The sequence below is a fragment of the Streptomyces sp. NPDC002698 genome (assembly GCF_042888945.1).
Classification (GTDB): domain Bacteria; phylum Actinomycetota; class Actinomycetes; order Streptomycetales; family Streptomycetaceae; genus Streptomyces.
On record NZ_JBIAQM010000051.1, the window covers coordinates 1 to 43,551 of the forward strand.

At 72.0% G+C, this 43,551-nt stretch carries 36 protein-coding genes and 1 pseudogene; 25 read left to right on the plus strand and 12 right to left on the minus strand.

Features of this window, described 5'->3' with window-relative positions:
• Window positions 1-277, plus strand: a pseudogene (locus ACFYW9_RS37660) (IS630 family transposase); the annotation flags it as partial.
• A gap of 101 nt (window positions 278-378) precedes the next feature.
• On the opposite strand, the gene ACFYW9_RS37665 reads toward ACFYW9_RS37660, so the two are convergent.
• Complete coding sequence (locus ACFYW9_RS37665; RefSeq protein WP_389159583.1) at window positions 379-846, minus strand: MerR family transcriptional regulator; 468 nt, start codon at window positions 844-846, stop codon at window positions 379-381.
• Window positions 847-942: 96 nt separating this feature from the next.
• Here ACFYW9_RS37665 and ACFYW9_RS37670 point away from each other — a divergent pair, with 96 nt between their 5' ends.
• Together ACFYW9_RS37670 and ACFYW9_RS37675 are read left to right on the plus strand one after the other, a co-directional pair.
• Window positions 943-1,413: a GNAT family N-acetyltransferase gene (locus ACFYW9_RS37670; RefSeq protein WP_389159584.1), complete on the plus strand. Its 471-nt coding sequence runs from the start codon at window positions 943-945 to the stop codon at window positions 1,411-1,413.
• Between the two features lie 18 nt (window positions 1,414-1,431).
• Window positions 1,432-2,253 (plus strand): serine hydrolase domain-containing protein, encoded by an 822-nt coding sequence (locus ACFYW9_RS37675; protein WP_389159585.1) that lies wholly within the window; start codon window positions 1,432-1,434, stop codon window positions 2,251-2,253.
• A 116-nt stretch (window positions 2,254-2,369) separates the two neighbouring features.
• On the opposite strand, the gene ACFYW9_RS37680 is transcribed toward ACFYW9_RS37675, so the two are convergent.
• The gene (locus ACFYW9_RS37680; protein ID WP_351871973.1) at window positions 2,370-3,026 is read right to left on the minus strand and encodes a pirin family protein; all 657 of its coding nucleotides are present in this window, start codon (window positions 3,024-3,026) and stop codon (window positions 2,370-2,372) included.
• Window positions 3,027-3,186: 160 nt separating this feature from the next.
• Between ACFYW9_RS37680 and ACFYW9_RS37685 the strand changes: the two genes are divergently transcribed.
• The 5 genes from ACFYW9_RS37685 (at window position 3,187) to fabF (ending at window position 8,167) form a co-directional block, all read left to right on the plus strand.
• Window positions 3,187-4,392 carry a PucR family transcriptional regulator gene (locus ACFYW9_RS37685; RefSeq protein WP_389159586.1) on the plus strand — a complete coding sequence of 402 codons (1,206 nt, stop codon included), beginning with the start codon at window positions 3,187-3,189 and terminating at the stop codon, window positions 4,390-4,392.
• 89 nt (window positions 4,393-4,481) lie between these two features.
• Entirely contained in the window at window positions 4,482-5,399 is a 918-nt protein-coding gene (locus ACFYW9_RS37690) for an ACP S-malonyltransferase (protein WP_389159587.1), read from the plus strand.
• Between the two features lie 13 nt (window positions 5,400-5,412).
• Window positions 5,413-6,444 carry a ketoacyl-ACP synthase III gene (locus ACFYW9_RS37695; protein WP_389159588.1) on the plus strand — a complete coding sequence of 344 codons (1,032 nt, stop codon included), beginning with the start codon at window positions 5,413-5,415 and terminating at the stop codon, window positions 6,442-6,444.
• Between the two features lie 75 nt (window positions 6,445-6,519).
• Window positions 6,520-6,768, plus strand: coding sequence for an acyl carrier protein (locus ACFYW9_RS37700; protein WP_261702511.1), 249 nt, complete (start codon window positions 6,520-6,522; stop codon window positions 6,766-6,768).
• A gap of 127 nt (window positions 6,769-6,895) precedes the next feature.
• Window positions 6,896-8,167: a beta-ketoacyl-ACP synthase II gene (fabF, locus tag ACFYW9_RS37705; protein WP_389159589.1), complete on the plus strand. Its 1,272-nt coding sequence runs from the start codon at window positions 6,896-6,898 to the stop codon at window positions 8,165-8,167.
• A gap of 107 nt (window positions 8,168-8,274) precedes the next feature.
• Here fabF and ACFYW9_RS37710 read toward each other — a convergent pair whose 3' ends face one another.
• Complete coding sequence (locus ACFYW9_RS37710) at window positions 8,275-8,769, minus strand: DUF3145 domain-containing protein (RefSeq protein WP_326788014.1); 495 nt, start codon at window positions 8,767-8,769, stop codon at window positions 8,275-8,277.
• A gap of 309 nt (window positions 8,770-9,078) precedes the next feature.
• On the opposite strand from ACFYW9_RS37710, the gene ACFYW9_RS37715 reads away from it, so the two are divergent.
• Window positions 9,079-9,981 carry an SGNH/GDSL hydrolase family protein gene (locus ACFYW9_RS37715; RefSeq protein WP_389159590.1) on the plus strand — a complete coding sequence of 301 codons (903 nt, stop codon included), beginning with the start codon at window positions 9,079-9,081 and terminating at the stop codon, window positions 9,979-9,981.
• A 10-nt stretch (window positions 9,982-9,991) separates the two neighbouring features.
• Window positions 9,992-10,966: an aldose epimerase family protein gene (locus ACFYW9_RS37720; protein WP_351871896.1), complete on the plus strand. Its 975-nt coding sequence runs from the start codon at window positions 9,992-9,994 to the stop codon at window positions 10,964-10,966.
• Between the two features lie 67 nt (window positions 10,967-11,033).
• On the opposite strand, the gene ACFYW9_RS37725 is transcribed toward ACFYW9_RS37720, so the two are convergent.
• From ACFYW9_RS37725 to ACFYW9_RS37735, 3 genes are all read right to left on the minus strand, one after another.
• Window positions 11,034-13,502 carry a glycoside hydrolase family 3 protein gene (locus tag ACFYW9_RS37725; RefSeq protein ID WP_389159591.1) on the minus strand — a complete coding sequence of 823 codons (2,469 nt, stop codon included), beginning with the start codon at window positions 13,500-13,502 and terminating at the stop codon, window positions 11,034-11,036.
• Window positions 13,503-13,692: 190 nt separating this feature from the next.
• Window positions 13,693-14,514, minus strand: coding sequence for an EI24 domain-containing protein (locus ACFYW9_RS37730; RefSeq protein ID WP_389159592.1), 822 nt, complete (start codon window positions 14,512-14,514; stop codon window positions 13,693-13,695).
• Window positions 14,515-14,680: 166 nt separating this feature from the next.
• Window positions 14,681-15,703, minus strand: coding sequence for an NADP-dependent oxidoreductase (locus tag ACFYW9_RS37735; RefSeq protein ID WP_389159593.1), 1,023 nt, complete (start codon window positions 15,701-15,703; stop codon window positions 14,681-14,683).
• 110 nt (window positions 15,704-15,813) lie between these two features.
• Here ACFYW9_RS37735 and ACFYW9_RS37740 point away from each other — a divergent pair, with 110 nt between their 5' ends.
• Window positions 15,814-16,275: a MarR family transcriptional regulator gene (locus ACFYW9_RS37740; protein ID WP_351871906.1), complete on the plus strand. Its 462-nt coding sequence runs from the start codon at window positions 15,814-15,816 to the stop codon at window positions 16,273-16,275.
• A gap of 170 nt (window positions 16,276-16,445) precedes the next feature.
• Here the strand turns inward: ACFYW9_RS37740 and ACFYW9_RS37745 are convergent, their stop codons facing one another.
• Window positions 16,446-17,198, minus strand: a complete 753-nt coding sequence (locus tag ACFYW9_RS37745; RefSeq protein WP_389159594.1) for a hypothetical protein — start codon at window positions 17,196-17,198, stop codon at window positions 16,446-16,448.
• A gap of 253 nt (window positions 17,199-17,451) precedes the next feature.
• Here ACFYW9_RS37745 and ACFYW9_RS37750 point away from each other — a divergent pair, with 253 nt between their 5' ends.
• From ACFYW9_RS37750 to ACFYW9_RS37795, 10 genes are all read left to right on the plus strand, one after another.
• Window positions 17,452-18,609, plus strand: a complete 1,158-nt coding sequence (locus tag ACFYW9_RS37750; protein WP_389159595.1) for a mandelate racemase/muconate lactonizing enzyme family protein — start codon at window positions 17,452-17,454, stop codon at window positions 18,607-18,609.
• Window positions 18,606-19,610, plus strand: coding sequence for a zinc-binding dehydrogenase (locus tag ACFYW9_RS37755; protein ID WP_389159596.1), 1,005 nt, complete (start codon window positions 18,606-18,608; stop codon window positions 19,608-19,610). The genes ACFYW9_RS37750 and ACFYW9_RS37755 overlap by 4 nt, the downstream gene beginning before the upstream one ends.
• A gap of 85 nt (window positions 19,611-19,695) precedes the next feature.
• Entirely contained in the window at window positions 19,696-20,697 is a 1,002-nt protein-coding gene (locus tag ACFYW9_RS37760) for a hypothetical protein (protein WP_389159597.1), read from the plus strand.
• A gap of 141 nt (window positions 20,698-20,838) precedes the next feature.
• Window positions 20,839-21,951 (plus strand): multiple monosaccharide ABC transporter substrate-binding protein, encoded by a 1,113-nt coding sequence (gene chvE / locus ACFYW9_RS37765; RefSeq protein ID WP_389159598.1) that lies wholly within the window; start codon window positions 20,839-20,841, stop codon window positions 21,949-21,951.
• A gap of 32 nt (window positions 21,952-21,983) precedes the next feature.
• Window positions 21,984-23,534 (plus strand): multiple monosaccharide ABC transporter ATP-binding protein, encoded by a 1,551-nt coding sequence (gene mmsA / locus ACFYW9_RS37770; protein ID WP_389159599.1) that lies wholly within the window; start codon window positions 21,984-21,986, stop codon window positions 23,532-23,534.
• Window positions 23,531-24,775, plus strand: a complete 1,245-nt coding sequence (mmsB, locus tag ACFYW9_RS37775; protein WP_389159600.1) for a multiple monosaccharide ABC transporter permease — start codon at window positions 23,531-23,533, stop codon at window positions 24,773-24,775. The genes mmsA and mmsB overlap by 4 nt, the downstream gene beginning before the upstream one ends.
• A gap of 55 nt (window positions 24,776-24,830) precedes the next feature.
• Window positions 24,831-25,976, plus strand: coding sequence for an aldose epimerase family protein (locus ACFYW9_RS37780; RefSeq protein WP_389159601.1), 1,146 nt, complete (start codon window positions 24,831-24,833; stop codon window positions 25,974-25,976).
• Window positions 25,977-26,137: 161 nt separating this feature from the next.
• Window positions 26,138-27,829, plus strand: a complete 1,692-nt coding sequence (locus ACFYW9_RS37785) for an aminotransferase class I/II-fold pyridoxal phosphate-dependent enzyme (RefSeq protein WP_351871932.1) — start codon at window positions 26,138-26,140, stop codon at window positions 27,827-27,829.
• A gap of 615 nt (window positions 27,830-28,444) precedes the next feature.
• Window positions 28,445-29,236, plus strand: coding sequence for an intradiol ring-cleavage dioxygenase (locus ACFYW9_RS37790; RefSeq protein WP_389159602.1), 792 nt, complete (start codon window positions 28,445-28,447; stop codon window positions 29,234-29,236).
• A gap of 299 nt (window positions 29,237-29,535) precedes the next feature.
• Window positions 29,536-32,523 carry a beta-galactosidase gene (locus ACFYW9_RS37795; RefSeq protein ID WP_389159603.1) on the plus strand — a complete coding sequence of 996 codons (2,988 nt, stop codon included), beginning with the start codon at window positions 29,536-29,538 and terminating at the stop codon, window positions 32,521-32,523.
• A 20-nt stretch (window positions 32,524-32,543) separates the two neighbouring features.
• Here the strand turns inward: ACFYW9_RS37795 and ACFYW9_RS37800 are convergent, their stop codons facing one another.
• From ACFYW9_RS37800 to ACFYW9_RS37810, 3 genes are all read right to left on the minus strand, one after another.
• Window positions 32,544-34,046 (minus strand): alpha-N-arabinofuranosidase, encoded by a 1,503-nt coding sequence (locus ACFYW9_RS37800; RefSeq protein WP_389159604.1) that lies wholly within the window; start codon window positions 34,044-34,046, stop codon window positions 32,544-32,546.
• 464 nt (window positions 34,047-34,510) lie between these two features.
• On the minus strand, window positions 34,511-35,410 hold the full coding sequence (locus ACFYW9_RS37805) for an SMP-30/gluconolactonase/LRE family protein (RefSeq protein WP_389159605.1): 900 nt from the start codon (window positions 35,408-35,410) through the stop codon (window positions 34,511-34,513).
• Window positions 35,407-36,180, minus strand: a complete 774-nt coding sequence (locus ACFYW9_RS37810) for an IclR family transcriptional regulator (protein ID WP_389159606.1) — start codon at window positions 36,178-36,180, stop codon at window positions 35,407-35,409. The genes ACFYW9_RS37805 and ACFYW9_RS37810 overlap by 4 nt, the downstream gene beginning before the upstream one ends.
• A gap of 164 nt (window positions 36,181-36,344) precedes the next feature.
• Here ACFYW9_RS37810 and ACFYW9_RS37815 point away from each other — a divergent pair, with 164 nt between their 5' ends.
• Window positions 36,345-36,974 (plus strand): hypothetical protein, encoded by a 630-nt coding sequence (locus ACFYW9_RS37815; RefSeq protein ID WP_389159607.1) that lies wholly within the window; start codon window positions 36,345-36,347, stop codon window positions 36,972-36,974.
• 122 nt (window positions 36,975-37,096) lie between these two features.
• On the opposite strand, the gene ACFYW9_RS37820 is transcribed toward ACFYW9_RS37815, so the two are convergent.
• Window positions 37,097-37,972, minus strand: coding sequence for a RimK family alpha-L-glutamate ligase (locus ACFYW9_RS37820; RefSeq protein WP_389159611.1), 876 nt, complete (start codon window positions 37,970-37,972; stop codon window positions 37,097-37,099).
• A 256-nt stretch (window positions 37,973-38,228) separates the two neighbouring features.
• Here ACFYW9_RS37820 and ACFYW9_RS37825 point away from each other — a divergent pair, with 256 nt between their 5' ends.
• Window positions 38,229-39,335: a MerR family transcriptional regulator gene (locus ACFYW9_RS37825; protein ID WP_389159608.1), complete on the plus strand. Its 1,107-nt coding sequence runs from the start codon at window positions 38,229-38,231 to the stop codon at window positions 39,333-39,335.
• Between the two features lie 64 nt (window positions 39,336-39,399).
• On the opposite strand, the gene ACFYW9_RS37830 is transcribed toward ACFYW9_RS37825, so the two are convergent.
• Window positions 39,400-40,044 (minus strand): toxin-antitoxin system, toxin component, encoded by a 645-nt coding sequence (locus ACFYW9_RS37830; protein ID WP_351871955.1) that lies wholly within the window; start codon window positions 40,042-40,044, stop codon window positions 39,400-39,402.
• 298 nt (window positions 40,045-40,342) lie between these two features.
• Here ACFYW9_RS37830 and ACFYW9_RS37835 point away from each other — a divergent pair, with 298 nt between their 5' ends.
• Both ACFYW9_RS37835 and ACFYW9_RS37840 read left to right on the plus strand, forming a co-directional pair.
• Window positions 40,343-41,926 (plus strand): acyl-CoA synthetase, encoded by a 1,584-nt coding sequence (locus tag ACFYW9_RS37835; protein ID WP_389159609.1) that lies wholly within the window; start codon window positions 40,343-40,345, stop codon window positions 41,924-41,926.
• Window positions 41,919-43,310: a carboxyl transferase domain-containing protein gene (locus ACFYW9_RS37840; RefSeq protein WP_389159610.1), complete on the plus strand. Its 1,392-nt coding sequence runs from the start codon at window positions 41,919-41,921 to the stop codon at window positions 43,308-43,310. Before ACFYW9_RS37835 ends, ACFYW9_RS37840 begins: the two co-directional genes overlap by 8 nt.
• The last annotated feature ends 241 nt before the right edge of the window (window positions 43,311-43,551 follow it).

The window sequence follows — 43,551 nt, forward strand, 5'->3', positions numbered from 1 at the left end:
CAAGAAGTGGCTGCCGGCACACCCACGGTTCCACCTGCACTTCACGCCGACCAGTGCGTCCTGGCTGAACCTGGTCGAGCGGTGGTTCGCCGAGCTGACCCAGAAGAAGCTCAAGCGCGGCGTCCACCGCTCCGTCCAGGCCCTCGAACGCGACATCCGGGCCTGGCTCGCCGACTGGAACGAGCACCCCAGACCGTTCGTCTGGACGAAAACAGCAGACGAGATCCTCGACAAAGTCGCCGCCTACTGCCACCGAATCTCTGACTCAGGTCACTAGCGGACCGGCTCTTGCGGACCCATGCCGACGGGCGGACCGGCTGGAGCGGGCCGGCGCCCTCGGGTGCCGGACGTGACCGGCCGTGGCCGTGCCGTCCGCCGTCAGGACGGCTTCGAGGCGAGGACGCTGGTCGCGTCCCCGTAGAAGCCGATCTTCCGGTCGAGCACGGCCAGGGTGTCCTGGAGCTCCGCGATCCGGGCCCGGACGTCCCGGCGGGTCGCCTCCAGGAGCTCGTAGCGGTCCATGTACGTGTGGTCGCCGGCGCGCACCATCTCCGCGTAGCGGACCATGTCGGCGACCGGCATCCCGGTGAGCCTGAGCTTGCCGACGAGGTCCAGCCAGTCCAGGTCGCGGTTGCTGTAGCGGCGCTGGCCGGTGTGCGAGCGGTCGATGTGCGGCATCAGCCCGATGCGCTCGTACCAGCGCAGGGTGTGCGCGCTGAGGCCGGTGAAGGCGACGACCTCGCTGATCGTGTAGCTGTCCCGGCCGTCCGGGCGCCGCTCCCGCTCGGGAGGCCCGGCGCACGCGTCGGTCCCGGTGGCCTCGGCTGTGGTCTCCATCACCGTCATGCCCTCCACGCTAAAACCTTGGAGTCCACTCCAGGCAAGCCGAACCGGCCGAAAATCCCAGGACATGGCCGGGAGCCGATGGTTACCGTGCGGATCATGAGTCTCGTACGCCGCGCCACGCCCGAGGACGCCTCCGAAGTGCTGCGTCTGCGCCAGGTGATGATCGACTCGGTCTTCGACGTGGACTCCTCCAGCGCGTGGCACGCCGCGTCGCTGCCGACCGTACGCGCGAAGCTCGCCGATCCCGGGGAATCCTTCGTCGCCTTCGTGATCGACCACCCGGAGCGGCCGGGCACCCTCGCGGCGCTCGTCGCCGGGACGGTCGAGTACCGGATCGGGCGGGCGGACAATCCGCACGGCGCGGTGGGGTACGTCTTCAGCGTCGCCACCGATCCGGGCACCCGGCGCCGCGGCTACGCCCGCGCCTGCATGGAGACGCTCCTCGGCTGGTTCCGTGAGCGCGGTGTCGCCCAGGTCGACCTCAACGCCTCCGCCGAGGCCGAGCCGCTCTACGCGGCCCTCGGGTTCGTCCGCAAGCCCGACCCCTCGATGCGGCTGTGCCTCTGAGCCGCTTAGGCTCGGGGCATGTCCTTGCAGAGCCTGGCGCTGATCTCGAACTGGCCCGTTCCCACCGCCGCGGCCGCGGTCGTCCGCGCGGACGGCACCGTGGCCGGCTCGCACGGGCCGGGCGGGCACCGGTTCGCGCTGGCGTCCGTCACCAAGCCGCTCGCCGCGTACGCCGCGCTCGTCGCGTACGAGGAGGGGGCGATCGAGCTCGACGAACCCGCCGGGCCCGCCGGTTCGACGGTCCGCCACCTGCTCGCGCACACCTCGGGTCTGGCCTTCGACGAGCACCGGGCGACCTTCACTCCCGGGGAGCGGCGGCTGTACTCCAACGCCGGGTTCGAGGTGCTCGGGGACCACATCGCCAAGGCGGCGGACATGCCGTTCGCGGAGTATCTGCGGCAGGCGGTCCTCGAACCGCTCGGCATGACCACGACGACGCTGGACGGTTCGCCCGCGAGGGACGGTGTCTCGACCGTGGACGACCTCGTCCGCTTCGCCGCCGAGCTCCAGGCGCCGCGGCTCCTTGACCCGCGTACGGTCGCGGAGGCGATGACCGTCCAGTACCCCGGCACCAAGGGCGTCCTTCCGGGGTACGGCTACCAGAACCCCAACGACTGGGGGCTGGGCTTCGAGATCCGCGACTCCAAGTCACCGCACTGGACGGGGAGTTCGTCCTCGCCGCGCACCTTCGGCCACTTCGGCCAGGCCGGTACGTTCCTGTGGGTCGACCCGGCCGTGGGCGCCGCCTGCGTCGCGCTGACCGACCGGAACTTCGGCTCCTGGGCGATCGAGGCGTGGACGCCGTTCACGGACGCGGTGCTGGCCGACCTCGCCTCCTGACGCGGGCCGGCGGCGGCCTCGGAGCGGGCGGGGGATGGCCTCGGAGCGGGGCAGGGGACGGCCGCCGCGTCCGGTCGGCCCGCGGAAGGCCGCCGTCTCGCGCCGGACCCCGGCCGTCAGCCGGCCGCCATCTCCCACACCAGCAGCTCGGCGGGGGCCCCGGCGACCAGCTCCAGGTCCTTCGCGTCCGTGACCCGGGCCGCGTCCCCCTCCCCCAGTTCCACGCCGTCCAGCCGGACCTCGCCGCGCACGACATGGATGTAGACGTGGGGCGCGTCGGGGACGGCCGTGCGCTCGCCCGCCGTCAGCCGGCGCACATGGAGCATGGCTCCCGCCTCGGGAACGGCGTACGGGGTGGAGTCGGCGATGCCGCGGACGGTCTCGTACGCGGGGTCGCCGCCCGGTTCCACCGGGGCCAGCCACATCTGGACGAAGACCAGCGGCAGCTCGCCGTCGTTGCGCTCGACATGGCGGACGCCTCCCGCCGAACTCAGCCGCTGGACGTCCCCGTGGCGCAGCACCGACGTGTTCCCCGCCGAGTCGCGATGGGTCAGTTCGCCCTCCACCACCCAGGTGACGATCTCGGTGTGGCTGTGCGGGTGCTCGTCGAAGCCCGCGCCGGGGGCGAGCCGCTCCTCGTTGCAGGCGATCACCGCGCCGAAGCGGAGGTTGTCGGGGTCGTAGTGCGGGCCGAAGGAAAAGGCGTGGAGCGAGGAGATCCCGGCCGCCGGGTCCCCTCCGCGGTAGCGCTCGTCGGCGCGGCGGACGTCCATCACTCCCCCACGGTAGGGCCTGTCGTCTCGATCGGGCGGCACCGAGGTGCGTCCCGCCACCTGATCCGGAAGACAGGCCCGACCCCGGCCCGGCGGCCGCCTCCCGCCTACTTGCGACCCGCCGCCGCACAGCTCCGTCCGGATAAGGCAGTCTTGTCCCGTGCCCGAACCCGAAGCCAGCAACACCGAGCGCCCAGCGCACGAAGTCGACTCGCACACCGCGACCCTCAAGCGGCTGGAGAAGTCGGCCGGCAGTCTCGCCGCCCAGGCCATCACGCGGATGGACGAGACGCTGCCGTGGTACCGGGCCATGCCACCGGAGAACCGGTCGTGGATCGGGCTGGTCGCCCAGGCCGGCATCGCGGCCTTCACGGAGTGGTTCCGGCACCCGGACGCGCCGCAGGCCATCTCCACCGACGTCTTCGGCACCGCGCCACGCGAGCTGACCAGGGCCATCACGCTGCGCCAGACGGTGGAGATGGTGCGGACGACAATCGAGGTCATGGAATCGGCCATCGACGAGGTGGCGGCGCCCGGCGACGAGTCCGTGCTGCGTGAGGCGCTGCTCGTCTACGCCCGCGAGATCGCCTTCGCCACCGCCCAGGTGTACGCGCAGGCCGCGGAGGCACGCGGTGCCTGGGACGCCCGGCTCGAGTCGCTCGTGGTGAACGCGGTGCTCTCCGGCGAGGCCGACGAGGGCGCCGTCTCCCGGGCCGCCGCGCTCGGGTGGAACTCGCCCGACCATGTCTGCGTGGTGCTGGGCACGGCACCCGACGGTGACAGCGAGCTGACGGTCGAGGCCATCCGGCGGGCGGCCCGGCACGCCAAGCTCCAGGTGCTGACGGGCGTGCTCGGGGACCGGCTGGTCGTCATCGCCGGCGGCAGCGACAACCCGCTCGCCGTCGCCAAGTCGCTGATCGGCCCGTACGCCGCCGGATCGGTGGTGGCCGGGCCGATCGTGCCCGATCTGCTGGCCGCGACCCGGTCGGCACAGGCCGCGGCGGCCGGGCTGAAGGCGTGTTTCGCCTGGCAGGACGCCCCGCGCCCGGTACTGGCGGACGATCTGCTGCCGGAGCGCGCGATCGCCGGAGACCCGTCGGCCCGCGAGCAGTTGGTGGAGGAGATCTACAGACCGCTGGAGGAAGCCGGCTCCGCGCTCCTGGAGACGCTGGCCGTCTACCTGGAGCAGGCGAGCAGCCTCGAAGGCGCGGCCCGGATGCTGTTCGTCCATCCCAACACCGTGCGCTACCGGCTCCGACGTGTGACTGACGTCACCGGCTGGTCGCCCTCGGATGTTCGATCGGCGTTCACGCTGCGGATCGCGCTGATCCTGGGGCGTCTGGCCGATAGAGATCCACAAACCTAGGCTTTTGTCGGGGACCTACAATTCCCCCTCGTGTTCTTCGTCCCTGTCCCCACGGGCGGCCGTGGCCGTCCACAAGAGAGAGTGTGAGAGTGCTCGTACTCGTCGCTCCCGGCCAGGGCGCTCAGACGCCCGGCTTCCTGACTCCTTGGCTCGACCTCCCCGGCGCCGCCGAACGCCTCGCCGCGTGGTCGGACGCCATCGGGCTGGACCTTGCCCACTACGGCACGCAGGCCGACGCGGACGCGATCCGCGACACGGCTGTCGCCCAGCCGCTCCTGGTCGCCGCCGGCCTCCTGTCCGCCGCGGCACTCGGTGACGTCACCCCCGGTGCCGTCGCCGGCCACAGCGTCGGCGAGATCACCGCCGCCGCGTTCGCGGGAGTGCTCGACGACACCGCCGCGCTGACCCTCGTGCGCAAGCGCGGTCTCGCGATGGCCGACGCCGCCGCCATCACGCGGACCGGTATGTCGGCGCTGCTCGGCGGGGATCCCGACACGACGGTCGCGCACCTGGAGAAGCTCGGTCTGACCCCGGCGAACGTGAACGGCGCGGGCCAGATCGTGGCCGCCGGCACGCTGGAGCAGCTGGCCGCCCTGGAGGCGGACAAGCCCGAGGGTGTCCGGCGTGTCGTGGCCCTGAAGGTGGCGGGCGCGTTCCACACCGTCCACATGGCACCCGCGGTCGAGGCGCTGGCGAAGGCCGCCGAGGACCTGACTCCGGCCGACCCGCAGGTCACCTACGTCTCGAACCGTGACGGCCAGGCCGTCGCCTCCGGTACCGAGGTCGTCTCCCGCCTGGTCGGCCAGGTCGCCAACCCGGTCCGCTGGGACCTGTGCATGGAGACCTTCCAGAAGCTCGGCGCGACCGCGCTGATCGAGGTGTGCCCCGGCGGCACGCTCACCGGTCTGGCCAAGCGCGCGCTGCCCGGTGTCACGACGCTGGCCCTGAAGACCCCCGACGACCTGGACGCGGCTCGCGAGCTCATCGCCGAGCACGGCGCCGCCTGAGGAGCCCGAGAGCATGTCGAAGATCAAGGCACCCAAGGGCGCTCCGTTCGCGCGCATCCTCGGCGTCGGCGGCTACCGTCCCGTCCGGGTGGTTCCCAACGAGGTGATCCTGGAGACGATCGACTCGTCCGACGAGTGGATCCGTTCGCGCTCCGGCATCGAGACCCGGCACTGGGCCTCCGACGAGGAGACCGTGGCCGCGATGTCGGTCGAGGCGTCCGGCAAGGCCATCGCCGACGCCGGGATCAGCGCCAGCCAGATCGGCGCCGTGGTGGTCTCCACCGTGTCGCACTTCTCCCAGACCCCGGCCATCGCCACCGAGATCGCCGACAAGCTCGGTACGAACAAGGCCGCGGCCTTCGACATCTCGGCCGGCTGCGCGGGCTTCGGTTACGGCCTGACCCTCGCCAAGGGCATGGTCGTCGAGGGTTCCGCGGAGTACGTCCTCGTCATCGGCGTGGAGCGGCTGTCCGACCTCACCGACCTGGAGGACCGCGCGACGGCCTTCCTGTTCGGCGACGGTGCGGGCGCGGTCGTCGTCGGTCCCTCCGAGGAGCCGCACATCGGCCCCACGGTCTGGGGCAGCGAGGGCGACAAGGCCGGCACGATCAAGCAGACCGTGCCGTGGGACCGCTTCAAGGTCGGCGACGTCTCCAATCTCCCGCTCGACTCCAAGGGCGAGATCAAGTTCCCTGCCATCACGCAGGAAGGCCAGGCGGTGTTCCGCTGGGCCGTCTTCGAGATGGCGAAGGTCGCCAAGGAGGCGCTGGAAGCCTCCGGACTTTCGCCGGACGACCTGGATGTCTTCATTCCCCACCAGGCCAACGAGCGGATCATCGACTCGATGGTGAAGACGCTGAAACTGCCGGGACACGTCACGGTCGCGCGTGACGTGCGTACCACCGGCAACACCTCGGCCGCCTCGATCCCGCTCGCGATGGAGCGGCTCCTGGCGACCGGTGAGGCGAAGAGCGGCGACACCGCGCTCGTCATCGGCTTCGGGGCGGGTCTCGTGTACGCCGCGACGGTCGTTACCCTCCCCTAGGCACTCCGTACCGGATCATCCGGTCCGTACGGAATATCGCCACCCCTCTGGAAACACACCGAAGGAGCGCCTGACATGGCCGCCACTCAGGAAGAGATCGTCGAAGGTCTCGCCGAGATCGTCAACGAGATCGCCGGGATCCCCACCGAGGACGTCCAGCTGGACAAGTCCTTCACCGACGACCTGGACGTCGACTCGCTGTCCATGGTCGAGGTCGTCGTCGCCGCCGAAGAGCGCTTCGACGTCAAGATCCCGGACGACGACGTCAAGAACCTCAAGACCGTCGGCGACGCGACGAACTACATCCTCAAGAACCAGGCCTGATCTTCCGGTCACCTGGGCCGACCGCCCGGGTCCACCGGGGCCCTGTGCCCCGGTTCGCCTGGGCTGATGCCCCGCCACCCGGCGGTGGCGCCGCTGAATCCTCGTATCCGTTGGAGAAAGAATTCCCGTGAGCCCGACCAATCGCACCGTGGTCGTCACCGGTATCGGCGCAACCACACCGCTGGGTGGCGACGCAGCCTCTACCTGGGAGGGCCTGATCGCCGGACGTTCCGGCGTCCGCCCTCTCGAGCAGGAGTGGGCCGCCGACCAGGCAGTCCGTATCGCGGCGCAGATCGCCGTGGAGCCGGGCGAGGTCATTCCCCGCCCGCAGGCCCGCCGACTGGACCGCTCGGCGCAGTTCGCGCTGATCGCGGCCAAGGAAGCCTGGGCCGACGCCGGTTTCACCGACAAGGCGGGCGAGGACCCGAGCGCCGACCCCGATCGGCTGGGCACGGTCATCGCCTCCGGCATCGGTGGTGTGACGACCCTGCTCGACCAGTACGACGTGCTGAAGGAGAAGGGCGTACGCCGTGTCTCCCCGCACACCGTTCCGATGCTGATGCCGAACGGTCCGTCCGCCAACGTGGGGCTCGCCGTGGGCGCCCGCGCCGGTGTGCACACCCCGGTCTCCGCCTGCGCTTCCGGCGCCGAGGCCATCGGCTACGCCATCGAGATGATCCGCACGGGCCGCGCCGACATCGTCGTCGCCGGTGGCACCGAGGCGGCCATCCACCCGCTTCCCATCGCCGCGTTCGGCAACATGATGGCGATGTCCAAGAACAACGACGACCCCGAGGGCGCCTCGCGCCCCTACGACGTCGCCCGTGACGGCTTCGTGCTGGGCGAGGGCGCGGGCGTCCTCGTCCTGGAGTCCGCCGAGCACGCCGCCAAGCGCGGCGCCCGGGTGTACGCCGAGGCGGTCGGCCAGGGCATCTCGGCCGACGCGCACGACATCGTGCAGCCGGAGCCCGAGGGCCGCGGCATCTCGCACGCCCTGCAGAGCCTGCTCGACAACACCGACCTGGACCCGGCCGAGATCGTGCACGTGAACGCGCACGCCACCTCGACGCCGGCCGGTGACGTGGCCGAACTGAAGGCGCTGCGCAAGGTGTTCGGGGACGACGCCGACCACTTCGCGGTCTCGGCGACCAAGTCGATGACCGGTCACCTCCTCGGTGGCGCCGGTGGCATCGAGTCGGTCGCGACCGTGCTCGCGCTGTACCACCGTCTCGCGCCGCCGACCATCAACGTGGAGAACCTCGACCCCGAGGCCGAGGCCGCCGCCGACATCGTCCGCGGCGAGGCCCGCAAGCTGCCCGTCGAGGGCCGTATCGCCGCGCTGAACGACTCGTTCGGCTTCGGTGGGCACAACGTGGTGCTGGCGTTCCGTTCCGTCTGACGCCGGCAGTCCGTTCCGTACGGCGTGTGGCCCGTACCCCTGGTTCCAGGGGTACGGGCCACACGCCGTACGTTCTCCGGTTACGGTGCCGCGCCCCTGACGGGGTGTCACACCACCTGGTGCAGCCAGCGGACCGGGGCGCCCTCGCCCGCGTAGCGGAAGGGCTCCAGTTCGTCGTCCCAGGGCTTGCCGAGGAGCTTGGCGAGGTCGGCCTCCAGGTCGCTCTCGCCGCGCTGGGAGCGCAGCAGCGCGGCGCGCAGCCGGTCCTCGGGGATCAGGATGTCGCCGTGGATCCCGGTGACGGCGTGGAAGATGCCGAGCTCGGGCGTGCAGCTGTAGCGCTCGCCCTCGGCGGTGGGGCAGGGCTCGGCGGTGACCTCGAAGCGCAGCAGATGCCAGCCGCGCAGCGCGGAGGCGAGCTTGGAGGCGGTGCCGACCTCGCCCTTCCAGGAGAACTCGGATCTCCAGGTGCCGGGGGCGGCGGGCTGCCGGATCCAGTCGAGGCTGACGCGCGTGCCGAGCACCCCCGCGACCGCCCACTCGACATGCGGACACAACGCGCGGGGCGCGGAGTGCACGTAGAGAACTCCACGTGTCGTCACTGGGGCCTCCGGACAGAGCGAGACATCTTGTAACTTAGCGGAACGGCAGTCGCAGGGCGGCCACGTGGCGAGGCTACCCTGCGGCGGCGCAAGGAGTGTGACGTACCGTCGGTCCAAGCGCCGTGAACCTCCGAGGTTTCACCCGGCGGGGCGTGTCCGGACTCCCCTGTCAAGGGTCCGGGCCCGCCTCCCGGGCGGAGCCGGCCGTACCGCGGGAACGCGGTGCGACCGACCGTGTACGACGTGGTGCGACCGACCGCGTGGAGCGGGTGCCGACCAACCCTGTACAACGAACGAGGAGACCAGGGGATGCGGAATCGCAGCCACCGTTCGCGGGCCGTCCTCGCCGCCGCCGCGGCGGCGGCCCTCCTGGGCACCGCCGCCTGCGACGCCGCCGGTGGCAACTCCTCGGCGTCCAGCGGGACGGCGGGGGCCCGGCCGTCCCCGAGGCCCACGCCGGTCTGGGACCGCAGCCCGGACTCCCTGGCCGCGGTCGGCGACTCCATCACGCGCGGTTTCGACGCGTGCAGTGTGCTGTCCGACTGCCCCGAGGTGTCGTGGGCGACCGGCAGCGATCCGCAGGTCGGCTCGCTCGCCGTACGGCTGCTCGGTACGGCCGGGGCGGCCGAGCGCAGCTGGAACTACGCGGTGACCGGGGCGCGGATGGCGGACCTTCCCGGCCAGATGGCCCGGGCGGCGGCCCGCGGGCCGGAGCTGGTCACGGTGATGGCGGGCGCCAACGACGCGTGCCGCTCCTCCGCCTCGGCGATGACGCCCGTGGCCGACTTCCGCGCCGAGTTCCAGGACGCGATGAAGACGCTGCGCGGCGCTCTGCCCAAGACCCAGGTGTACGTGTCGAGCGTGCCGGACCTGAAACGGCTCTGGTCCGAGGGGCGGGGCAACCCGCTGGGCAAGCAGGTCTGGAAACTGGGCATCTGCCCCTCGATGCTCGGGGACGCGGACTCGCTGAACTCGGCGGCGACCCTGCGGCGCGGGCAGGTGCAGGACCGGGTGAAGGAGTACAACCAGGTGCTGCGCGAGGTGTGCGCCAAGGACCGGCGCTGCCGCTTCGACGGGAACGCCGTCTTCGACTACCGCTTCGGCGCGGACCAGTTGAGCCACTGGGACTGGTTCCACCCGAGCAGGGACGGCCAGGCGCGACTCGCCGAGATCGCCTACCGGACTGTGACGGCACGCGAACCCGTGACCTAGGCTTTTCCCCATGAGTGAACTTTTCGGCACACTTTCCGACGGCACCCGGGTCCACCGCTGGACGCTGGAGCGCGCCGGTGTCCGGGTGCGTGTGCTCACGTACGGCGGGATCGTGCAGTCGGCCGAGGTGCCGGACCGGGACGGGCGGGCCGTGGACGTGACCCTGGGATTCCCCGCCCTGGAGGGGTACACGGCCCATCCCGAGCCCTATCTCGGCGCGCTGGTCGGGCGGTACGCGAACCGGATCGGGGGTGCGGGCTTCCCGCTGGACGGGGTGACGTACCGCCTGGAGCCGAACAACGGGCCCAACACGCTGCACGGCGGCGACGGCGGTTTCGACAAGCGCGTGTGGGACGCGGAGCCGCTCGAACACGGGGTCCGGCTCTCCCGGGTCAGCCCGGACGGCGAGGAGGGCTTCCCGGGGCGCCTGGAGGTCTCGGCGACGTACACGCTCGACGAGCGGGGCGCGCTGCGGATCGCCTACGAGGCGGTCACCGACGCGCCGACCGTGGTGAACCTGACGAACCACACGTACTGGAACCTCGGCGGCTCCGGCAGCGCGCTGGGACACGAGCTCCGGCTCGACGCCTCGCGGGTGACACGGGTGGACGGGAACCTCGTCCCGACCGGGGAACTCGACCCGGTCGAGGGCACCCGCTTCGACTTCCTCGAACCCCGCAAGACCGGCGCGGGGTACGACCACAACTACGTGCTCGACAAGGGGCTCACCGACGCTCCCGTGGAGGTCGCCGAGCTGTACGACCCGGCGTCCGGGCGGGTGCTCACGGTCGCGACCACCGAACCCGGTCTCCAGTTCTACACCGCCGACCACCTGAGCGAGCCCTTCGCCCCCAACGACGGCATCGCGCTGGAGACGCAGCACTTCCCCGACTCCCCGAACCGGCCGGACTTCCCGAGCACCGAGCTTCGGCCGGGCGCGGTGTACAGGTCGCAGACGGTGTACGGGTTCTCCGTGCGGTCCTAGGACTTGTCGGCCGCCCCGGTCCGGAGGTCAGGTTCCGGGCCGGGGGCGGCCGAAGGGGGCGCGAAGGTTACGCCTCGATGATCGTGCTCAGACGGCGGTCCAGAAGGGAACGACCTGCCTGAACCTCGTACAAACCCTTCACGAACGCCCACGTGTCCGCGGTGGTGTCCCAGATCTCGAAGGCGCGGCGCGGGAGCTCCACGACGGCTTCGACGCTCTCACCGGGCGCGGCCTCGACCCCGGCGAAACCGGCGAGCGCGCGGGCGGGCCGCTCGGTGCCGGGTTCCGCCGGGGCGAGGTAGACCTGGACGACCTCGCGCCCGGCCCGCCGGCCGGAGTTGCGGACACGGACGGTGACGGTCCGGTCCTCGATCTCGATGGACTCGTACGTCCAGTCGGTGTAGCCGAGGCCGTGCCCGAAGGGGTACGAGGGGGTCCTGCCCGCTTTCTCCCAGGCGCGGTAGCCGATGAAGACGTCCTCGGTGTACGGGAGTTCGCCGTCGGCCGGGCGGACCCCGGTGACCGGGGCGTCGGCCAGGGAGCCCCAGGTGGTGGGGAGGCGGCCGCCCGGCTCGTGGACGCCGGTGAGGACGTCCGCGAGGGCTGCGCCGCCCTCCTGGCCCGGGAACCAGCTCAGGAGCACGGCGGCGACCTCGTCGCGCCACGGGAGTTCCACCGGGGCGCCGGAGTTGACGACCACGACGGTGTTCGGGTTGGCGGCGGCGACGGCGTGGACCAGTTCGTCCTGACGGCCGGGGAGCCTGAGGTCCGCGCGGTCGAAGCCCTCGGACTCGACGCGGTCGGTGGTGGCGACCACCACGACGGCGGTGTCGGCGGCGCGGGCCGCCTCGACCGCCTCGGCGATCAGCTCGTCCGCGTCGCGCACGGGCTCCTGATGGGCGAGCGAGAAGCCGACGGCCTTCAGGGGCACGTTCCCGGGGACCGTGACGACATGGACGAGGGAGACCTCCACCGGTTCGCCCGCGGTGAGTTCGGCCCGGCCGCGGGGGACGGGGGCGCCGAAGAACGTCACGAAGGGGTCGTCCCTGTCGGCGCTCTGGACGCCGTCGAAGTACGTCGTGCCGTCGACGGTGAGGGTGAACGCGCCGAGGCCCTTGATGCCGAAGGTGTGCGGGCCGGACTCGCGCGGGGTGAGGCTGCCGGTGAGTTCGACGCTGTGGAGGGTGTCTCCGGTGACCCCCGCGGGCAGGTCGTCGCCCAGCCACTTGATCTGGCCGTTCGGGACGGAGGCGGTGGCGATGACCTCGCCGGCGGCGTCGCGGCAGACCGCGCGCAGCTCGAACCCCGCGTCGGCGACGGGGAGTTCGACGTCCGGGTCGGCGCCGACCGCGTACGTCGGACCGCCCTCGGAAAGGGCGGCGGTGAGGCCGTCGAGGGGCGAGACGATCCGGGCGGGGAAGACGGTGGCGGAGCCGCCGCCCTGGACGCGGGCGTCGCGCGCGGCGGTGCCGATGAGGGCGACCCGGTGCCCTTCGGGGAGCGGCAGGGCGCCTTCGTTGCGGACGAGGACGAAGCCGCGGCGGGCCACCTCGCGGGCCAGTGCCTCCCCGTCCACGGCCGCCGGCGGCTCGGTCACGACGGGCTCGGCGCCTTCCAGGGCGCCGACGCGGGCGGCGAGACGCAGCACGTTGCGCACGGCCGTGTCGACCGTGGCCTCCGCGACCTCGCCGGCGCGCACGGCGGCGGCGAGCGGCTCTCCGTAGACGGTCCGGGGGCCGGGCATGGCGACGTCGAGGCCGCCCTCGATCGCGGCCTTCGTGGAGCGGGCGGCCATCCAGTCGGAGACATTGAAGCCGTCGAAGCCCCATTCGCCGCGCAGGACCTCGTTCACGAGACGGCGGTGCTCGCTCATCGTGGTGCCGTTGACGGAGTTGTAGGCGGTCATGACGCCCCACGGGCGGGCGCCGGCGACGATGGCCTCGAAGGGCGCCAGGTACAGCTCGCGCAGGGCGCGTTCGGAGACGAGGTTGTCCACCGTGAAGCGGTCGGTCTCGGCGTCGTTGGCGACGAAGTGCTTGACGGTGGTGGCGACCCCGCCGGACTGCACGCCCCGGACATAGCCGCCGCCGATCGCGCCGGTCAGGAGCGGGTCCTCGCTGTAGGCCTCGAAGTGGCGGCCGCCGAGCGGGGAGCGGTGGAGGTTGACGGTGGGGGCGAGCAGGACGTGGACGCCCTTGCGGCGGGCCTCCTGGGCGAGCAGCGTGCCGGCGCGGCGGGCCAGCTCCGGGTCCCAGGTGGCGGCGAGCGCGGTGGGCGAGGGGAGGGCGACGGAGGGGTCGTCGGCACTCCAGTGGACGCCGCGGACGCCGATCGGGCCGTCCGACATCACGAGGGACTCCAGGCCGATCTCGGGGAGCGCGGGCAGCGTCCACATGTTCCGGCCGGACAGCAGCCGGGCCTTCGCGTCCAGGCCGAGGCGGGCGAGGGCGGCCTCGACGACGGCCTCCCGGGCCGCGTCCGCGTCCGCCTCCGCGTCCTTCCGGTCCCCAGCCGTCCCCACCGCAGTGTCCGCCATGGCGGCACCTCCTCGTCGATAGCCGTCGGGTCCGCCCCATCGTCGTACGCGGCGACGGTGCGGGGGAGGGCCCTGACGCCGGCGCGCGGGCGTTCCCGGCCGCGCCTCGGGAGCCGGCGGCGAGGGTTCCCGCCCGGTCACGGGCGGGCGGGCTCGGGAGCGGGCGTGACGGCGACCGGGGGCGTCCCGGTCACGAGGTGGTGCTGTGCTCCTCGGACGCCCCGTCGGAGGCCGTGTCGGCGTCCTCGTCCGCGTCGCCCTCGCGGATCTCCTCGCCGAGCAGGTCCCGGGCCATCAGCGTGGCGCCCGCGACGGCCCCCGGCATCAGGAACACCGCGACGAACGGGACGAGGAAGGCGAGACCCAGCGGGGTGCCGAAGCCCCAGACCAGTGCCCTGCGTGAGCGGAGCAGCGCGAGGCGCGCCCGGAGGTCGACGTCGCGGCGCTGCAGGGCGACGGCGACGAGTTCCTCGGTGAGGAAGAAGCCCGTGACGAAGAAGCCGATCACCGGGACGACGGTCTGGCCGATGAGCGGGACGAAGCCGAGCGCGAAGAGGAGGACCCCCCACACGAGGGCCCGCGCGAGGACGCGGAGGCTGTCGCGCGCGGAGATCCACAGCTCGCGCCAGAGCGGCAGACCGGACTCGGGGGCCGTGCCGTCCGGGGACACGTCGCGGTCGACCTTCTCCGAGAGGTTCTCGTAGAAGGGCTGGCCTATGAGCAGGGTGACCGCGGTGAAGGTGAGGACGGCGAGGAGGAGTGCCAGGGCGAACAGGACGGCGGTGAGGAAGCCGCGGAAGAGGCCCTCCCAGGGGCTGCTCCAGTCGTCCGCGAACGGCGTCGCCCAGGTGACGAACCCCTCCCCGTACATGCCGAGGGCGACGAGCGCCGCCGCGTAGAGCACGAGTGTGATGAGCCCCGGCAGCAGCCCGAACCCGAAACTCTTCCCGTGCCGGGCCACCCACCGCTGGCCGCGCAGCAGATAGCCGAAACCCACCCCAAGATCGCGCATGGGGAGACCCTATCGGGGTGCCGCGCCGGGCCGCAGCCCGCGGTGGCGGCGGCCCTCGCCGCCCGGTCGTCCCGGGGCGGCGAGGGCGGCTCCGAGCGTCCGGAGACCGCCCCGGGACGCCCCGAGCCGCCCCGGTCCGACCCGGGCCGACCGGAGTCGGCTCCGGTCAGAGCTTGACGATCATCTTTCCGATGTTGTCGCCGCGCAGGACGCCGAAGAACGCCTCCAGGTTGTTCTCGATGCCCTCGACGACCGTCTCGGTGTACTTCAGCTCGCCGGAGCGGATCCAGGCGCCGACCTCCTGGACGAACTCCTGCTGGAGGTCGTAGTTGTCGCCGACGAGGAAGCCCTGGATGCGGCCGCGGGTCTGGATCAGCCGGGCCAGGTTCCGGGGGCCGGGGGCGGGCTCGGTGTTGTTGTAGACGGAGATCATGCCGCAGATCGCGATACGGCCGTCCCGGTTCAGCGAGCCGATGGCGGCCTCCAGGTGGTCGCCGCCCACGTTGTCGAAGTAGACGTCGACGCCGTCGGGGGCGGCCTCGCGCAGCTGCTGGGAGACCGGGCCGTTCTTGTAGTTGAAGGCGGCGTCGAAGCCGTACTCCTCGACGAGCAGCTTGACCTTCTCGTCGGACCCGGCGGAGCCGATGACGCGCGAGGCGCCCTTGAGCCGGGCGATCTGGCCCACCTGGCTGCCGACGGCACCGGCGGCGCCGGACACGAAGACGGAGTCGCCCTCCTTGAAGGAGGCGGTGCGCAGGAGACCGGCGTAGGCGGTGAGGCCGGTCATGCCGAGGACGCCGAGGTACGTCGACAGGGGCGCGGCCCCCGGGTCCACCTTGACGGCCTGCTTGGCATCCACGACGGCGTACTCGCGCCAGCCGAGGAAGTGCAGCACGTGGTCGCCGACCTCGATGCCCTCGGCGTTCGAGGCGACGACCTCGCCGACCGCGCCGCCCTGCATGGTCTTGCCGAGCTCGAAGGGGGCGACGTAGGACTTGGCGGCGCTCATGCGGCCGCGCATGTACGGGTCGACGGAGACGTAGGCGTTCCGTACCAGGACCTCGCCGGGACCCGGCTGCCGGACCTCGGCCTCGACCAGGGCGAAGTCGGTGGGCTGGGGCCAGCCGACCGGGCGGCTGACCAGGTGCCATTCACGGCCGGTGGAGGGGAGCTGGGGGGTCTCGGACATGAGGGTGCGCCTTTCACGGTGACCGGCGAGCGGATCCAATGCTTCAGCATCTGAAACAACCATGCGCCTGAATATTTCATGATGTCAAGTAACGCGGTAGGATCGGGAGCATGGCCACCCACAAGAGACCACGGATCGACCCCTTGACCATGGAGGTCGTCGAGTTGATCGGCACGGTCGTGGCCCGCTACCACGAGGAGTACGAGGACGCGGCCGCCGCGCACGCCCTCACCGGCGCGCAGGCGCGGCTGCTGAGCCTGCTCTCGCTGGAGCCGCTGCCGATGCGCCGTCTGGCGCAGAAGCTGAGGTGCGAGCCGTCGAACGTCACGGGGATCGTGGACCGGCTGGAGACACGGGGGCTGGTGGAGCGCCGCCCCGACCCGGCGGACCGCCGGGTGAAACTGGCGGCGGCGACGGCCGAGGGCCGCAGAATCGCCGGAGGACTGCGCGACTCGCTCGACTTCGCCCGCGAACCCCTGGCGGAGCTCTCGGACCAGGAACGGCTGTCCCTGCGCGACCTGCTGCTCCGCATGCTGGGCGAGGCCCCCGGCACCGCCGGCACCAGCGGCTGAGCCCCGGACCCCCGGCGACGGCGGCCGAGACGCGGGCGCCCTCGACGGCGAGCCTGCCGGGGGAGCGACGGGCACGGTTCGGCGGGCAGCGGGCAGCGAACCGCGGGCCGTGACGGGCCCTGTTCGGCGGGCCCGGGGCCGGAAGGGTCACCCCGTGCCGGGCGACCCGCCTACGAGCACCACCACAGGAAGCGGTTGCAGTCGTCCGAGGACGAGGGCGTCGGCGCGGGTGCCGACGTCGTCGGGTCCGTGCCGGCGGGGGCCGACGCGCCCGGGCCCGCGGAGGCGGTCGCCGGGGCCGAGGTGGAGTGGTCCGGGCGGGTGCCGAGGGTCGGGGATCCGGCGCCCTCGGTGCTCTTCTCGCTCGACGCGGCGGGAGACGCGGAGGCGGAGGCGGAGGGGGACACGGAGGCCGACGCGGAGGAGCCGGGCGTGCGGCCGGCCGAGGGGGACTTGGAGGGGGCCTTCTTCGGGAGCGAGGACGCCGCCGGCGAGGCCGAGCCGTCGGGCGACTCCGCCGCCGCGGGACTGGGGCCGAGACCGGGCGCGTCGACGCCGAGTTCGGCGAGGCTCAGACCACCGGCCGCGAGGACGAAGCCCACGGCTATGTACAGGGTGCGGCGGCGCCGTCGGCGATGCGCGGCCGCCTTGCGGTCGCGCCGGCTGGCGCCGGCCGGAGCCCGCGGGTCATCCGGACTCCCGGCCTCCGCGTCCAGGACACGGCCCCCGCGCCGCCGCGCGGCCCGGCGGGAGCGCCACTCGACGTCACCGTCCGCGCCGTGGCGCGCGTCGGCGTCCGCACCCGTCGGAGGGCGCGCGCCGGCCCCTTCGGTGTCCGCGCCGAGTTCGTCGACCGGGGTACCGCACCCGGGACAGGCGAGGGCGCCGTTGAGGTGCCTGCGGCACACGTGGCAGTAGTCCATGACGCGGGAAGACTAGGGTCACCGCCGGTAACGTTCCTAGGCGCAGTTGTGAAGATGTTGTGCGGAATCCAGTATTCCGGTCCGTCGGACACCGACACCCCCGAACATTCCCCGCCATCCTGCGCCCATCGCGTCGAAACCGTTATGCGCGCGACCCATTGACACCCCCCGGGCCGCGTCCTTACTGTCACGCCAGCATTTCGAACGTGTGACGAAATTTCGAACAGAGCTGAAAGCACAGGGGGCATCTGCCGTGCGCATCACGGGAATCACCACACACGTGGTCGGGACACCCTGGAGGAACCTGACCTACGTCCAGGTGCACACCGACGAGGGCATCACCGGCGTCGGCGAGACCCGCATGCTGGGCCACACCGACGCGCTGCTCGGTTACCTGCACGAGGCACAGGCCAACCATATTCTCGGCTCCGACCCGTTCGCCGTCGAGGACCTGGTCCGCCGGATGAAGTACGGCGACTACGGGCGCGCCGGCGAGATCGTGATGTCCGGCATCGCGGTCATCGAGATGGCCTGCTGGGACATCAAGGGCAAGGCGCTCGGGGTGCCGGTCTGGCAGCTCCTCGGCGGCAAGGTCACCGACAGGGTGAAGGCGTACGCCAACGGCTGGTACACCACCGAACGCACCCCGGAGGCCTATCACAAGGCCGCCCAGGAGGTCGTCGCGCGGGGCTACAAGGCCCTCAAGATCGACCCCTTCGGCACCGGGCACTTCGAGCTCGACCACGAGGCCACGCTGTACTCGGTGTCGCTCATCGAGGCCGTGCGCGACGCGATCGGGCCCGAGACCGAGCTGATGCTGGAGATGCACGGCCGCTTCTCGCCGTCCACCGCCGTCCGCCTCGCCCACGAGCTCGCGCCCTTCAAGCCCGCGTGGCTGGAGGAGCCGGTGCCGCCGGAGAACCTCAAGGCGCTGGAGAAGGTGGCCGCCAAGGTCGACATGCCCCTCGCCACCGGTGAACGGATCCACGACCGCATCGAGTTCCGCGAGCTCTTCGAGAGCCAGGCGGTCGACATCATCCAGCCCGACGTCGGCCACATCGGCGGCATCTGGGAGACCCGCAAGCTCGCCGCCACCGCGGAGGCGCACTACGTCCTGGTCGCGCCGCACAACGTCGGCGGCCCGGTCCTGACCGCCGCCTCCCTCCAGGTCGGCTTCACCTCGCCGAACTTCAAGATCCTGGAGCACTTCAACGACTTCGCCGACGCGGAGATCAAGAAGGTCGTCAAGGGCGCCCCGCAGGTCGTGGACGGCTACTTCGAGCTGTCCCACGAGCCGGGACTCGGCGTCGAGCTGGACGTCGACGCGGCGGCCGAGTTCCCCCAGCAGCAGGCCCGGTTCGACCTGTGGGCCGACGGCTGGGAGCAGCGCAAGCCCAAGGGGGCGAAGTGAGCACCGCGGTCGTCGTCGAGGGTCCGGGCGAGCACCGGCTCGTCCCGCACGAGCCGGTCCGGCCCGCGGCGGGCGAGGCGCTCGTGCGGGTGCACGCGGTCGGCATCTGCGGCAGCGACCGCGAGGTCTACCAGGGCAACCGGCCCGAGGGGTACGTCCGCTACCCCCTGACCCCGGGCCACGAGTGGTCCGGGACCGTCGAGGAGGTCGGCGCCGGTGTCCCGGCGACGCTGGTCGGCCGCAAGGTCGTCGGCGAGGGCTTCCGCAACTGCCAGGTCTGCGACCGTTGCCACGCGGGCGAGACGACGTTGTGCACGGCCGGGTACGAGGAGACGGGTTTCACCGTCCCCGGTGCCATGGCGGCCACGCTGACGCTGCCGGCCCGGCTGCTGCACGTACTGCCCGACGACGCCGATCTGAGCGCCGCCGCCCTGCTGGAGCCGGCCGCCTGCATCGCGGCCGCCGCGCTCAAGGCGAACGCCCGGCCCGGCGAGCGCGTGGCCGTGGTGGGCACCGGGACGCTCGGGATGTTCGCCGTGCAGTTCCTGAAGGCGGGTTCCCCGGCCGAGCTGCTCGTGGTGGGCACCCGCCCCGACCGGGCCGCGCTGTCGAAGGAGTTCGGCGCCACCGAGTTCCGTACCAGGGAGCAGCAGCTCCCCGACGGCTTCGACGTCGTCATCGAGACCGCCGGGTCCGCGTCCGCCGCGCGCACCGCCGCCTCCCTGCTGCGGCGCGGCGGGCGCCTGGTCCTCACGGGGATCCCGGCGCCGGGCGCCGAGGGTCTCGACCCGACCGATCTCGTCGTACGGCAGCTGGAGGTGCACACCGTGTTCGGGGCGCCGCCGGAGGCCTGGGCGCACACGGTGCGGGTCTTCGGGGCCGGGCTGCTGAACCCGTCGCCGCTGGTGACGCACGAGCTGCCGCTCGCCGCGTTCCCGGAGGCCATCGACCTGGTGGGTTCCGGTGATCCCGAGGTCGGCAAGGTCCTGCTGAGGCCGTGACCCTCCGAGCCGTGCGCCGGTACGGGGTTTCCTGACGGCCCCGTACCGGCGCACACCAGGCCCCGCGCGCCCAGCGTCACGAACCATGCCCGAAATATCGAACAATGAAGGACAGCTTGTGACCGACGCCCCTCCCACGGCGCCCCGTCGCCCCGGCGAGCCGGCCCTGGCCGCACTCGGCCTGGCCGCACCCGCCCTCTCCCCCGACGACGCCTCGCCGCACACCTTCCCCGGAGGCGGCCGCTGGCGCACCGAGGTCCCCTCCGTGGAGGGGCCCGAGGCGCTCGCCGTGGTCCTCAAGGAAGCCTCGCGGCTCGATGTGCCGATCCACCGGATCAGCCAGGGCAGCGGTGTCTGGATGCTGACCGACGCCGAGATCACCGAGATGGTCGACGCCACCGGTGAACGCGACATCGAGCTCTGCCTGTTCACCGGACCGCGCGGCATCTGGGACATCGGCGCCTCGGCACGCACCGATTCACGCGGCGGCGGGCTGCGCGCCCGCGGCCACGACGCGATGGCCGGCTGTGTCGAGGACGCCGTCCGGGCGACCGAGCTGGGCGTCAAGTGCCTGCTCGTCGCCGACGAGGGCGTGCTGTGGACGCTGCACCGGGCGCGCGTCGCCGGGATCCTCCCGGCCGACACGACGTTCAAGGTCTCGGCGCTGATCGGTCCGGTCAATCCGGCCTCGTACGCCGTGTACGAGAACCTCGGCGCCGACTCGCTGAACGTGCCGAGCGATCTGACGCTCGATCATCTCACCGAGATCCGGCGGGTCTCCGCCGCCCCCATGGACATGTACATCGAGGCCCCCGACGATCTCGGCGGGTACATCCGGATGTACGAGGTCGCCGAGCTGATCCGGCGCGGCGCACCGCTGTATCTGAAGTTCGGGCTGTCCAAGACCCCCGGGATCTACCCGTACGGACACCATCTGCGGGACCTGACCCTGAGCACGGCCCGGGAGCGGGTACGGCGCGGCCGGCTCGCCCTTGACCTGCTGTCACGGCACGGAGCGGGCGACGACATGGCCCCGCTCGGCTCCCGCCTGCCCGGCACGCTCTCCCGGTTCGACACTCCCTCATAACGTTCGCACAAACCCCCTTCACACAAGCAGACACAGTCGCGCACAATCCAACACACCTTCTCGGCCTTCCTCTCTCAAAGCTCCCGGAGCTTCCGAGTTCCGCGAGACCGAGCCCGGTCCAAGACATCAAGGATGATGATCATGCGTAACCGCAGAGCCGCCCTCACCGCCATAGCCGGAGCCGCCTCCCTCGCCCTCGCCCTGTCCGCCTGCGGCCAGAACAGCGACGGCGGCAGCAAGGACAAGTCGGGAGACACCAAGGGCGCCACGATCGGCATCTCGATGCCGACGAAGTCCTCCGAGCGCTGGATCGGCGACGGCAACAACGTGGTCAAGGACCTTGAGGCCAAGGGCTACAAGACCAAGCTCGCGTTCGGTGAGGACGACCCGGACCAGCAGGTCTCGCAGATCGAGAACATGATCACGCAGGGTGTGAAGGCCCTGATCATCGCGGCCATCGACAACAAGTCGATGAACAACGTGCTCCAGCAGGCCGCCGACGCGAACATCCCGGTCATCTCCTACGACCGCCTGATCCTCGGCACCAAGAACGTCGACTACTACGCGTCCTTCGACAACTCGAAGGTCGGCGAGCTCCAGGGCAACTACATCCTGCAGAAGCTCGGTCTCGCGGACGGCTCCAAGAAGGGCCCGTTCAACATCGAGCTCTTCGCCGGCTCGAACGACGACAACAACACGAAGTACTTCTTCGGCGGCGCGATGAAGGTCCTGCAGCCGTACATCGACAAGAAGCAGCTCGTCGTCAAGTCCGGCCAGACCGCGCTGAACCAGGTCACCACCCTGCGCTGGGACGGCGGCACCGCCCAGAAGCGCATGGACGACATCCTGACCTCGTCGTACAAGAGCGCCAAGGTCGACGCCGTGCTCTCGCCCTACGACGGCATCTCCATCGGCATCCTGTCCGCGCTGAAGTCGGACGACTACGGCTCCAAGAGCAAGCCGCTGCCGGTCGTCACCGGCCAGGACGCCGAGCTCGCGTCGGTGAAGTCGATCATCGCGGACGAGCAGACGATGACCGTCTACAAGGACACCCGCGAGCTCGCGAAGGTCGCCGGGAGCATGGTCGACGCGGCGCTCAAGGGCAAGAAGCCCGAGCTCAACGACACCACGACGTACGACAACGGCACCAAGGTCGTTCCCGCCTTCCTGCTGCAGCCGGTCGGCGTCGACAAGTCCAACTACGAGAAGGAGCTCGTCGGCACGGGCTACTACAAGGACAGCGACCTCAAGTAACCGCCACCCCCTAGTGATTGGAAGGCACGACCATGGCGGGACCCGTCCTGGAAATGCGCTCGATCGTCAAGACCTTTCCCGGCGTCAAGGCGCTCTCGGACGTCACTCTGACCGTCCAGCAGGGCGAGGTCCACGCCATCTGCGGCGAGAACGGCGCCGGCAAGTCGACCTTGATGAAGGTCCTCTCCGGCGTCCACCCGAGCGGCAGTTACGAAGGGGACATCCTCTTCGAGGGGGAGGTCTGCTCCTTCAAGGGCATCAGGGCCAGTGAGCACCACGGCATCGTGATCATCCACCAGGAACTGGCCCTGGTGCCCTACCTCTCCATCGCGGAGAACATCTTCCTCGGCAACGAGCACGCCACCCGCGGGATCATCAGCTGGACCGAGACGCTGCGGCACGCCGCCGAGCTGCTGCGCCGGGTCGGACTCGACGAGAACCCGCAGACCCGCGTCGCCGACATCGGCGTGGGAAAGCAGCAGCTCGTCGAGATCGCGAAGGCGCTGTCGAAGAAGGTGAAGCTGCTCATCCTGGACGAGCCGACGGCCGCCCTGAACGACGAGGACAGCGGCAAACTCCTCGATCTCATCCTGGAGCTGAAGGCTCAGGGCATCACCTCGATCATCATCTCGCACAAGCTGAACGAGATCGAGCGGGTCGCGGACTCGGTGACCATCCTGCGCGACGGGCGGACGATCGAGACGCTCGATGTGAAGGCCCCGGAGACCACCGAGGACCGGATCATCAGCGGCATGGTCGGCCGCGACCTCGAACACCGCTTCCCGGAGCGGACACCGCACCACCCGGAGGCCGGGGCCGCGCCCGCCCTGGAGATCCGCGACTGGACCGTGTTCCACCCGATCGACCAGCAGCGCAAGGTGGTCGACGACGTGTCGATCTCCGTGCGGCGCGGTGAGATCGTCGGCATCGCGGGGCTCATGGGCGCCGGCCGCACCGAACTGGCGATGAGTGTCTTCGGGCGCTCCTACGGCCGGTACGCGGGCGGCACGGTGGTCAGGGACGGCCGGGAGATCCGTACGAAGTCCGTGTCCGAAGCGGTCGGGCACGGGATCGCGTACGTCACCGAGGACCGCAAGCACTACGGGCTCAACCTCATCGACACCATCAACCGCAACATCACGCTCAGCGCCCTGGGCAAGGTCGCGAAGCGCGGTGTGGTCGACGAGCACGAGGAGCGGCAGGTCTCCGAGGGCTTCCGCACCTCCATGAACATCAAGGCGCCGACCGTCTTCGAGCCGGTGGGCAAGCTGTCCGGCGGCAACCAGCAGAAGGTCGTCCTCAGCAAGTGGATCTTCGCCGGCCCCGAGGTGCTGATCCTCGACGAGCCGACCCGCGGGATCGACGTGGGCGCCAAGTTCGAGATCTACACGGTCATCGACAAGCTGGCGGCCGAGGGCAAGGCGGTCGTCTTCATCTCCTCCGAGCTGCCGGAGCTGCTCGGTATGTGCGACCGCATCTACACGATGGCCGCGGGACGGCTGACGGGTGAGTTCTCGCGGGCGGAGGCCTCGCAGGAAACGCTGATGCGCCAGATGACGAAGGACAAAGAGGTAACCCGATGAGCACGGATGTGACCGCCAAGACGCCGGCCCCGGCGCCGGCCGGCAAGAGCGGCTCAGGCACGGAAGAGAGCCTGCTTCAGCTGATGCTGCACGGCATGCGCCGCAACATGCGGCAGTACGGCATGCTGTTCGCCCTCGGCCTGATCGTGGTGCTGTTCGCCGTGTGGACCGGCGGCGACCTGCTGCTGCCGCGCAACGTCTCCAACCTGGTGCTGCAGAACAGCTACATCCTGATCCTCGCGATCGGCATGATGCTCGTCATCATCGCGGGCCACATCGACCTGTCGGTCGGCTCGCTGACGGCGTTCGTGGGCGCGGTGGGAGCCGTGCTGATGGTCAACCACGACGTCCCGTGGCCCATAGCCGTGGTGCTGTGCCTGGCCATGGGCGCGATCGCGGGTGCGGCGCAGGGCTTCCTCATCGCGTATGCCGGCATGCCGTCGTTCATCGTGACCCTGTCGGGCATGCTGATCTTCCGCGGTCTGACCGAGATCTTCCTCGAGGGCCAGACGATCGGCCCGTTCCCCGAGGGCCTCCAGAAGGTCGCCAACAGCTTCCTGCCCGAGGTCGGACCCAACACGAACTACCACAACCTCACGCTGCTGCTCGGCATCGGCCTGATCGCGTTCGTGGTGTTCCAGGAGATCCGGGACCGCAAGCGGCAGCAGGAGTTCTCGCTCGACGTCCTGCCGAGGAACCTCTTCCTGCTCAAGCTCGTCGCGCTGGTCGCCGCCGTGCTCACCGTCACCATGCTGCTCGCCAGCTACAAGGGTGCTCCGGTGGTCCTGCTGGTCCTCGGCGTCCTGGTCGCCGGCTTCGGCTACCTGATGCGCAACGCGATCATCGGCCGGCACATCTACGCGATCGGCGGCAACCTTCCGGCGGCCAAGCTGTCGGGTGTGAAGGACAAGAAGGTCACCTTCCTGGTCTTCCTCAACATGGGCATGCTCGCCGCACTCGCGGGCCTGGTCTTCGCGGCCCGCTTCAACGCGGCCTCCCCGAAGGCAGGCCTGAACTTCGAACTCGAAGCCATCGCGGCCTCGTTCATCGGCGGTGCGTCGATGAGTGGCGGCGTGGGCACGATCCTCGGCGCGATCATCGGTGGTCTCGTCCTGGGCGTGCTGAACAACGGCATGAACCTCGTCGGCGTCGGCAGCGACTATCAGCTGGTCATCAAGGGCCTGGTGCTCCTGGCCGCGGTCGGCTTCGACGTGTGGAACAAGCGCAAGGTCGGTTCGTAAGTCAGCCGGGCCCCGCCGGAAGGCGGGGCCCCCTCCATTGGGCAGGAGCCGCAGAATGGAAACGAGCAGACGTACGGTCATCGCAGCGGCGGCGGCAGCGGGGTTAACCGCGGCCACCATCGGCACGGCGCACGCGGCGGGCGGCAGCAAGCCCGTGAGGGAACTCTTCGGCAAGCTCGCCGACGGCACCAGGATCCACCGGTGGTCGCTGGCGAACGGCGGGACACGGCTCAAGGTCCTGTCCTACGGCGGAATCGTCCAGTCCCTGGAGATCCCCGACCGGCACGGCCGGTACAGGAACGTCTCGCTGGGCTTCGACAACATCGACGACTACGTCGCCAGGACCCCGTACTTCGGCGCCCTGATCGGCCGGTACGGAAACCGCATAGGCAAGGGGCGGTTCACCCTCGACGGCACGAGCCACCAGCTCTCCGTCAACGACGGTGTCAACAGCCTGCACGGCGGCGCCAAGGGCTTCGACAAGCGCGTCTGGGACGTGGAGGGCTTCACCTCCGGCTCCGACGTCGGACTCGTCCTGCACCACACCAGCATCGACGGCGAGATGGGCTACCCGGGCACGCTCAGGGCGAAGGTCACCTACACCCTGACCCGGAACGGCGACTGGCGCATCGACTACGAGGCCACCACCGACAAGGCCACCGTCGTCAACCTCACCAGCCATGTGTACTGGAACCTCGCCGGTGAGGGCAGCGGCTCGGTCTACGACCACGAGCTCGAGATCGCGGCCTCCCGCTACACCCCCGTCGACTCGGGCCTGATCCCCACCGGGGAACTGGCGAAGGTCGCCGGCACCCCCTTCGACTTCCGCCGGACCAAGACCGTCGGCCGGGACATCCGGGTGGCCCACCAGCAGCTCCTGTACGGCAAGGGCATCGACCACAACTGGGTCCTCGACAAGGGGATCACGGCGAGGCCCGAGCAGGTCGCGACACTCCGCGACCCCTCCTCCGGCCGCACCCTGACGATCGCGACGAACGAGCCCGGCCTCCAGTTCTACTCGGGCAACTTCCTCGACGGCACCCTGGTCGGCACCGGCGGTCACATCTACCGCCAGGGCGACGCCCTGTGCCTGGAGACCCAGCACTTCCCGGACTCCCCGAACCAGCCGTCGTTCCCTTCGACGGTGCTGCGGCCGGGGCAGACCTACCGGACCAGCACGGTTCACTCGTTCGGCGCGTGACACGACCTCACAGCCGGTTCACAAAATCCGCACGACCTCACAACGATTGAACAGCGCCACATCCGTATCCGTATGAGAGGGCGGCCCGTGCTCCCCCGCGCGGGCCACCCAAAGAACGGGGGCCCGTCCTCCCCAGCGGGCTCGCCTTATACGGAGGTTCCATGGCCGGCAATGTCACCTCGCTCTTTCGCGGCACCGCGGCGCACAGTCCGTCGATGGCCGCACTGACGCGGGAGGGCGACGGAGCCGGCCCGGTGGACTTCTGTATCCCCTGCAACCCGTACTTCCCCACGCCCGCGATGTTCGACGAACTCGCGGGCCGGTTGCGCGAGATCATCACCTATTACCCGAGCAGCGCCGACACGATCACCAGTGAGCTGTGCTCGCTGCTCCAGCTTCCGCCGCAGTGCGTCGCGATGGGCAACGGTTCGACCGAACTCATCACATGGATCGATCACTTGCTGGTCCGTGAGTCCCTCGCGATACCCGTCCCCACGTTCGGCCGCTGGACCGACCAGCCCATGGAGACCGGCAAGCGGGTCGACATGTTCCCGCTCCAGGAGTCCACCGGCTTCGCGCTCGACCTCGCCTCGTACGCCAAGTTCATCCGCTCGCGCGGCACCAAGGTCGCCGTCATCTGCAACCCGAACAACCCCGACGGCGGCTTCCTGCCGCGCCAGTCGGTCATCCAGTTCATGGACGCGATGGCCGACCTGGACCTGGTCGTCATCGACGAGTCCTTCCTGGAGTTCGCCGACGCCGAGTCGGAGCCCAGCGTGGTCGAGGACGCGGTCATGCGGCCCAACGTCATCGTGCTGCGCAGCCTCGGCAAGAACTTCGGCCTGCACGGCATCCGCTTCGGCTACATGGTCGCCAACCCCTCGCTCGCCGGCAAGGTCCGCTCGATGCTGCCGAAGTGGAACCTCAACTCCTTCGCGGAGACCGTGGTGTTCATGCTCAAGAACCACGGCAAGGAGTACATGGAGAGCCTGCACATGGTCCGCCGCGACCGGCTCGACATGGCCCGCCAGCTCTCCGCGCTGCCCGGTCTGACGATCTACCCCTCGCAGGGCAACTTCCTGTTCGTACGTCTTCCCGTCGGCGCCGAGGGCACCGTGGTCCGGGACCGGCTGCTCACCGAGCACCGCATCCTGGTCCGCGAGTGCGGCAACAAGGTCGGCTCGTCCAGCCGCTTCCTGAGGCTCGTGGTACGCCCCCAGTCGGATGTACGCCGCCTGGTGGCCGGCCTGGAACAGGTCCTCTACGGGTCCAGACAGGAAACCGCCGTACCCGAGCTGAGCAATGGGACCGGCTACGGCTCGGGTAACGCCATGGTGGACCGTCTCGTCGGCGCCACCAACGGAGCCGGCATGCAGGGGCTGGCCGCGCAGGCGAACGCGTGGCCCGGACAGCCCGCCCCGGTCCCCCAGCCGGTGGCCGCCGCCGCCCCGCAGCCCAGCCTGCCGTCCGCCCCCCAGCCGCGGCCCGCCGCTTCGCCCTACCCGGCCCAGCAGCCCGCCGCCGCCCCGGGCTATCCCGCCCCGCAGCAGCCCCTGGCGGCCCAGGGCTACCCCGCCCCGCAGCCCGCCAACTGGCCGGCCGCGGCCCAGAGCCCCGGGGCGATGCCGGCCCAGATGCCGCCCGCCGCCATGCAGGCACCGGCCCCCTCGGCCGGGCTCCAGCCGGCCGCCCAGACGGGTATGCCCGGCATGGCCGGCGGCGCCTCCATGGGCGCGCAGGGCGGCCTGACGGCGGCCCAGGTCCGCGGCAGGACACAGCCGGAACCTCCCCCACCCCAGCCGAGCGCCGGCTGGGGAGCCGTGGGCGCCATGCTGTACAACCAGGCCGGTTAGGGCCTGCCGTTTGGATCATGCGGCGGGACGCGGGGCAGGGCACGCACTCCCCCAAGCTCTGCGAGCAGGGGGGACCCCCAGCGGCGTTGTCGTCGGTTGCCGACGTCCCCCAGCCTTCGGCCGGGAGGTGCCCCCACCGCGTCGCCTCCCTCCTCCGCCTTGCAGCCGCACGCACCCTGCCCCGCTCGGCCCGGCCGACAAGGCACCGCACCTCGGCGCCACCTGATCCAAACGACAGGCCCTAGGCCACTCATACCGCCGCGCGGGATCCGCGCGGCCGGCCTCCCCACAGGCCGGGCGGGACCCCCGCGTGGCCGGCCTCCCCACGGGCCGGGCGCGGGGAACCGCCACGACCGAGGGTGCGGGCAGGGGCAGCGGTATCCCCGCCCGGCGCCCGAGGACCCTCGTGTCCCGCGCCGCGTTCCGGTGCCGGACCACACAGCGGAGCGCCGGGCGGACCGAACCCCCGGCGTCTCCGCTTCTTCCATGTCCCCGCCCTGCCGCACCCCCGCGCGGCAGGCGGCCGGACAACGTGTCCGACATGGAGCTTGACGCGCTGTCGCTTTACGGAACTGACAGCCGACCGACAGCAACCGTCCCTACGGTGCCGTGTTCATGACAGATTCCCCCACGAAAGACACGTCGGAGGCCCCTCTCGGGCGCCGGACCGTACTGATCGCCACGGGCGCCTCGGCCGCGGCACTCGCCGTGGCCGCCGCGGCACCCGTCGCCCCCGCCCCCACCCACGCCCCCGTCGCCGACCCGGCGGACGCGGCCCCCGCCGCGGCGGCCGTCTGCACCCTCACCAAGGAGATGACCGAAGGCCCCTACTACCTCGACGGCCAGCTCGTCCGCGCCAATGTCACCGAAGGCAAGGCGGGCGCCCCGCTCAAGCTGGTGCTCACCGTCGTCGACGACGACACCTGCGTGCCGATCAGTAACGCCCTCGTCGAGATCTGGCACTGCGACGCGCTCGGCGAGTACTCCGGCTTCGTCGGCAACAACGGCCACAGCGAGCCGGACGACGGCACGTTCCTGCGCGGCGGCGTCCTGACGAACACGTCCGGCGTCGCGAACATCACCACGATCTACCCCGGCTGGTACCGGGGCCGCTGCGTGCACATCCACGTCAAGGTGCACACCGGTGTCACCCTCACCTCCGACGGCTCCTTCACCGGCGGCAGGGAACTCCACACCGGCCAGCTCTTCTGCAGCGAGACGATCACCGCGGCGATGGCCAGGGTGTCCCCGTACTCCACCAACACGGTCACCCGCACCACCCTCGCCCAGGACTCCATCTACGACGACGGGGGCGCCTCCTCGGGCCTCCTGACCCTGACGGCCCTCGGCAGCACCACCTCCGCCGGCTACACCGGCACCCTGACGCTCGGCGTCGAGACGAGCTGACCCGGACCCTCCCCCCACGGAGGCCGGGGGCGGTCCGCGCACCCGCGGGCCGCCCCCGGCCGCGACCGTCGGGACGACCATCCCGGTCAGCGGCCAGCCGGCCGGCGGAACGACGAAGCCGCCGCATCCGGCACGCCGCCCGCTCCGCTCGCGGCCATCTCGCGTAATCCCCCCGCGCCGGAATCGTCGTACGACCATCAAATGACCTGCCCCTGTGGACAATGGCCGCACCTTCCCCCGGCTTCCCGGGCTCGGACCGAGCGGGGGAAGCCCCGTCGCCGTCCTCCGGGAGAACCCGCATGGTGTTGAGCAGACGTACCTTCAACGCACTCGCCGGCACCGCGGCCCTCGGCCTCTCAGTGAGCGGCTCCGGGAGCGACGAGGCGTGCGCGGCCGGAAGGGCGCCCCTCGCACCCACCGGGCCCGCGCCCGCGCCGCCCACCGCCGACGGCGGGAAGCACACGGTCGGATTCGACCGCTACTCGATGCTGATCGACGGCAGGCGCCTGGTGATCTGGTCGGGCGAGTTCCACCCCTTCCGGCTGCCGAGCCCGTCCCTGTGGCGGGACGTCCTGCAGAAGATGCGCGCCCACGGCTACAACGCGGTCAGCATCTACGTCGCGTGGAACTACCACTCCCCCGCACCCGGGCAGTACGACTTCACCGGGGTCCGCGACCTCGATCTCTTCCTGCGCACCGCCGCCGAGACCGGGCTGTACGTCATCCTGCGCCCCGGCCCGTACATCAACGCCGAGGTCGACGCCGGCGGCTTCCCCGGCTGGCTGACGGCCACCCCCGGGGTGGCCCGCACGTCCGACCCCACCTACCTGAAGCACGTCGACGGGTGGCTCACCGCGGTCGACCGCATCGCGGCCCGCCACCTCTACACCGACGGCGGCGGCACGATCGTCCTGTACCAGCTGGAGAACGAGTACGACAACCATGTGGACGAGCCCGCGGGCCGTGACTACATGGCTCACCTGTACGCCAAGGTGCGCGCCGACGGCATCGACGTCCCCCTCTTCCACAACGACAAGGGCAGGAACGGGCACTGGGCCCCCGGCACCTTCGACACGGGCGGCGAGCGCGGGCGTTACCTGTACGGCTTCGACGGCTATCCCTCCCCCTTCAAGACACCTCCGGACTGGGGGTACTTCGGCCCCGGCGGCATGAAGGGCGGCTCGACCGCCAGCCCGGACACCCCGGGGTTCATCCCCGAGTTCGGCGGCGGCTGGTTCGATCCGTGGGGCGGGACGGAGTTCGACGGCCTCGGGTACGCCGAGTCCCGCCGCACCCGGGACGCGGCCTACGAACGGCGCTTCTACCTCACCAACCTCGCCAACGGCATCACGGTCCACAACGTCTACATGACCTTCGGCGGCACCTCCTGGGGCTGGCTGCCCGCGCCGATCGTCTACACGTCGTACGACTACGGGGCCGCCATCGACGAGGCACGCCGGCCGACCGAGAAGCTCCTCCCCATGCACCAGATCGGCCGGCTGCTGCAGTCGGTGCCCGACCTGGCCAAGCTCGACCGCGCCGAGCCGCTCCCCGGCGACGGCACGGGGGCGGGCCCCGGCATCAAGGCGTACCACCTGGTCAATCCGGACACGCGGGCGCGCTTCCATGTGCTGCGCAACGACTCCCCCACCGAGGCCGTCGCGACCCTGGCGCTCGCCGGAACGGCCGTCGAGGTGCCGGTGCCGGGTCTCGACGCACGGCTGCTCGCCGCCGGGATCTCCCTGGGGCGCCGGAAACTGAGCTGGTCCACCGCCCAGCCGATGCTGTGGCTGGCCGCGGGACGGCAGGACATCGCCGTGTTCACCGGCCGGGCGGGCGAGTCCACGCGCACCTGTCTGGAGGCCACGGGCGAACCGAAGGTCACCGTGCTGGACGGAGAGGCCGGGTACGGCTACGAGGACGGGGTCCTGCGGATCGACGCCGTGCTCGACGGCATCACCCGGGTCCGGGTGGAGGGCGGCGGGGTCGGGGCTCCCCTCCTGCTGCTGTTCGCCGACGACGAGAGCTCCCGTTCGCTGTGGCGCCACGACACCCCGTCGGGTCCGGTGCTGGTGCGCGGCCCGGCGCTGCTGCGCACGGCCGTCCTGCGCGGCACGGCCGCGCGTCTCACCGGCGACACGGCGGGGACGGCGGACCTGGAGGTGTGGGGGCCCCGCGGGGTGACCGAACTCGTCTGGAACGAGCACGCGTTGAAGGCCCACGCCACCCCCTCCGGGAGTCTGCGGGCCGAGCGGCCGCTGGCCGGACCGGGCCGGGTGCGGCTGCCCGCGCTCACCGGCTGGCGCCGGGCCGAGGGGAATCCCGAGTCGGACCCCGATCACGACGACACCGGATGGCGGGTGACCGACAGGACGTCCTCGTACAGCGTCACCCCGGTGCCCGCCGGGCAGCCCGTGCTGTTCGCCGACGACTACGGCTTCCACTACGGAGACGTCTGGTACCGGGGACACTTCGCGGACGCGGACGCGGACGGCGCGGACTCGGTGTCGCTGACCTATGTCGCCGGCACCCAGGGGCTGTTGATGGCCTGGCTGGACGGCGAACCGCTCGGCACCCACCGGATGCCGGTGCCGGACAAGAAGACCGTGCGCAAGGGCACCTGGGCGGCCACCGCCACCTTCCCCGTCCGGCCCCGGGAGCGGCGGTCCCATGTGCTGTCCGTCCTGGTCCGGCGGATGCAGCACGACCAGGACGGCAAGGCCGACGACACGCACAAGGCGGCCCGGGGCCTGACGGCCGTCACCTTCGCCGGGGCCGCTCCGGCGGTCCGCTGGCGCATCCAGGGCGAGGCGGCCCCCGACCCGGTGCGCGGACCGCTCAACGCCGGAGGTCTGCACGGGGAACGCCACGGCTGGCATCTGCCGGGCTTCGCGGACGGCGGCTGGAATGCCGTCGGCTTCCCGTGCGCCGAGCGGCGCCAGGGCGTCACCTGGTACCGCACCGGATTCCGGCTCGGTGTGGACAGCGGGGTGGACGCGTCGATCGGGCTCACCCTCACGGACGATCCGGCCCGCGCCTATCGTGTCCAGATCTTCCTGAACGGCTGGAACATGGGCCAGTACATCAACGACGTGGGCCCGCAGCACACGTTCGTCCTCCCCAACGGGGTGCTGCGCACCCGGGGTCACAACACGCTGGCCCTCGCGGTGCTGTCCGACGGGACCACGCCCGCGGGCCCCGGCCGGGTGGAACTGACGCTGCTGGGCAGCGCGGCCGGAGGAGTGCCGGTGACACCGGTCGCCTCCCCCGGCCCGGGGAGCGCGTGAGGAAGGGTGAGGAAGGGGCTCTAGACGAGCCTGATCACGTTCCAGGACAGCGGCTCCAGGACGGCGCTGAGCGTGCCGTCCCGGAGCGTGGTCCCCTCGACCGGGTGCGGGGTCACCCGCTCCTGGTCGTGCAGGCTGTTGACGGCGTCCGGATCGGCGTCGGCGAGCGCGCTGTGCTCGACGACCGACGTCAGCCCCAGCCGGTTCAGGGCCACTTCGAGCGGCAGCGGCTCGCTCTGGCCGCGGTTGACGGCGAAGACGGTGACCGATCCGTCCTCGGCGCGTACCGCGGTGGCGTGCAGCAGGTCCGCCTCGCCGTACCTGCGGGTCTCGTACGTCGGTGAGTCCACCCGGACGTCGAGGACCTGCCCGCGCCCGTGGGCCGAGGCCTGCGCGAACGGGTGGAACGTCGTCTGCCGCCAGGCGGGGCCGCCCGGTTCGGTCATGATCGGCGCGATGACGTTGACGAGCTGGGCGAGACAGGCGACACGCACCCGGTCCGCGTGCCGCAGCAGCGCGATGAGCAGCGAGCCGAACACGACCGCGTCCGTGACGGAGTAGACGTCCTCCAGCAGACGCGGGGCCTCCTGCCAGTCCTCGACCGGGTGCGGGTCGGACCGGCTCTGGTACCAGACGTTCCATTCGTCGAAGGAGAGGTTGATCTTCTTCTTGGACTTCAGCCGGGCGCCCACGTGGTCGCAGGTCGCCACCACGTTCTCGATGAACGACTCCGTGTCGACGGCGGAGGCGAGGAAGGAGTCCCGGTCGCCGTCGGTCTCCTCGTAGTAGGCGTGCAGGGAGATGTGGTCGACGAGGTCGTACGTCTCGGCGAGGACCGTCGCCTCCCACTCGGCGAAGGTCGCCATCCCCTGTCCGGACGAGCCGCACGCGACGAGTTCGAGGCCGGGCTCGATCTGCCGCATCGCGCGGGCCGTCTCGGCGGCGAGCCGGCCGTATTCCGTCGCGCTCTTGTGGCCGGTCTGCCAGGGGCCGTCCATCTCGTTGCCGAGGCACCACAGCCGGATGCCGAAGGGGTCCTTGTCGCCGTGCGCGATCCGCCGGTCGGAACGGGCGGTCCCCGAGGGGTGGTTGGCGTACTCCTGGAGTGCCAGGGCCTCGGCGACCCCGCGGGTGCCGAGGTTGACGGCCATCATCGGCTCGGCCTGCGGGCCGATCTTGCGCACGAAGCCGATGTACTCGCTGAGCCCGAAGCGGTTGGACTCGGTGGAGCGCCAGGCGAAATCGAGGCGGCGGGGCCGCTCCTCGACGGGGCCCACCGAGTCCTCCCAGTCGTAGCCGGAGACGAAGTTGCCGCCGGGGTAGCGGACGGCCGTGACACCGAGCTCGCGGACGAGCTCCAGCACGTCGGTGCGCAGGCCGTCGGCGTCGGCCGCCGGGTGGCCGGGTTCGAAGATGCCGGTGTAGACGCAGCGGCCGAGGTGCTCGACGAAGGAACCGAAGAGACGGGGGTCGACCTCGCCGATGGTGAAGGCGGGGTCGAGGGCGAAGCGGGCGGTACGCATGGTGTCCTTTCGGGGCGCCGGAGGATGGGACGGTTCAGCCGCGGGGGCGGCGGGTGCGGTGGCCCGTGAGCGGGTGCGGAAGCGGGTCGGGTGCGGGCCCGTGAGCGAGTGCGGAAGCGTTCGGATGCGTTCGGGTACGGGCGGCCCAGGGTCTGCCCCGCGTCCCGCCGCATGGTCCGAACGACAGGCCCTGGTGCCGCGGCACTGGCGCAGGCTCGGCCAGCCGTTCGCGGTCCAGGTCAGCCGGTTCAGGCCCAGCTTGGGTGTGCCGTTGTCGTAGGAAGCGCTTTCTCGTCAATGGTTTGCGCAAAAACCGGGCGCTCGAAACGGCGTCGGGTGCACGAGACGGAGGGCGCCGGAGAGGCTGGGCGCCGGAGAATACGGGCGCCGGAAACGGTGGGCGCGTGAAAAAGCGAGTCCCCGTCCGGTGGCCGTCGACCGGGCGGGGACTCGCGGGCGTTCGGTTATCCGGCGAACTCCGGCTGCGGCAGACCCTTGCCCGCGCCGGGGACGACGAGCAGGGAGCCGGACATCGGGTGCGGTGCCGCGAGGCCCGTACGCGCGGTGGTGATGTAGAGGTCGGTGAGGTCGGCGCCGCCGAACGCGCAGGCGGTGGGGCGGCGGACGGGCAGTTCGAGAACCCGGTCCAGCTCGCCGTCCGGCGTGTAGCGGCGGACCGCCCCGCCGTCCCAGAGGGCCACCCAGACGCCGCCCTCCGCGTCGACCGTCAGACCGTCGGGGAATCCGTCCTCCACGGTGGCGAACGGACGCCTGTCGAACGGCAGTTGATCGTCCCCGATGTCGAACACGTCGATGCGGCGGGTCGGCGAGTCGATGTAGTAGACACGGCGGCCGTCGGGGGTCCAGCCCGTGCCGTTGCTGACGCTCACGTCGTCGAGGATGGGACGGACCGTGCCGTCGGGGGCGATCCGCGAGAGCGTGCCTCCGCCGGGCGCCTCGTCGTAGCGCATGGTGCCGCACCACAGCGAGCCGTCGGGCGCGACCGCCGCGTCGTTGGCCCGCCGGCCGGGCACGGGTTCCCGGTGCAGCCAGCGGAACGAACCGCCGGCCGGCGCGGTCCCGGTGGATCCCCCCGCCACCGCGGGGGACTCGCCGGACCCGGCCGGCCCGTAAAGACCCACTCCGTCACGGAGGTTGACGACCAGTCCGCCGCCGGCCCGGGGCTTGGCCGCGCCCACGTGCTGCTCGGTGGCCAGCACCGTGCGGCGACCGGAGACGGGGTCGTAGGTGTGGATCCGGGAGCCGAGGATGTCCACCCAGATGAGCCGCCCCGCCCGGGCGTCCCAGGTCGGGCCCTCGCCGAGGGCCGCGTGCGCCCGGACCGCGACCTCGACGGCGCTCACCGCGCGCTCCGGTGGCCGAGCCGCTCGGACAGGTCCGCGGCGCCCTTCACCGCGAGCTGCTCCAGTTCGACGCGGCGCTCGTCGCTCCAGCGGATCATCGGCACGGAGATCGAGAGCGCGGCGACGACCTGTCCGGCCCGGTCGCGCACGGGGGCGGCGACACAGCTGACGTCCGGGTTGGACTCACGGCTCTCCACGGCGATCCCGCGGCTGCGGATCTCGGCGAGGGCCTCGCGCAGGGCGCCCGGCTCGGTGATGCTGTTCGGGGTCATCGCCACGAGGTCGGCGTCGTCCGGGACGCGTGAGGTCAGCTCCGGCTCGGAGAGGGAGGCGAGCAGCATCTTGCCGACGGAGGTGCAGTGCGCGGGAAGCCTGCGGCCGGCCGCCGAGACCATGCGCACCGCGTGCGTGGAGTCGACCTTCGCGATGTAGATGACGTCGGTGCCTTCGAGGATCGCCACGTGTACGGTCTCGTCACAGGTCTCGGCGACGGAACGGGCGACCTGCTGGCCCTCGGCCGCGAGGTCGAGCTGCTCGGCGTAGCGGCTGCCGAGCTGGTACGGGCGCACGCCGAGCCGGTAGCGTCCCGGCTGGCCGGGCACCTGCACGATGTACGACCGGGCGGCGAGCGTGGTCACCAGCTCGTGCACGGTCGTGCGCGGCAGCTGGAGCTTGCGCACGATGTCGGGGGCGGAGAGCGTCCCGTCCCCGTCGAGAAAGAGCTCCAGTATGTCCAGAGCCCGGGTCACGGCAGGTACGAGGCGTCCCACAACCGGCCCCCTCTCTTTTGTTCGAAATTTCAACAGACGATCGGGATGACGAACACAGGCTAGTCATTCACCCGGGGGCGGGCAATGGTTTACGGGGCCCCGCTCGCACGCCCCCGCGCCGGCTCACGACGGGCCGCGCCCCGCCGGGGGCCGGGTGCGCGACCATGGAGCGCATGCCGGCCAAACGCCCCGCCGCCCCCTTCACCCCGCTCGACTTCCAGCTCGTCCTGCTGCGCCGCATGGCCGACCACAATCCCGGCCTGGTCGAGGACGCCCGTCACGAGCTGGGGGTGTCCGTCGCGGACATGCGCGAGGCCAACCGGCGCTGGCAGGCGATGCTGCACTCCCCGCGCGGACGGTCCGCCGCCTCGCGCCACCGCTCGGTCCTCGGCGCCCCCGAGTCCGCGTCCGAGCGCCGGATCGGCGATCTGGCCTGCGAGGCCCTGCGATGGCCGGTGCCGTTGTGGCCCGGTCTGCGCTTCGAGGTCCTGCTCGCCCCGAACGGCGTCGTCTGGAACGAATGGCTGGTACGGGCCCCGGGCGCCCCCGCCCCGGCACTGGAGACCCTGGAGGACCTGGCCCCCTGGAGCTGCACGGTCGACGAGGCGGCCCGCGCCTTCGCCCCAGCCCGGCCCCTGGAGGGCACGGCCCCGACCCGGTGGGGTCTGGCGTTCACGGCGCCCGACGCGTCGGGCGTGCCGCACGCGTGCGCGGCGGAGTTCACCTGGGGGCTGCTGCAACGGGTGGACGTCAAGGGGCCCGTGCCGGAACACCCCGGGGATCCCGGGCGGTAGTCGCGGACAGGTCCGCGGCCGCCGCTCCTCGGGTTCGCCGCTCCTCGGGGTTCGCCGGTCCGGGGGCGGTCGCCGGTCCGGGGAGGGGTGCCGACGGGACCGAGGGCTCCGGGACGAGCCCCTCAGGGAGCGGCGGCCTCGATGACGCGGTCCACGACGACGGGCAGCGACCCGGGGTGGAGCCACAGGAAGAGGTTCGGCTCGACGAGTTCCAGCTCCATCAGCCAGGGCTCGCCGTCGGCGCCGTCGACGAGGTCGACCCGGGCGTAGAGCACGCTGTCCGCGCCTCCCGGGACGGCGGCCAACGCCCTTTCGGCGACATCCAGTTCGGCCGCAGTAGGCTCCCAGACCTCCAGGCGCGGGTGGGGCGTCTTGTCTCCGTCGTAGGGCGTCCCCGGCTCCAGCACGGCTCCCTTGCGACTGGCGTGCAGCAGCCGTCCGCCGAAGAACTGGAGCGCGCGCTCGCCCCGGCTGTCGATGTCCGTCACGTACGGCTGGACCATGGCGGTCAGCCCTTCGGCGTGCATCCGCGCGAGCTGCCCGAGGGCCCTCTCCCGCTCCTTCGGCGTGTACCGGGCGGCGTAGCGCGCCCCCGCCCCCGCCGTGGGCTTTATGACGAACTCGTGCTCGCCGGGCAGGTCGACCGGGTCCCCCGGCGCGAGATACCGGGTCGGCACGACCGGCACCCCCGCGTCCGCGAGGTCCCCGAGGTAGCGCTTGTCCGTGTTCCACCGCACGACCGGCGCCGGATTCATCAGCCGCGTGAGCCCCGCGCAGCGCTCCGCCCACCCCACGAACTCCGCCACACGCCGGCTGTAGTCCCAGGTCGACCGGATCAGCGCCAGGTCGAACCGCGCCCAGTCGACCGCGGGATCGTCCCAGTGCACGATCTCCGCCACCGCCCCGGCGTCCTCCAGTGCTCCCCTCAGCACCGGCAGATCCCGGTCGGCGCCGGGCTCCTCGCCCGGGTCGTAGGTGACGAGCGCTATACGGGCCACTTCGGACTCCTCCTCGTACGGCACCGACACCGCGACACGGCACCGCTGCACGGCATCGGTGCACGGCATCGGGCGCACCCCGTCGGGACGCCGTCCCGGGGCGAGCCCCGCCGCAGGGTAACAACCGCCCGCGCTCCCTGACGGGCCGCACTTGACCTTCACCAAGGGTCAGGGCCCAGCATCGGTGGCGGAACGAGGAACCAGGACCAGGGCCGGGACCAGGTACGGCCCGGACACGGAGCGACGGGGTGGACGCGTGGACATGCTGACGATCGGGGCCTTCGCGAAGGCCTCCCGGCTGTCGCCCAAGGCACTGCGGCTCTACGACGAACTGGAGCTGCTGCGCCCCGCCCGGGTGGACCCCGAGACCGGCTACCGCTACTACGCGGCCGGGCAGCTCCGAGAGGCCCGGCTGGTCGCGTGGCTGCGGCGGCTCGGCATGCCGCTCGCCCGGATCCGGCTGGTGTGCGCCCTGGAACCGGGGCCGGCCGCGCGGGAGATCGGCGCGTACTGGGCCGGGGTCGAGGCCGAGACGGCCGCCCGCCGGGATCTGGCGGCGTTCCTCGTGAACCACCTGTCACCGTCCCCGGGAAAGGACACCAGCATGCTGGAACTCCGCTACTCCGCACACTCCGACACCGGTCGGGTCCGTGCGGCGAACCAGGACAGCGTCCACGCGGGCGCCCGCGTCCTCGCGGTCGCCGACGGCTGCGGGCCGGGCGGCGCCCCCGCGAGCACGGCGGCGGTACGGGCCCTCACGTTCCTGGACGACGAGCCGCTGTCGGCCGGTGGCGTGCTCAACCTGCTGGAGGACGCCGTGGAGGGCGCGGCACAGGCCGTGGCGGACCTGGTACCGCGACACGCCACGGACGGGGCCCCGGACGGAGGTGTCACCGCCAGCACGCTCACGGCCCTGGTGTGGACCGGCTCCCAGCTCGCGCTCGTCCACATCGGGGACTCCCGGGCCTATGTCCTGCGCGACGGCGGGCTGCTCCGGATCACCCACGACCACACGGTGGTCCAGTCGATGATCGACGAGGGCCGCCTCACCCCGGAGGAGGCGACCACGCATCCGCAGCGCGCCATCCTGCTCAAGGCGCTGGGCAGCGACGCGCACGTACCCGATCTGCGGCTGCACGACGTCCGGCCGGGCGACCGCTACCTGCTCTGCTCGGACGGCCTGTCCACCGTCGTGCCGGACGAGGGGATCGAGCGGCTCCTCGCCTCCGCTCCCGACGCCGACGCGGCCGTCCGGGCCCTGATCGGGGCGGCGAACGACGCCGGGGGGCCGGACAACGTCAGTTGCGTCGTCGCGGACGTGGTCGAGGCGGCGGCCCGTCCGGACGGACTCCGGTTCGGTTAGGGCCTGTCGTACCGGACAGGTCCCCGTACCTGCCGGACCGGACAGGTACGGGAAAGCCCGTGGGTCAGTCCTGAGGCCTGCGGTAGCCGAGGGAGGTCTCGATGGCGCGGCCCACCGGGTCGACGGGGGCGCTGTCGCCGGGGCCGGTCACCCAGGTGCGGAAGACGCTCGCCAGTTGCAGGCCGAAGGCCTCGGCCTGAGCCTCGTCCGCCTGACGTGATCCGTCGCGGGCGGCGACGGCGCGGGCGACCTCCTGCCGGAACGGCGTCGCCCGGGGGCCGGAGTCGTGCCAGCCGGAACGGTCCGAGAGGGCCGCCCGCGCGACGGCCCTGGCGCCGTCCACGTGATGGTCGCGGTGGCCTTCCTTCATGTGCCACAACTCGTGTCCCAGGATGACGAGTTGCTGCACCGCCTCGGCGCGCTCCTCGACGACGACGAGGTCGAAGTCGCCGAACTCCATCCACAGACCGGTGACTTCGATCTCGTCGGGGAAACGCTCGAAGCGGAGCTGGACCGGACGGCCGCCCCGGCGCCGGCTCATCTCCTCGCAGAGGGCCTGCGCCAGCTCCCTCATGTCGACGGGCGTATCGATCCTTCTGCGCAGTACCCGGCCGAGCTCCACCGCGAGCGCCCGCATCTCGGAGCGGGCTCCGCGCGGACGCAGCGCCGCCACGAACCTTCCGACGGAGCCGGACGGCTTCGTCGTCATCGCTCCGCCCCCTCGCCGTCGGGCAGGACGTCGGGAAAGAGCGACGGGGACTCACTCACCAAAGGTCTCCCGGCAGTTGACTCGTCAAGTTGTGACGCGAGGCCGACACTACGTGTCCGGGTCCGTCCACGCCACGGTTCCCCGGCGATCGTTCCCGGTTTGGGAACGATCCTTACGGCGCCTGCGCGCCCCCTCCACGTCCTCGGCGCGATCGTGCGGCGGGCCACCCGATCCCGGAGCCCGATCGTGTAGGAAGAGCCTGTCCCTCCCGGTGAAGTCCTCTCGGCAAGGAGTCCTCGTGTTCTCCCTCTTCCCGGCCCTGGTGGGCGGTTCGGTCGCGGACCGGTCCGCGCTGCGCTTCGGCGATCGTTCCCTGACGTACGCGGAACTGGCCGCCTCCGCTCAAGCGCTGGCCGTACGGCTCGGCGGTGCCGGGAGGGTCGCCGTCTGGGCGACGCCGACCCTGGAGACGGCCGTCGGCGTCGTCGCCGCGCTGCTCGCCGGGGTGCCGGCCGTACCGCTGAACCCGAAGTCCGGGGAGACGGAACTCGGCCACATCGTGGGGGACAGCGCGCCGTCCCTGGTGCTCGCGGCCCCGGGGGACGTCCTTCCCGCTCCGCTCGGGACGCTGGACCGTATCGACGTCCAGGTGAACGCGGACGCCGACGCGAAGACGGACACGGAGGGGGAAGCGGGGGCGGCGGCCGGGGTCTCCGGCGGCGCGGGGGCCCCGGGCTCCGCCGCGCCCGGCGAACCCACCGCCCCCGCCACGGCCCCCGGGACCGTCACCGACCCCGCCGCCCCCGCCCTGGTCGTCTACACCTCCGGCACCACCGGGCCGCCCAAGGGCGCGGTCATCCCGCGCCGGGCGATCGCCGCGACGCTGGACGCCCTGGCCGACGCCTGGCAGTGGACCGGCGACGACGTGCTGGTGCACGGTCTGCCCCTGTTCCATGTGCACGGGCTGATCATCGGCATTCTGGGCCCGCTGCGGCGCGGCGGGTCCGTACGGCATCTGGGCCGGTTCAGCGCCGAGGGCGTGGCGCGGGAGCTGGACGCCGGGGCGACCATGGTGTTCGGGGTGCCGACGATGTACCACCGGCTCGCCGAGGCGCTCGGCGAGGACCCCGGGCTCGCCGGGGCGCTGGGCCGGGCGCGGCTGCTGGTGTCGGGCTCCGCGGCGCTGCCCCTGCACGACCACGAGCGGATCAGGGCCGCGACCGGTCGCGGGGTCGTCGAGCGGTACGGCATGACGGAGACTCTGATGAACACCAGCGTGCGGGCGGACGGGGAGGCCCGCCCCGGCACGGTCGGCGTGCCGCTGCCCGGCGTCGGTCTGCGGCTCGTCGAGGAGGACGGGACGACGATCGCCGGGTACGAGGCGGACGGCACCCCGACCGGCGCGTACGACGGCGTGAGCGTCGGCGAGATCCAGGTGCGCGGGCCGAACCTCTTCACCGAGTACCTGAACCGGCCCGACGCCACCGCCGCCGCTCACACGGCGGACGGCTGGTTCCGCACGGGTGACATGGCGGTCCTCGATCCCGACGGCTCGGTCCGTATCGTCGGCCGCAAGGCCACCGACCTGATCAAGAGCGGCGGCCACAAGATCGGCGCGGGCGAGATCGAGAACGCGCTCCTCGAACACCCGGGGGTGCGCGAGGCCGCCGTCGCCGGGGAACCGGACGCCGACCTCGGTGAGCGCGTCGCGGCCTGGATCGTCCCGCTCGACCCTCACGCGCCGCCGTCCGCCGACGCGCTCGCCGACCACGTCGCCCGCCTGCTGGCCCCGCACAAGCGGCCTCGCACCGTGCGTTTCCTGGACGAGCTGCCCCGCAACGACATGGGCAAGATCCTGAAGCGGGAGCTGCCGCGTGACTGAACGGATCTCGGCCCGTGAGGCCATCGCCCTGGTCACCGACAGCTTCGCCGAACTCCCCTCCTCCGACAGCGGGTTCCCGCCCGACGGCCCGCTCTCCTGGAAGGGGTACGGCGAGGCGCGGGCGCACGCGGCGGACCGCACCGGCGAGGAGGAGTCCGTCGTCTGCGGCACCGCGACCTTCGGGACGGCGAGTTTCGGCACCACGACCGACGGCAGGCCTCCGCTCGGTCCGGTCACCGCCGTCCTCGTCGCCTTCGAGTTCGGCTTCCTCGGCGGTTCCCTCGGCGAACGCGCCGGGGACCGTCTGGAGGCGGCCTACGACCATGCCCGTACGCACCGGCTGCCCGTCGTCTCGCTCGTCGCCACGGGCGGCAGCCGGATGCAGGAGGGCATGCTCGCGCTGACCCAGCTCCAGCGGGTGGCACGGCAGTCGGCGCTCACCAGGGAGGCGGGACTCGCGCAGATCGCGGTCCTGCGGGACCCGACGACGGGCGGCGGCTGGGCCACGCTCGGCGCGGGCGCCGATGTGACCCTGGCGCTGCCGGGCGCCCAGGTCGCCTTCGCGGGCTCCCGGGTCCGCCCGCCCGACGCGGACCCGGCCGCGTACACGGCCGAGGCGCAGGTCGCGGCGGGCTCGGTCGACGCCCTGGTACCGAAGGACGGGCTGCGGGAGGCGCTCGCCCTGTGGCTGGACCTGCTCACCCGTCCCGCCGACGGGGCGGCGCCCGTCCCGGCCGCGCTGGGTGAGGCGACCGATCCGCCCGCGACCGGCTGGGACGCGGTGCGGCGCGCCCGGGCCGCCGAACGGCCGCGCGCCGAAGCCTACTTGGACGCGTATTTCACTCGCCGGGTCGCGATCGGCGGGGACCGCTGCGGCGGCACCGACGACGGCGTGCTGTGCGGCTTCGGCCGCGCGTACGACGGGCGGACCGTCGCGTACGCCGCACAGCGCGGGACCCCGACCCGTCCGGCCGGATACCGCACGGCCGCCCGGCTGGTCCGGATGGCCGGACGGCTCGGCATCCCGGTCCTGACGCTGGTGGACACCCCGGGCGCCGCGAACGACGCGCTCGCCGAGCGGCAGGGGGCCGGGGCGGCGATCGCGGACCTGTTCGCGGCGGTCGCCACGGCCCGGACGCCCGTCACCACGCTGGTGATCGGCGAGGGCGGTTCGGGCGGTGCGCTGGCGCTGGCCGCTCCGGGCAACACCTGGGCCACACCGGACAGCTACTTCTCCGTCATCGCGCCGGAGTCGGCGGCCGCCATCCTCAAGCGGCCCGCCGACGAGGTCCGGGCCACGGCGGCCCAACTCCGGCTCCGGCCGCAGGATCTGCTGGACCTGGGAGTGATCCGGGGCATCTCGCCGCACCGCGCCAAAGGGTGAACGGACGACGGCCGCCGGTCCCTCCCGGGAGGGACCGGCGGCCGTCCGCCCGGTGGGCCACCGCCACGGTGGCCGCCCTGACCGGGCGTTCGCAGGGACGTGGGCCGGGGGGGGGGGGGGGGGGGGGGGGCGGGGGGCCCCCCCCGCCCCGGCCCCCCCCCCCCCCCCCCCCCCCCCCCCCCCCCGCGCGCCCCCCCCCCCCCCCCCCCCCCCCCCCCCCCCCCCCCCCCCCCCCCCCCCC

Coding starts and splice junctions, on each gene's coding strand:
- ACFYW9_RS37665 (WP_389159583.1), bottom strand. CDS start 846: ATGACGGTGATGGAGACCACAGCCGAGGCCACCGGGACCGACGCGTGC.
- ACFYW9_RS37670 (WP_389159584.1), top strand. CDS start 943: ATGAGTCTCGTACGCCGCGCCACGCCCGAGGACGCCTCCGAAGTGCTG.
- ACFYW9_RS37675 (WP_389159585.1), top strand. CDS start 1,432: ATGTCCTTGCAGAGCCTGGCGCTGATCTCGAACTGGCCCGTTCCCACC.
- ACFYW9_RS37680 (WP_351871973.1), bottom strand. CDS start 3,026: ATGGACGTCCGCCGCGCCGACGAGCGCTACCGCGGAGGGGACCCGGCG.
- ACFYW9_RS37695 (WP_389159588.1), top strand. CDS start 5,413: ATGTCGAAGATCAAGGCACCCAAGGGCGCTCCGTTCGCGCGCATCCTC.
- ACFYW9_RS37700 (WP_261702511.1), top strand. CDS start 6,520: ATGGCCGCCACTCAGGAAGAGATCGTCGAAGGTCTCGCCGAGATCGTC.
- ACFYW9_RS37715 (WP_389159590.1), top strand. CDS start 9,079: ATGCGGAATCGCAGCCACCGTTCGCGGGCCGTCCTCGCCGCCGCCGCG.
- ACFYW9_RS37720 (WP_351871896.1), top strand. CDS start 9,992: ATGAGTGAACTTTTCGGCACACTTTCCGACGGCACCCGGGTCCACCGC.
- ACFYW9_RS37725 (WP_389159591.1), bottom strand. CDS start 13,502: ATGGCGGACACTGCGGTGGGGACGGCTGGGGACCGGAAGGACGCGGAG.
- ACFYW9_RS37730 (WP_389159592.1), bottom strand. CDS start 14,514: ATGCGCGATCTTGGGGTGGGTTTCGGCTATCTGCTGCGCGGCCAGCGG.
- ACFYW9_RS37735 (WP_389159593.1), bottom strand. CDS start 15,703: ATGTCCGAGACCCCCCAGCTCCCCTCCACCGGCCGTGAATGGCACCTG.
- ACFYW9_RS37740 (WP_351871906.1), top strand. CDS start 15,814: ATGGCCACCCACAAGAGACCACGGATCGACCCCTTGACCATGGAGGTC.
- ACFYW9_RS37745 (WP_389159594.1), bottom strand. CDS start 17,198: ATGGACTACTGCCACGTGTGCCGCAGGCACCTCAACGGCGCCCTCGCC.
- ACFYW9_RS37760 (WP_389159597.1), top strand. CDS start 19,696: ATGCCCGAAATATCGAACAATGAAGGACAGCTTGTGACCGACGCCCCT.
- chvE (WP_389159598.1), top strand. CDS start 20,839: ATGCGTAACCGCAGAGCCGCCCTCACCGCCATAGCCGGAGCCGCCTCC.
- mmsA (WP_389159599.1), top strand. CDS start 21,984: ATGGCGGGACCCGTCCTGGAAATGCGCTCGATCGTCAAGACCTTTCCC.
- mmsB (WP_389159600.1), top strand. CDS start 23,531: ATGAGCACGGATGTGACCGCCAAGACGCCGGCCCCGGCGCCGGCCGGC.
- ACFYW9_RS37780 (WP_389159601.1), top strand. CDS start 24,831: ATGGAAACGAGCAGACGTACGGTCATCGCAGCGGCGGCGGCAGCGGGG.
- ACFYW9_RS37785 (WP_351871932.1), top strand. CDS start 26,138: ATGGCCGGCAATGTCACCTCGCTCTTTCGCGGCACCGCGGCGCACAGT.
- ACFYW9_RS37790 (WP_389159602.1), top strand. CDS start 28,445: ATGACAGATTCCCCCACGAAAGACACGTCGGAGGCCCCTCTCGGGCGC.
- ACFYW9_RS37795 (WP_389159603.1), top strand. CDS start 29,536: ATGGTGTTGAGCAGACGTACCTTCAACGCACTCGCCGGCACCGCGGCC.
- ACFYW9_RS37800 (WP_389159604.1), bottom strand. CDS start 34,046: ATGCGTACCGCCCGCTTCGCCCTCGACCCCGCCTTCACCATCGGCGAG.
- ACFYW9_RS37815 (WP_389159607.1), top strand. CDS start 36,345: ATGGAGCGCATGCCGGCCAAACGCCCCGCCGCCCCCTTCACCCCGCTC.
- ACFYW9_RS37830 (WP_351871955.1), bottom strand. CDS start 40,044: ATGACGACGAAGCCGTCCGGCTCCGTCGGAAGGTTCGTGGCGGCGCTG.